The sequence below is a fragment of the Trichocoleus sp. ST-U2 genome, assembly GCF_039961875.1.
Taxonomy (GTDB): Bacteria; Cyanobacteriota; Cyanobacteriia; order Cyanobacteriales; family FACHB-T130; genus FACHB-T130.
Genome location: NZ_JAMPJY010000035.1, coordinates 1 through 57,671 on the forward strand (window position 1 = coordinate 1; position 57,671 = coordinate 57,671).

Below are 57,671 nucleotides of genomic sequence, written 5' to 3' on the forward strand. Positions count from 1 at the left end.
GTTATTCCAAATCCCAAGAAATGCTGAGACATTCAATCCGCTTGTTACTTCACTACTTGAGATTTGGAGATGTCCCGATTCCTGCTTGATTCCTCCCACTATTCAGCAACGCCTTTATTTTTTCCAAATCATCTCTAGTAAATTGCCCATAATCAGGGAAACTCAGCCTGCCAGCGAATGCTGGAGAATTAACAAACCTGCTCTTAGATGCGATCGCTTCAACATCAGCGGTTTTGCCTCCTATATCACTATCCGCAGGCTGAAATTCTGGCAAAATTAGCTAAGGAACGGTTATACCCTGCTGTGTTGCTCGAAAATTGGAATAGCGATCGCCCTTACCTAAAAAAGAGCTAACTTTTCCTCTATCTATGTGGATTGGAAGTGAGACTAGGATAAATCAAACTGTCCAAATGCCTTTTTTTCTTGTATTTTATTCTTATTAGAGAGATATCAATAATTCCTCATGTATTATTAATAACACTATTAAGTCAAGGTTCTCTAACTCTATGTTTAAGTAAATCAATGTAAAAATAGACTCTTGTAAATTCCTTAAAAAAACCGTTCTAAAGGCTTGTATAAATAGCGTTGACCAGAGGTGCCGAGATGCCAAACAATAATCAAGCTTCGGATTGGAATTACGATCCAAACGATCCCTATTCTCCAATCTACTATAAGGGAGCAGTCGTTGGATTTATAAAACCAGAATATGCACTCCGAATCGTTGACTTTCTCAATGAAGATGAAAGGCTACGCAAAGCTCTCAAAATGGCCTGTTTTGACTTGATAACTGAGGCAGGGGGCGATACGAGTAGAGTCGATCTTCTAATGAAAAGATATATTGCAAGTACCGAACGTCCTAAATATGGATCGGCGGCGGTCGCCTTGCTGTTAAGGGATAGACAAGATGAACTTGATATTAGTGATAAAGAATTTGCCCGATTCTGCGATTCTTATCGATTGTCTTGGAAAGAGCTGAAAGAGATTTTTCTAGGAAAAGAAATTAACGATAATCAGCTAGGGCCAATTGCACGAATCGTAGGGAAATCTATTGAAGAGCTGATTGAAGTGCGGGATGGACCACCTCCCAGAGGCGATCGCTAATGTGAGTAAGCGTGCCGGAAAAATTAAATACAACTGATTATTCGGGAAATTTGAGGCTGGAGAAGATTTACCAATCTTTAATCACTTTCCTGAATCAAGGAATACCAGTAGTTGTCATTTGCTCTGAGCAGGTGATAACAAAAGCGCCTGAAGTTATAGACGAGAAGAAGGACTTATGTAATCTAAAATCAGCTTTCCACTCAGTACACCTAGAGAAAGGCGATCGCGCTGTTGGATTTTCAACTTGCCTTCCAACAGTTGCCAATTCCGATTTTAGAATTAAATTTTGTTAAGATAAACTGGACTCTCGCGATCGCCTGACGGACTTACTGGCAATACCAACAGACATCCGTCAACTAATTCGCTCATTCCCCCAGCATCCTTGGAGACTCTTGATGTTACGACTTGAACATATCAGTAAAATTTATCCCACCGGCGAAGTTCTCAAGGATGTCAACTGGGAAGTCAAACCGGGCGATCGCATTGGCTTAGTCGGCGTTAACGGTGCCGGAAAATCGACTCAGCTCAAAATTATTGCAGGGGAAATGGAACCCACTGCTGGGGAAGTGATTCGTCCTGCAAATTTGCACATTGCCTATCTGACTCAAGAATTTGAGGTAGATCCGACGCGCACTGTGCGAGAAGAACTTTGGACGGTTTTTAAAGAAGCCAACGAAGTACAGCACGCTCTAGCGCAGGTGCCGAGAGAAATGGAAACTGCGAATCCAGAGGAATTAGACCGCCTGATCCACAAATTGGATCGGCTACAGCGGCAATTTGAAGCGTTGGATGGCTATGGGTTAGATGCACGGATTGAGAAGATGTTGCCAGAAATGGGGTTTGCGCCAGAAGATGGCGATCGCCTCGTTAGTGCTTTCAGCGGTGGCTGGCAAATGCGGATGAGTTTGGGCAAAATCTTACTCCAAAAACCCGATTTATTACTACTGGATGAACCAACGAACCACCTGGATCTAGAAACCATTGAGTGGTTGGAAACCTATCTCAAAGGGCTGAAGACTCCAATCGTGATAGTATCGCACGACCGAGAATTTCTCGACCGTCTTTGCACCCAAATTGTAGAAACAGAACGCGGCGTTTCTACCACCTACCTAGGCAACTACTCGGCTTATTTACAACAAAAAGCAGAAAACCAAGAAGCCCAACTCAGCGCCTACGAACGCCAGCAAAAAGAACTAGAAAAGCAGCAAGTCTTTGTTGATCGTTTCCGTGCTAGTGCTACCCGCAGCACCCAAGCGAAAAGCCGTGAGAAACAACTAGAAAAAATCGAACGGATTGAAGCGCCGACTGGGGGATTAAGAACCCTGCGCTTCCGCTTTCCTGACGCTCCCCGCAGTGGTCGCGAGGTGGTAGAAATTCAGAATTTGGTACATACTTACGACGAAAAAATTCTATTTTTAGATGCGAATCTACTAATGGAACGAGGCGATCGCATTGCCTTTCTCGGTCCGAACGGGGCTGGAAAATCAACCTTGTTGCGTCTAATTATGGGCATGGAACAACCTACTGAAGGTTCAGTTCAATTAGGCGCTCACAACGTGATTCCTGGCTACTTTGAGCAAAATCAGGCGGAAGCGTTGGATCTGTCTAGAACTGTCATGGAAACTATCCATGATGAAGTTCCTGAGTGGAAAAATGAGGAGGTTCGCACACTTCTAGGACGCTTCTTGTTCAGCGGTGACACCGTATTTAAAAAAGTTGAGGCTCTGAGCGGGGGTGAAAAAGCTCGTCTGGCGTTAGCAAAAATGCTTTTACGCCCAGTTAATTTAATGATTTTGGACGAGCCTACTAACCACTTGGATATTCCGGCTAAAGAAATGTTGGAAGAGGCAATCCAAAACTACGAAGGTACGGTAATTTTAGTCTCCCACGATCGATATTTTATTTCCAAAGTTGCCAATAAAATTGTCGAGATCCGTGACGGCGAATTCCGCCTGTATCGAGGAGATTACCATTACTATCTAGACAAAATTGCTGAAGAAAAAGAGCAGGCAAGATTAGAGGCTATCGCTGCTGATAAAGCTGCTAAGAAAGCTGCAAAAGCTGCTAAGGAATCTAGCAAACGCAAATAAAGTCTAGAAGTCGTTTTTTAAATGCAGAGAACGTAAAGAATCGTCGCAAAGGAACGTCAGCAGTAGTCTCACCACTGCTGACGTTCCTTTGGCAATAAAGATAGGTTTAAACCCTTGCTTATTGCGTTCTTGAGAGCTAAAAAGGTACGGCGCTTAGGGTGGGCTTTCTAAGTTTCCAAAAGCCTTACTTTAGGTAGATGCAAGTTATAATAAAAAGACTTAAGTTTCCATCGCTGGAGGAAATCGTGCCACTTTCCTCGACCTGGCGAACAACCAGCAACAAGCCTTAGAAATCTTGGAGCCTTGGAAGCCGCTTTATGCAGACTTTCCTTGTCCTCTCAACTACGAAACGCCTATGCATCGGCTGGCTGTAACTATGGCGGCTCAAGGCACCGACGAGCTAGCCAACCAAGTCACCGCAGAACTGTATCGCTGGTTTCTCTATGCGATCGCGATCGCTCTTGGCAGATCCCGCTGAGTTAGAAACCACTCTAAGCTCCAGCCAGAATCGGGAATTGTTTCGTTTTCTTGACATATCACGGTCGATCTGTTCTTAAAGCCAAAAAGCCTGCTTGCAAAGCCTGTACCTTATTAGACTTGTTTGCTAGTGCGGGTTAGATGGTTTAACAGACACAACAACCGGGGAAGACCAACGCATCGTGGCAGACTAGGCGATGTGTAAGCTTGACGCCTACTGATCTTGCAGGTGCGTCAAGCGGTTGTCATCAAGGGAGTAGCGCTCCCTTACATACTTTTAGCGATCGCTTCCTACCAGGACTGTCTTCAGAACCCTGTAATAAAATAGTCATCCGATCTAGAGAGAATTGCTGTGCTGTCTCTGGCAAAAAAACTAAAAAAGCTAACAGAAGCTGCTAAAAATAACACTGCGAGTACAAAGGGCGATGATATCATGACGGAGAAATTACTGAAAACAAAGGGCAATTGAGTATGGCGCAAGCACCTGTCTCTCCCGTGGTGCTAGTCATTCTAGACGGCTGGGGCTACCGCGAAGAAACCGATGGAAACGCCATAGCCGCCGCTAACACACCTGTGATGGATAGCCTCTGGGCAGTCTATCCCCACACACTCATTTACACCTCCGGCAAGGCTGTAGGGTTGCCAGAAGGTCAGATGGGTAACTCAGAAGTAGGCCATCTCAACATTGGTGCTGGTCGGGTTGTACCGCAAGAATTAGTTCGGATCTCAGACGCCGTGGAAGACGGTAGTTTACTGAGCAATCCTGCACTGGTGCAAGTCTGTCAGGAAGTCAAGAGCCGGGGTGGTAAGCTTCACCTAGTTGGGCTTTGTTCCGAAGGTGGGGTGCATTCTCATCTGGCGCATCTTCTAGGATTACTGGATTTAGCGAAAGCGCAAGAGATTCCCTCAGTTTGTATCCACGTGATCGCAGATGGGCGCGATACCTATCCCCACGAGGGGATAGAGGCAATTCAGAAGATTCAAGACCACATTGACCAGATTGGGGTCGGGCGCATTGTCACCCTCAGCGGTCGCTACTACGCAATGGATCGAGACCAGCGGTGGGATCGGGTGAAACGCGCCTACGATGTGATGACTCAGGATGGCTTAGGAGATGGTCGCTCGGCGCAAGAAGTTTTGCAGGCTTCCTATGCTGAAAATGTCACAGATGAATTTATCATCCCAACCCGAATTGCTCCTGGAGCTATAGAAGCGGGGGATGGTGTGATTTTCTTTAACTTCCGACCTGATAGATCCAGACAACTTACCCAAGCCTTCGTGTCTCCAGGCTTTAAGAGGTTTGAACGACAGCATATCGAGCCACTGAGCTTTGTTACTTTTACTCAGTACGAACCGAATTTACCAGTTTTGGTGGCTTTTGAACCCCAGAACTTGAGTAACATCCTGGGAGAAGTCATTGCCAATCGGGGACTGCGCCAGTTTCGGACTGCTGAAACCGAGAAATACGCCCACGTTACTTATTTCTTCAACGGCGGTCGGGAACAGCCTTTTGAAGGGGAGGATCGGGAACTGGTACCGAGTCCAATGGTTCCAACCTATGACCAAGCACCGGAGATGTCAGCAGCAGCGGCGACGGATGTAGCGATCGCTGCCGTTGAAAAACGCATTTACTCCTTCATGGTCATCAACTACGCCAACCCAGACATGGTGGGGCATACAGGTCAGATGGAACCAACAATTCAAGCCCTGGAAACGGTAGACCGATGTTTGGGACGCCTTCTAGAAAGCATCAATAAGGCGGGTGGCACGGCGATCATCATTGCCGACCACGGGAACGCTGAATATATGCAGGATAAAGAAGGGAACCCTTGGACGGCTCACACAACGAACCCTGTGCCCTTTATCCTGGTGGAAGGGGAAGGGTTAAAAATTCCCGGCTATGGGACTGAAGTGACTTTGCGAAATGATGGACGTTTATCGGACATTGCACCGACGATTCTGGAAATCTTAAAGCTGCCACAGCCAGTAGAGATGACAGGTCGTTCGATGCTGGTTCCTCTGGAATTTGATGTCCGCGCCAATCGCACACCCGTGCGAGTTTCTCTGTAAAGTGCTAGGAGCTAATAGCTAATGACTCATTGCATCTTTCTGATGCTTAGCGGTTAGCTCTTAACGATCCGCAATTCACAATTCTTAAAAACTGACACCGAACAACCAACTATGAATTTATATAGCATCCTGCAAATTATATGGGCGGTTTCTTCCGCAATTCTGATTGTTTTAGTGCTGCTACATAGTCCTAAAGGAGACGGAATTGGGGGGATTGGCGGACAGGCTCAATTGTTTACCAGCACTAGAAGTGCAGAAACAGCCCTAAACCGAGTAACCTGGATATTCACTGTCATCTTTCTGGGTTTGTCGGTAATTTTGAGCATGGATCGGTTATGGCAATAGCATCAAATCGTGACGCATGATAAATGATGATTTTTGAGTGGAAAAAGGAGAAAAGTGGGAAAGTAAAAAAGGCGAAACCCTCAAACTTTCAAACTCTTAAACGAAGCCTACAGAACCGCCTGTGGTATCCAAACTCTTTTCAAAACTCAAAACGATTCATTCGGGTGGGGATCGCGATCGCTACTTGCTTATTGGCGGTTTTAGCCCATTTTCGAGTGGTGGATGCGGGTGATGTTTGGGCGTCTGAAGGGTCACGCCCGCTATCAGCAACCTCCCTGCCGACACTCCAAGCGCACGTCTTACCACCGACACTGTTGCAATGGCAAGATACCAGCAACAGTGGTGATTACTTCTCTCAGGTGAAGCCTACCCCCGTTGGCTATCTGGTTTGGTCGCAGTTTCCGGTTAAGGTGTTCGTAGAGATGCCAGAAACTTCCACCGCCAGCCAACAGTGGGCAAGTGCTGTGTTAAAAGCTGTGCAGGAATGGCGCGTTTATTTGCCCCTCCAAGTGGTCGAGCAGTCAGAGATAGCTGATATCAAGATCGTGCGATCGCTTCCTCCCCTCAAGCCATCCTTTAACCGCCGCACCGGGGAATTTCACCTGCCTCGCGCTCGTTCTGCTGAAACCCGCTATGAATTCTACCTCAACCCAGCGACGGGCACGCCATCTGTACTATCCCATCGATTTACAATCCAATTGAGTCCAACTCAAACCGGCGACTATATTCAATCCGCTGCCCGTCACGAACTAGGTCACGCACTAGGTATCTGGGGGCACAGTCCTTTAGAAACAGACGCCCTGTATTTTTCCCAGGTGCGTAATCCTCCCCAGATTTCTTCGAGAGATATTAACACCCTCAAGCGGATCTACGAGCAGCCAACGCGACTGGGATGGCCTTTGTCCAATGCCACCCAAAGCCAGCTTAAGCTTAGAGTAGTGGCGAATAAAACAATACGCGATTACTCCTTGAGAAGGATGACTAGCTGATTTTCGTTCTCCCTGGATAACGCCAATCACTCAACTGGACTCGCCGTTCCTGTAGCAACTCAGTATAAAGTTTTACTAATTGCTCGATGTTGCGGCTAAGGGTATATCGCTCTAAAACCCTTGCGATCGCTTTTTGTCCCAGTCGCTGCGTAAACTCCGGGTTGCCTCGTAACACAGGCAGTAGAGTTCGCAACTGCCCCGCAACCCCTTGAGTTCTGAGAATTATCCCAGCGTCTCCCTCTAATGGATTCCCCTCCAAAACTTCACCATCAGCACCAGCATCAGTTGCTACACAGGCGACGCCACAAGCCATTGCTTCTAGTAGGGAAAGTGAAAGTCCTTCCACCAGAGAAGGCAGAATAAACACATCAGCTCCCCGCAAAATTTCGATTCGCCGTTGCTCATCCGGTTCGGTTCCCCACCAGATGATTCCGTATTCTGAGTCGTAAAAAGGCTCTAAAGAGGGCTTCATCGGCCCGTCGCCGACAATTAATAATTTACACTCCGGCCCCATTTCTGACTCTTTCCAGGCTCGGAGCATTGCTTCCACATTTTTTTCGGTAGCAATTCGACCCTGGTAGACAAAGAGGCGCTTAGCGTTTAATTCAGATTTGATGTTAGAAGGCCCTGGACAATACTTCTGGACATCAACGCCATTCGGAATTACAGCTACCTTTGATGCTGCCACTCCCAATCGTGCGAGTAAATCCCGCTGAACTTGAGAAAAGATAACCGTTCGGTCGTAATACGCCAGGAAAGGTGCATACAGCTGATAAGTCAAAAGCTGAGTCCCTGATTTGAGATTTCGTCGCTTCCCGTCAAAAGGGGTATGGAAGGTGGAAACCAGGGGTAAATTCAGTTCTTCGCAGATTTCCGGCAGTAGGAAATCTAGGGGTGATAAAGTAAGCGAGGCATGCACCAGGTCTGGCTTTAGCTCTTCAAGCGATTGAGTCAAAACCTTTCTCGATCTCAGGGTGGGAATCGTATAAACCTGGGACTTGTACAGGAAAGGTAGAGACACTTCTTCACATCCAGGCCAAGCCTGGAGGTCAGATTCTTCGTCTTGGGCAAAGTGGAGAAAGCTAACTCGATGGCCCTGGTCTAACAACGCATTCGTAACTTCTCGACTGTAGGTGACATTGCCGCAAAAGGGTGATTTTTTTCCGAGCCAGGCTATGTGCATTTTCTAAGAGTTTTGAGTTTTTAGTTTTGAGTTTTGAGTTATGAGTTAATCATTCAAAACTCGTCATTCAAAACTCATCACTTTTCTTTTCCTGTACCGGAAATATACCAGGTTAGGAGTCCTCCTGCGATCGCAATCGCTGCTAAACCGAGAAATACTGCCTGTAACCCTAAAATCGTCTCTGCAACGCCTGCTAAGGCTAAAGGCAAGCTGAGAGCAATATTAATGACGTTGTTTTGTAACCCAAAAACTTTCCCTCGCATTTGGTCGGGAGTTTCGGCTTGGATGGTTGTTTGCATCGGGATAGCCACCAGCGACCCAAAAAAGCCCAAAAGCGTTGTCAACAGGAATGCCAGCAATAGCTGCTTCGTAAACAATCCCAGACCAACCAAAGAGGCTGCCGTTCCGATAGAACCATAGAGGCTGAGCCGAGTATGGGAGAACCGCTGCCCAAAGTGTCCTAGCACCGTTGCCCCCCCAACCATGCCAACCCCACCAGCTGCGAGTAAAAAACCGAACTGAGAGGATTTCAAACCAGGAATAACTTCTGCCATCCGCACAGCTAGAACCGACAGCGCCGCAAAAACTGAAAATAAAATTACCAGTTGGATCAGGGCATTGCGAACGCGGCTTTGTTCGTTTAGGTAACGCAGTCCGTCGCGCAGGTCTTCCCAAACATGGGGCGATTCGTGTTCGGGAGCGTTCGTTTTTTCCCCTGTGCGGAGGATCATCAACAGCAATCCCGCGATCGCATAACTGCCACCCACCACCAATTCTTTGCCAATGTCCGCTCCCCCACCCAAGCGTCCCACCAGGGTGTCGGCAATTCCGAGTAACGGCTCTCCCACGGCAAATCCCACGATCACTGAAGCCATCATTGTCATCGTGTACAGCGAGTTCGCTGAAAGCAGATGATGGCGTCCCACAACTAGCGGAATCACTGACTGCTCGGCAGGAGCAAAAAACTGCGTCAGTGTAGAAATCAGAAACGTTAATCCCAGCAGGATGCAGAATCCCACCGGCAACCCTCCAAGAGTTAACCAGCCATGCGAGATCCACAGCAGCGGTGGCACTGCCAAAACCAGTGCCCCCCGCAGCAGGTTCGTTGCCACTAGCACTGCCTTCTTAGGCCACCGATCCACATACACACCCGCCACGGAACCAAACAGTATAGCGGGAATCGTAAAAGCCATCATGATCGCCGATACCCACACGCTGATTGTCTGATCGGGTGCTTGAAAGTGAGTGGCAATCAATGCAATCACCAGCACCAGATACACCTTATCCGCTATCTGCGAGAAAACTTGTCCCCCCCATAGCGCCAGGAAATTCCGGTTTTTTAGAACCGGCAAAAATCCTTGTGCGTCCTCCTCTACTTCCTCATTCTTTACTTCCTCATTGACAACCAGATTGGACGGTGAGGCGCTGTGGTTCAACCCTCCATTTGAGGGAGCGTCCGTTTCTGTATCTATCTCTGGGGTTACAGCATCGTCCACCGGGGAGTGGGGGAAAGAAATCGCAGGGCGAACCTCTTCCCATTCAGAAGTTTCAGGGGGTGTTAAGCGCTCGTCAGACAAGGGGCGTGATGTGGTAGGTGTTGACGATCCAGTAAAAGCAGGGTGGGGGCGCTCGGAAGCGGGAACGCTGAGTCCGGAAGAGCGAGGAAATTTTCCTTCCTCAGTCCACCGTTCGCCGTCCTCAATCCTCTGTCTAGACTGACTTAGGGACATTCGAGCTTGTAGATCGGAATCATACCGTTGCATCATGGTTCAGGATAAATTCAGCTGGGACGAGAAACAAGCATCCATCAAAGCAGCAGAGCGAATTGACCGACCAAAGTGATACTGGACGTACTGACGTAACAGTTGCTCTACTGAAACCCAAGCGGAGTCTTCGGAAGGATGAGGGGTTAGGGATGTCGGATGAGTTAATTTTTCATTGCTTTTTCCGTTCTGGGGTAGCTCTGGCTGAGCCAGCTGCTGTAGCAGCGCCAGCTCGATGGCGTTCAGTTTGGTGTTCAGCATCAAGGGCGTTTGTGGATGAACAACTGTTTGGTAGTTCCCACTGGATTCCTCTGGCATTGTGCTTTGACCTTGAGATGAAAAGCCGATGGCTGTAGGCGAGAATTTCTCCTTTACTGCCATGCCTTTTGCTGTACTACCAGACATGCGCGATCGCGCTTCGGCTTGCAGGCGTTCTAATGCTGGTAAGCTCACCGTTCCACCAGCAGCAGTACTAAACCCAACCCGCCAGTCTGGATCGGTAAATTCCGGCATCAGGGGATGCCGCGAGACACAACAATGTTGAACCTGAGGCGCAACGCCAGCCAAAGCCATCAGGTGAAACACCCCGTGGGCTAAGTGAGCTAAAACCAGAGCCGCGCTGTTGGCAGGCAACCGCTCTAACCGATGCAGATGTTCGTTGAGCAGCTCATACAATTCCATTTGCGGCTGATCGCTCAACGCTTGACAAAGAACCACTTCCGCCAAGTATTGGCTGGCTGTCAGTTTTTGGAGATCCTGACTTAAGCCGGGGAAAGATTCTAGCGTTTCTGCCTGAGTAATTTTATCGAGCGATCGCCCTTTGGCAATCAGTAGCTCATTCACTACAAACAAAGCACTCCTACCGCCTAGCTTCGAGTGGTGCTTGCGTGCCCCCGGTGCCACAGCCCGAATCAAACCAAATTCAGGCGTCAAAATCGTTAGCAGCCGGTCAGACTCGCCCAGCGCCATACTTTTGAGATTGATTCCGGTTGCTTTGTAAGTTCGACTCATGACGTGGGGTAATTGGTCAAGAGGTGATGGGTAATTGATCAAGAGGTAATGGGTCAAGAGTTCGCAACTCATTCCCGATTCCCCATTACCGATTCCCCTTTCCCTCCTTCTCCAGCGTATCGCGCTGACGAAGCAGATCGGGACCGTGCGACGTGCCTAACCGCGTCGCTCCTGCCATGATTAACTCCAAGGCTTGCTCCGGGGTACGGATTCCCCCCGATGCTTTAATTCCGACCCGTTCTCGTGCGACTTCTTTCAAAAGTTGGATATCCGCTACTGTGGCACCCCCAAACAAACCAGTGCTGGTTTTTAAAAATGCCACTCCTGCATCCATACATATTTCCGCTGCCAGTCGTTTCTCTGCATCTGTCAGGCGAGTGGTTTCTAAAATTGCCTTGACGGTTTGACCCGTTTCACAAATTTCTGCAATTTCCCGGTGTAGTTCCTCAGTCTTCCCAGTTTTCAACCAACCCTGGTTGATGACAACATCCAATTCCACCGCCCCATTTTCGACGGCTTCTTGGGCTTCGTAGAGCTTAACCGCTGATGTCGTCGCTCCAGAGGGAAAACCGATGACTGTACAAACTTTCGGCTGCTTGCCTTTGAGAAGCTCAGCCGCTTGCCGCACGTATGCCGGATAGACGCACACTGCCGCGAACTGAAACCTGTCAGCCTCTTCACACCACTGCTTAACCTGCTCTGGGGTTGCCGTTGGATTTAGCAGCGCATGATCGATTAATGGAGCAATATCAATATTTGGCTGAGTAACAGCCATTGCTTCTCCTCTCGCTCACCTCACCTATTGTTAAGTTTTATCAGATATTTAAGAAAAATTAAACAAAAGATCGCGGAATCTTCACAGGCTAGTCTGTAGCTTTAATCGTACAGGTCATCCAAATAGACAGTTGTTCTTTCCTTACCTGATGAGGGGTTGACACTCCCAGCCAGAAGATAGTGAGAGAAATTAGATAGTTAAGCTGTCGCAAACTTAGTTCAAAAATTTTTAGGAAAAGGAGAATAAGTTGAAAATGTCTGATAAGCAAGGGTTAATGGCAATGGGTAGCATATTTTTTGTAGTTGGAGCGGGTATGCTACTTGGTAGTTTTGTAAATTACCATCAAACGCAAGATTTTATTAAAAACTCGTCCTCTACTACAGGTACTGTCATTGATTTGAAACTTCAAGCATCTAGAAAATCACATATTTATTTCCCTTTATTCCAATTTCAGACACCAAATGGAGAGATCGTAAAGGTTGAATCCAATATGGGAAGTAATCCACCCGGATATCAGGTTGGGCAATCTGTTCCAATCATTTATAATCCTAATAGTCCGAACGAAGCAGAGATAAACTCTTTTTGGTCGCTTTGGTTTGCAGCTATTTTTTTATTAGGGATGGGTGGTCTTTTTGCCGGAATAGGTTTAAATATGCTTGTTAACTCTTTCCCTATCAAAAAATCTCAAACTACAGGGAATTTTGCTGATGAAGAATCTTTGATAAATTAGGAGTAAACTTTGGTGTACAAAGAATATATCTAGTAATTTTTAGCTCAGTTAAAAAAATTCCAAAATTTTTTTTCCGATATCAGACAGTTAAGTTTTAAGTCTAAGTTTTAGAGCGATCGCTTTGTGTAACCTACTCTAGCTTCAGTTTAATGCAGGTAAAAGCGATCGCTCTTTATCTTAATTGACGCTAGTTTATCTAAACAGCTTATTTTTTCGGTGTCTTTGCTGCCTCAAAGGGCGTGTACTTCCCCCCCAAAGCTTCCACAATCGTGCGGGTATTCGCAACCATCATATTAATGTAAGAATCTCCATCGCTACCAGCAGCACCAATCGAGTCAGAATAGAGCTGGCGTGGGGCTAACTTTACCCCAGATTCCTCGGCTACAGTCTTAATCAAAGCCGGGTTAATTGTTGTTTCTGCAAAAATCGCCGGTACAGTCGCAGCCTTTACAGATTCTACTAATCGCTTTACTGTTTGGGCGCTGGGTTGTTCTTCTGTACTGATGCCAATCAAAGTGCCAGCAACGGGAATGCTATAGGCACGAGCATAATATTGAAAAGCGTCGTGGCTTGTTACTAATTTGCGCTTATTTTCTGGAATCGTTTTAATTTCCTGGGTAATCCAACTATCCAGTTGTTTTAATTCACCCGTTAGCTGCGCCGCATTCTGAGTAAATTTCTCTCTGTCTTCGGGTGATAGCTCAATCAAGGCGTCACGAATGGCATTTACCATTTGAATGACGTTATCAACATCGCCCCAAACATGGGGATCTGGCACCACTTCTCCTCTGCCTTTATCCAGTTGCAAAGACTTCACAACTTCCCCTACAGCAACTTTGCGAATCTTGCCGCCTGTTGCGTTCATCAGTTTAATCAGCCCTGGTTCCAGGTTGTAGCCGTTATATAGAATCAGGTTCGCTTTCTCTAAAGCCTGACTATCTTGGGGCACAGGTTCATAAACGTGGGGATCTGCTCCAGGTTTGAGGATTCCTTGGAGCTGAATTTCGTCTCCCGCCACCTCCGCAGCCAAGTCTTCAATGATAGTGCTAGTAGCAACTACATTAGGTTTGCCATTTGCAATTGGATTTGCACGATTTGAGGAAGGCTGGGTACAGCTGGATAAGGCAAAAGGCAAGAGAATTCCTAGGCAAAGGCTAGAAACCAGAGCCAGAGGATTCCCCGATTTTGCCTGGGAAAGGCAAAAATTACTTTCTTTTACCTTTTGGGAGAGCCTAGAGCGCTGTACCATCAATTTCACCTATCTTTTAGATTATTTCTCTTTATAGATGTTTTCATATTCTTTTCATTATTAGAGTAATCTAAAAAGAAAGCAAGATAAAACCACCCTATGAATACTGCCACCTTCTCTCCTGATACCGATTGGGCAAAAATGGTTTGCCATCTGCCAGCCGTCTCGCTAGAGGCATCTACAGCAATTAAAATCAGCCAGGTGGGAGTGCAGTACCGCATGGTAGAGGCGCTACGGAATGTCAGTTGTGTAGTGGCACCGGGACGTTTAACGGGGATTATTGGCCCCAATGGTGCGGGAAAAAGTACCTTGATGAAGGCGATGTTGGGATTGATTCCCGTGACGGGTGGCACGGTGCTGTATGGCGATAGACCTTTGATGGAGCAACGGGAACGGGTAGCCTATGTGCCACAGCGATCGCAAATTGACTGGACTTATCCGGCGACGGTTTGGGATGCTGTAATGATGGGGCGTGTCAAGAAAACTGGCTGGTTTCGTCGCTTCTCTACGGTAAGCCGACGGGTGGCAGCAGAGGCTTTGGATCGGGTGGGAATGAGCAATTATCGCGCTCGCCCGATTGGACAACTCTCCGGAGGACAGCAGCAGCGGGTATTTTTAGCGCGGGCTTTAGCCCAAGAAGCAGAGGTTTTCTGCTTTGATGAACCGTTTGCCGGGATCGATCAGAAAACCCAAGCAATTATTTTTGACATTTTCCGCGACCTTGCCGACGCTGGAAAAACGGTTCTCGTTGTCAATCACGACTTAGGGGCATCTATCACCCACTTTGATGACTTAATTTTATTGAATACTGAGTTAATTGCCTCCGGTTCGCGCCACGAGGTGCTGAGTCAGGAAAACCTGTATCGTGCCTATGGCGGGCAGGTGATGTTCTTTACAGAAGCAGCTGCGTAGAGGCGGTCTTTATCTCATTATCTATCCGCCCAGAAATATATTTCATCAATCCGCCCGGAGTGAGTTTTAAATTAAAGAAATCACTTCTCACTCCCTCTTAAACTTTGTGTCCTTTGCGCCTGGAGCGGTTAGAATCCTCTAAATTTTTATGTTAGAAGCGTTGATTGAGCCGTTGCAGTACGGCTTCATGCAGCGATCGCTGATTATTGCCATTCTCGTCGGCTTGCTGTGCGCTGTTGTCGGTAGCTATCTGATGGTGCAACGGCTGGCATTGCTGGGAGATGCCATTAGCCACTCGGTTTTGCCGGGGTTAGCGATCGCGTTTATGGTAGGTGCCAATATCTTTGTCGGGGCATTTATTGCCGGGGTTTTGAGTACGATGGCGATCGCTTGGATCAGAACGCGATCGCCAATTAAAGAAGATGCCGCAATGGGTATTGTTTTCTCTGCCTTTTTTGCCCTCGGCGTCACCTTAATTACCACGATCCAAAAAGATAACAAAATTGACCTCAATCACTTCTTATTTGGCAATATCTTGGGTGTTACCGTTGAAGAAGTCCGCGACACTGCGATCATTGCCGCAATTGTCCTATTGGTGGTCGTCCTACTGTACAAAGAATTATTATTTTATACCTTCGATCCATTGGGAGCGCAGGCAGCGGGATTGCCTACTAACTTGCTCAATTTTGGCTTAATGCTGCTGATTGCCTTAACCATTGTTGCCAGCATGAAAGCTGTGGGTGTCATCCTAGTGCTATCGCTGTTAATTACACCAGGAGCAACCGCCTATCTATTAGTGAAGCGGCTGCACAATGTGATGATAGTTGGGGCGGGGATTGGCATTATTTCCAGCATCAGCGGGATGTACCTCAGTTATTACCAAAATTTGCCTTCCGGCCCAGCGATTGTATTAGTTGCATCAGGATTATTTGTTTTAGCTTTATTATTCAGCCCTAGCTACGGAATCTTCACGAATAAACAATCGGATTTTGGACAACTCTCGCCAGTTTGGCGAGAGTTGAAACAGCTGATGCGATCGCGCTCGTAAGGCATATAGATATCCAAATCAAGTTATCGTTTGTCCAACAATTTCTTGGATGTCTCTACCTGCTCCTGTGCTACCTGGACGAACTCCTGTGCTACCTGGAGGAACTCCTTGACTGCTTTGGTATGTTTTTCTGTTGCCTTGGAGTGTTCCTGTGCAGCTTTCACGAATTCCTCTGTTGAGTTTCCATCATGCTGCTGCGATGCCTTCGCGTGCTGCTGCGATGCCTTCGCATGCTGCTGTGTGGCCTTTCCGTACTCTTCTATCAACTTTCCATGCTCTTGGGCGCTCTTTCCACGCTCCTTTAGAGTCTTTCCTACCTCCTCGATTAACTTCCCATGTTCCTCTGAGACCTTCGCGTGTTCCTCTGCGGCCTTCGCGTGTTCCTCTGATACCTCATGCATAATGACTTTACCTTCCTTTTTCTCTACCAACCTGTTTTTTGTACAACCCGCTTGTCTCAGGTTAATACTTGTTTATCCTTCTCATCCTCTGGCTTAATATAGGTTTGGTCATGTTGACCCACTCATCGCAACGACGATCCTACTTATTGCCAACTAGCTCCTTTAAAAGTTGAGAAAGAAGTTGTTTTGAAGTTTCAACTGCATCTGGTTGATTTTGAAGGGAACGATAGCAGCACTTAGTTGAAAGATACCTGCAAGTGGCTGCCGAAGAAAACCCAGGGATAAAACTACTGCGGCGCTAAGTTTATCTAATTTCTTGTTTGTGTTGATCGTTAGAAATTAGGGTTTCAACAAAGTGTTATGTAGACAAATTGTTTAAGAATTTCAGAAGATGAACTACGAGCAATGCAAGGTGCGATCGCTCAGTTTCGTAATGAGGCTGGGAAAGCGATCGCAACCTAAATTGGAATCAATACCAGCACAGTAGTGGCGAGTGCGATTTGCAAGAAAAAGTTTCTCTACAACCTGTGGGGCGATCCTGTGAAATCAGGAAGGTAGGGGCATCCACAAAGAATGCTCCTACCCGATCAAGTTAGAGTCCACTAAGAGTCTGGGAACGAGAATCTAGATGCTCTTCAGTTCTGTTTATGCCTTTGCAGAGCTTGACTTTTCTGGCGTTCCACTGCTGTGGTTGTCAGTTTTGCCATTTTTGTGATGGGTATGTCCATTCCCATTACGCGGCAAAATCACTCCATAACCACCGTGGTTGCGCTCATAAATAACGTTAATCTCACCGCTTTCGGCATTGCGGAACATATAGAAGTCATGATCCACCAGTTGCAACTGTTCCAAGGCTTCGTCCATCGTCATTGGCGGCATTGCGAAGTACTTGGTACGCACCACTTCTGAGGGGAGTTCGGGGGTGCGAGAACCAATGAGATCCTCTGGCACTGGCTCTTGTTCTACCACAATGCCAGTCTTCATTTGAGTCTGAGTCTTCTTATCCAGACGCTTTTCTTTATATTTCCGGAGTTTGCGGGCAATTTTATCGGCAACTAGGTCGATGCTCGCGTAGAGACTCTCGCTACTCTCTTCAGCACGGATTACTGTACCGTTGGCAAAGATAGTCACCTCAGCGGCTTGTTTTGGATTTATCCGGGGATTGCGAGCCACACTAAGATGCACGTTTACTTCGCTCGTCAAACTCTGAAAGTGGCTGACTGCCTTGTCAATTTTTTGATTTACGTACTCACGAATCGCGTCGGTAATTTCAATGTTTTTGCCGTGGATAACAAGCTTCATACCGGATACTCCATGCTGTACCGTTGTGATAATTCAGAAAGCTCAGCAGAATTGCGGCTTTCTCAGTAGCGATCGCGTTCCCGTTTTTTGGTGTTAGCAAACGTTGAACGGAGCCAAAACTTTGAGCAGTAGCAAATTTTTACCGATTTCACACTGTTGCTAGGATGTTCTTGCTGGCAGTCCCTCAGCTAGAGGGGTTGTCAGCAGCCCTATCGCAAATAAGCAACTGCCGATGTTCTTGTTTAGGTTTCCTAGGGTGCTATTTAACTAATGTACATTCCCCAGCTTGGTTGCGATCTCCAAGTCTATCTTTGGGGTTATTTTGAAGAGACATCCTCCCTCAACACTTGAGGTTATAACTTCAACACTAGCACTTTGTATTCTAGAGAACTTATGCCTTTGACTTCTCTTCAGAATCCTTTGCATCTTTTGACATTTCTTGATTCCAGCAGATTAATTATGCAAAAAATATAAGTCAAATTACTGTTGATTTTTGCCATGATTTTAAGTAAGTCTGAAGGGTCTGCTGGGAAAGCCTCGGAGCAACTGCGCCAACTCCGGTTATACAATCGGGGGCAGATGCCCTATTCGGCAGCTTGGGACTGGCAGCGATCGCTGGTTTCCGAACGCATCAACGATCCTAGTCTGGCGGATGCCCTGATTTTGCTAGAGCATCCGCCGGTTTACACGCTTGGGCAGGGAGCCAGTCTAGAATTTCTTAAGTTTGACCCCGCAGCAACCGACTGGGAGGTTTTCCGAGTGGAACGGGGGGGTGAGGTAACATACCACTGTCCGGGTCAGCTGGTGGGTTACCCAATCCTGAATCTGCGCTATTACCAGCAAGATTTGCACTGGTACTTGCGGCAGTTAGAAGAGGTATTGATTCGGGTGCTGGATGTTTACGGGTTAAAGGGCGATCGCGTTGCCGGAATGACTGGCGTTTGGCTGGAAGGCTGTAAGGTAGCAGCGATTGGCATTAAGGTCAGCAAGTGGATTACTATGCACGGCTTTGCCTTAAATGTTTGTCCCGACCTCACCGGATTTGAGCGCATTGTCCCTTGCGGCATTGCTGATAAGTCGGTTGGCAGTCTTGCCCAGTTCGTACCCGGAATTGACTTGCACCAGGTGCGCCAAGAAGTGGCGAAAGCCTTTGCGGAAGTTTTCCACGTTCAGCTAATTGTGCAAAATTGCTAATTGTTTATTGCTGTTTAGTCTTTATTGAGCGTATTGACCTGCAAAAAACTATCTAAGTCAGCGTAGGAGCCTGCGTAGGTCACGGTGGGCACTTCATAGCCCTTTAGATTGACGATATATTGCTTAAAACCAGTCTCTTGCTTTGCCAAAGAGATGAGATATTCGTGAGTGGTTTCTCCCACAGCAATATCCAGACCCAGTTGCTTGGTGGCAGATTCCAGACGAAATGCCGCATTCACCGTATCCCCAATCGCGGTGTAATCGGGGCGATCGCCACTGCCCGTGTTCCCAACCATTGCAAAACCCGTATTAATTCCTGCCCCAATTCGCAGCGGAAAGGGCACGGGATATTTATTGCTCAAATCCATTGTGATTTTATGGAGGGCGCTCACTGCTTGACAAATGTTGAGCATATCCTCATCGGTCACTCCTTGGGGTCCATGAAACCAAATCGCCATGACCGCATCGCCAATATATTTATCAACCCAGCTGCCATACTCTCGGATGATATTTCCTGCATGACGGAACCAAGTACCAATCACCGCCGATAATATTTTTTCATCTAGTTGCCGGGTGAGAACTGTGAAGTCGCGGATGTCTACCACCATGACTGACATCAGACGGCGTACGTGCAAAGTCGAAGTCAGCGTATCCTTGTCCCCGCTTGGCAATGGCTCATTGTTGCGGTTGGCGGTAGGGCAGTGAAACTCTAGATCCGTCTGACCAAAGGTAAGGCGATCGCCATTGCGTAAAGTAACCGGAATACTGACTCGTCTGCCATTGACAAAGGAGCCGTTGCGACTTCCTAGGTCAATTAGGTAGAACTCGCCGGTTTCGGTACACTGCAACATTGCATGGTTGCGAGAAATCCAACGATCCGGCAACACAAAATTGTTGTCGTCACTGCGACCAACTGTCCAGCAGTTACTACTTACCAAGGGGAGATAGCGATTGCCGGACTCGGTACGAAGGAGTAAGTAAGGAGTGGGTCGCAAAGTCACCACAGGCTAGAGAAGCAACGACGCATCGTATGGAGTGGTTAAATTTTAGCTTTCTTCTGGAGCTTGATGGGTAATTTGGGAACCTTTGTAACTAGATGTCCCGACATGAATAAATTTTTCAGGGGACACTTTCAAGATATTTTTAAGCCATAGTAGCAGCCAGCCAAAACAGACCGTCTACCAAGATTGTACTCAAAACGGCTCCACCAAAGGCCCACCAATGCAGCTGGCGCGATCGCAATGGTACCAGACCAACACCTAATAGGATTCCGAGAAGCACGAGTGCCCAACTGGTTCCCCAGGGGGTGCTGACTTGAGCGATCGCACTTTGAAAAACCAGTGATGCCTCGCTTGGTGCAACTTGCATGACGGTTCGCCAGTGTGGAATCAAACCAGCTAAGTAGAAGTATATATCTGTTACTGCCGTGCCAAACAGGGAGCCAAGATAAAATAGGTTGCCGACAAGACCCCAACGGCGGGTCAAACACCATAAGGCAAACGGTAAACCGATGGCTTCCACCGGCAAGTGGATCGTGGGTTCCCAGCGCAGCCAGCCCCAATAAATCGACCCTGCTAACCAACTCCAGCTAAATCCCAGCAGCAAATCTCCCCACACATGAGTCGCAGGACGCCGTCTGAGAACCACGCTCAGCCAAACCCACCCGGCTGTCATTACTAAACTCAGTTCTGGTAGCAGCCGCACTAAAGGGGCTTGCACAAACACTGGCACGGATACCAGAAAAGACGCAGCTGCGAAAACTAACCAAGCTTGGCGGGTGCCGATTCCCCAATCAAAAAACCCCAACAGAGTTTTACTTGGCTGGGGGAGATTACCAGGGACAGAAGAAGATGAATTAGAAAACCAGGTATCGTTAAACAAGATTTTGTTAATATTCTTTACTTTAGTTTACATCTTTTACGATATCACAGGAAAAATGCCCTAGGGGGGGATATAGAAATCTTAGCTGAGTTTTATTGAGCAATACAAGTGGCTTTTCGGAGTAGGGTGGCAGAAAATGAATGGGAAGTTGGGAGAAACTCAGCGTTGAGAGTCGGAGATTTTCTAAAAATTGCTCGTCTTATGTAATGCCTGTGTTATGTGTAGTGGCGCAAGATGCCTCTGCCAGTGACTCGCAAAGAAGAAAGAAGAAAGGCTGACTTGTCTGGAATGCTGCTTATTAGAGGATTTCATGGCTGTATCAAAACGTAAAAAATTGGCGATTCTTGGTGTCGGTGCTGCCAGCACTGTGTTGACCTTCCCCTTAGAAGCGATGGTAAGGGCGCAAGACGTGGCACCCGTTGCCGCAACCACACCTCAGATGAATATCTTTCAAGCGGTGGTTCTAGGCATGGTGCAAGGGTTGACTGAGTTTCTGCCCATTAGCAGTACGGCGCATTTGAAGGTGGTGCCGGTGGCGCTAGGATGGGGCGATCCAGGAGTCGCCTTTACCGCCGTGATTCAGCTGGGCAGTATTGCCGCAGTGCTGTGGTATTTCTGGGGGGATTTGACGCAAATTACAACGGGTGCATTCAAGGCGATCGCTCACAAGAATTACGAATCCAACGACTTCCGTATGGCACTGGGAATCGTTTTGGGAACCTTACCCATCCTCTTTTTTGGACTGCTGATCAAAAAGTTTATTCCCGACTTTGACAACTCCCCGTTACGGAGTATGGCAGCGATCGCGATTGCCTCTATTTTCATGGCTTTATTGTTGGGAATTGCCGAGCGCATTGGCAAGAAAAAGCGTAACTTTGAGCAATTAACACTTCAAGATGGCATTTTGATGGGATTGGCTCAGGCTTTGGCGTTAATTCCCGGCGTTTCTCGCTCCGGCTCCACCCTGACTGCTGGACTATTTATGAATTTAGAACGGGCAACCGCTGCCCGGTTTTCTTTTTTATTAGGAATCCCAGCAATTACCCTGGCAGGGTTAGTGGAATTAAAAGGTGTTTTAGAAACAGGACTAGGAGATGGTGGACTGCTGCCTTTGCTGGCAGGAGTCATCTCAGCTGGAGTATTTTCCTATCTCGCGATCGCGTGGCTGCTGCGCTTCCTGCAAACCCAGAGTACGTGGGTATTTATTTGGTATCGGTTAGCATTTGGAATAGCTATCTTAGGCGCGATTTTCGTCAAACTAATCCCGAATATCTAATTACTTTTTCTTCTCCTCCCTCCGTGCCTGAAGCGGTTCGTTTCCTCCTAGTTTTATGAGCGAGATTTCTATTCGTCCAGCCTTAATTACCCAAGTCCTCCCCGACTCCATTGCTGCCGAAGTCGGGTTTGAACCGGGAGATGCAATTGTTTCTATCAACGGGATGCGCCCCCGCGACCTTATTGACTACCAGTTTTTGTGTGCGGATGAAGTGCTGGAACTGGAAGTTTTAGATACTGCTGGCAAAAGCCACTCGGTGGAAATTGAGAAAGACTACGACGATGACTTGGGGTTGGAATTTGAAACTGCCCTATTTGATGGCTTAATTCAGTGTAATAACCGCTGTCCTTTCTGCTTCATCGACCAACAGCCTCCCGGTAAAAGGCGATCGCTTTATCTCAAAGATGACGACTACCGCCTCAGCTTTCTCTATGGCTCATACTTAACCCTGACCAATCTCACCCAGAGGGAATGGGACAGGATTGAGCAGATGCGCCTCTCTCCCCTCTACGTTTCCATCCATGCTACCGAACCAGAAGTCCGCAGCCGCCTGTTAAAAAATCCCCGCGCCGCTGAGATTTTGCAGCAACTGCGGTGGTTTCAAGAACGGCGTCTGCAAATCCATGCCCAGGTTGTTCTCTGTCCTGGCATTAACGATGGCGATCGCCTAGAGACTACCCTGGGGGATTTAGCCTCTTTTCACCAGGGAGATATCCCGGCTGTCGCCTCTGTGGCAGTGGTTCCGGTCGGTTTGACACGTTTCCGTCCAACCGAAGACGAACTAACCCCAGTGACGCCCCAGAAAGCCGCTGAAGTGATTTTGCAAGTCCAGGCACTCCAGGAGAAATTCCGCAACCAGATGGGATCGACTTTTGCCTGGTTAGCCGACGAGTGGTTTTTAATTGCTGGGCAAGAATTACCGCCAGAATCAGACTACGAAGACTATCCTCAAATTGGCAATGGGGTTGGTTCGATTCGCCAATTTCTCAAGGAATTTCAGCAGGTTGCCGCGAAAAAATTGCCGCGACGTTTAAAAACATCCCAAAAATTAACTTGGGTGGTGGGGAATGCAGTGGAAATAGCCTTTGAGCCTATCTTGCAACGTCTGAATCAAGTGCAAGGACTGCAAGTAAATCTGGCGGCGTTGCGTAGCGAATACTGGGGACAAGAGATTAGCGTTACGGGCTTGTTAACGGGTCAAGATTTGCTGAAACTAAAGGGAAGAGATTTGGGCGATCGCATTCTCCTCCCCTCAGTCATGCTAAAACACGGCGATTCTTGCTTCCTAGATGACATGACTGTGGAACAACTCGCCACTGAGTTGGGTACACCAATCTTGCCTATCAATGGCATCGAAGAACTCATCGACGCCTGCATTCACCCTTGATCCGTCAAGCCTTTAGCAAGTGAAGGGACGATAGCGGACTGAGATAGCCTTTTTTCATACAAATCGAGCAAAAGCCTTTCCTTGAGATCCCAATCAAAGACTTCCTTCACCCGCTTTTGTCCCGCTTGTCCCATTCGCACCCGTAACGCTGGATCTTCCGCTAAACGAGTCATCGCAGCAGCTACGTCGCGTGCGACTTGTTCGGGATTTATCGCAGCCACTTTAATCCCAGTTTCCTCCGTTACCTGTACCGCTGGCCCTCCCAAATCCAAGCAAATGACTGGACGCCCCGCCGCCATCATTTCCGCGCAGACAAATCCCCCAGATTCGTGCAGGCTGGGGTGGACGAGGACGTGGCAATGCCCGATTTTAGATAGGGTTTCCTGGCGCGGTAAAGCGCCCCAGAAGCGAACTTTATCTGCTACTCCCAGTGAGTGAGCGATCGCTTCCAATTGTTGCCGTTCCCGTCCATCTCCCACAATCCAGTATTCTGCTTGGGGAATTTGAGCCAAAGCAAAAGCTCGAATCCCCAGATGGACTCCTTTCCAGTGGATGAGCCGACCCACGGTAGTAAACCGTATGGGACTATCATCAGGCACAATATGGTGCGCCAATTGACTAATTTCTTCCTTAGATAAACCCACTTGCGAAGCGATTTGGACATTTTTTACTCCAAGCGATCGCAACCGTTCTGCCGTTTCTTCAGTGGTTGCTAATCCTACATAACTTCGCTTTGCAGTCAGCCGCACAAATGGATCTTGTTCACCCACCGATTGAGCGAAGTTTCGCAGCAATTCGTAAACCTTGCCGCGCCGACTAAAATCTTTCCAGAAAGCTTTTGGAGCCGATTCAGCGCCTCCGACAGGCCCCCAAATGAAGGGGACTGGCAATAGTGCTAAAAAGCTAGGAGACCAGTGTTTCACATAAGTGACATGACGCACCAAGTCAAAGCCAATCTCCCGATGCAGCCGCCTTGCCAGAAAATAAGCTTGTATTTGCCAAAGGTAGTAATGAAGTTGCACTAACCCTTGTTTATTCCGCCAATCTTCCGTCCAATTAAATGGATCGAAATAAATAAAGTGTAAATTGGGAACCGGGTGACAAACTAGCTCGGCTTCAATTGCTGCACGATAACCAATTCGAGTTAACACCCAAACTTCGTGATGATTTGCTACTTGCCGAACTGTATTCCAGCCTACCCCTTCCTCAGAGCCACACCCAGGCTCACAAGCGTATGCAGATAGAAGGATTTTCATAGGCTTTTACCTTTTATAAAATTAGCCGTTTTCTCTATCTATAGTTCCCACCCACTTTCAAAATTACCCATTTACCCAAAATTATTTTTCTGGTTTCCAGCCTAAGCTGAGAAACGCAATTTTAGAAGTGCTGTCTCAATTCAATATCATTCGGCATTTATTTGAATTTTTTGTAAAACATTCATTGCTACTTCTGCCATCGATTTGGCTGCTGCCTCTGGAGTGTACTGCCCGATCAACTGCTTTGATTTTTCTCCCATTGAGGCAGCAAGCTCTGGATTATCTATAAAACGGCGCATTCCTTCAGCAATTTCTTCTGGGTTTTGCGGCTCAAACAAATACCCATTTTCTCCTTCTATCACCATTTCGTAAGCGCCTGCACCTTTAGAACACAATATGGGTTTGCCAAATACCATCGCCTCCAGCACCACCATTCCCCATACATCTTCAAAGGTAGGAAAAACAAAGACATCGGCATCCTGAAAATATGCCCCTAGTTGCCCGTAATCTAACCATCCTGTCCAGGTCACACGCTCTGTTAGATTATTGTTTTTAACAAAAACTTCCAATTCCTCACGTTGCGCTCCATCCCCAATAATTACCAGCGAATAATCAGAATATCCCTGACTTGTAAGAAGAGAACATGCCTCCAACAACGACTTTATTCCTTTTCTAGAAATCACTTGCCCGACAAATAGAAAAACCGGACGCTTTAGCTTTAGTTCACTAGGTTTTGCAGCTTCAAGACGTTCCCGCAAAGCTTGGGGTTCAGGCACCAGATAAGTTTTTGTAAAAATTCTCCTTTCCTCAGCTCCAATTATCTTATAAAGATACTTTTTGCCATCGTTACTATTAGCAATAAAAGCATCTGTAAATTTAACCATTAAACGACGCGAAAAGGTACGAAGTTTAGAATCTTCAAAATTTGTATTCGGCGAACTGCCATCATAAATGATTACAACTTTCCAACCTCCCAAGGGTTTGAAAAGCAGTGCTAAAACAGTCCATATAGAGAAAGCGCTGACAAAAACAACATGAGGTTTAAACTCAAGTAACTCATTCACAATCTTTGGGGAAGCTACCATAAAACCGCGACCATAGCCACCCGATACTTGAGTTGCCTCTACAAATTTAAATTTTCCTACAAGTTTAACCGCGGAAGCTCCTGGAGCATCAGCATCGAATTTCGGCCAAAGACAGCCAGTATAAAAAATTGTATTCTTACAGATTTTCGTAAGTTCGTACAAAACAGGTCGCCAGTAAGAGCCAAATTCGACTGAGGGGATCGCAATAGCAATGCGGAGATCGTCTACTTTTAATTCTGTATCGTCAGAATTTCTAATTTTCATGTTCCCACCTGTCCCCGTTTGCTAAAGCTTGAGAAAAGCAATTTTCTGTAGGGCAGCAACCAATAAATAGGCCATAAAATTCCAGCATGGCGCTGAGCAAATAACTTCCGTTCTTGAAATGTGAAATTTTTAGGTTGTTCTGCCTTTTGCCATCGTTCGCGAATCGGCAAATTAGAATCCATCCAGTTTGCGTACAGAGGGTTTCCGGAACAGGTTCCGATGTAGCCTGGAGCTAACCAAACCGTATATCCTTTTCCTCTCGCGCGTAACCCATAATCAAAGTCTCCCGCATAATGCTTAAAGTCAGGATCTAAGTTTCCGATTGCTTGGAATATTTCTTTAGGAATCAATACACAATTTCCATGCATGGTGTCACATCGTATAGCTTTTTGGCTCGGTTCTAGCCAGCGAAATTTGAAGGGATGCCACCACGTACTTTTCACGACGCCGCCATAAGAAACCGTATTTGTCTCCGGATCGCAAGTCGCCCCGGTTACAATGGCTGCTGCATTTCCTTGCGAGGCTAAAAAATGAGAGGTTGTCAGCAAATTACTTAAAGCTTCTGGGTAAATTAGCGTGTCATCATTCAGCCAGAGATGATAATCATGAGGGTGCTTAATGGCTTCAGAAAATGCCACTCGCATTCCTCCATTCCAGAATAAATTTCCATCTCCCTGGATAATCTTTACTTGAGGATAATGTTGGTTGACGGCTGCTGCTGTACCGTCAGTACTGCCGTCATCTACAAGATAGACCCAAAGATTAACGTTAGTTGGGAGTACCTGGTTGAAAAGTGCCTCTAGACTTGCTAAAGTCTTTTGCTTGCGGTTATAGCAAGTGATAAGAACAGCTATGCTAGTATTTTCCATCAGCGCCTCACCTTATTAAAATAAATGTTAGTTGTCATAATAGCTATATTATTCCTGAACTTGGGAATACTAAAATTAGAAGCATGAACAATGTATCAACGTAATTGCTTTTTTTGGTCAACCTATATTCTACAATTTAGCAAGCCCTAAGCTTACCTTTTCTAAAATTAAAGAATATTTTCAATATTCTTGATATTGATTTTTATTAAGCTAGTTTATAGCGGCTTAATTCCCTTTCTGAGGTCAACAATATGTCTGAGGCAATGAAATTAAATTTAGGCTCTTTCGACCGCATTTTCTCTGGCTGGATCAATACAGATATTACTCCTCATATCTGGGTTTCAAAAATCCCCTTTTTACCTGATCTCATGTATAAAGTAGGGAAGCTCGAGCGAGAACGATATGACGAGCATCAAAAAGGAATTTTTCGTCAGCTTACATATCTGGATCTGACTAAAAAATTTCCCTGGTCTGATAATAGTGTGGATGCAGCATATACATCTCATGTACTTGAGCATTTATACCTGGAAGGCGCTTTAAATTGTATCTCTGAAGTTTATCGAGTTCTGAAGCCAGGTGGAATATTTCGGGTTGCAGTTCCAGACCTCGATCAATTAATAAAGAGCTACAATCCTAGCTGTCCTGAAGTATTTTTGACAGAATTTTTAGAAGCAACGCAGACGTTAGAAAAAAATCGCCACCACTGGCACTATAACGAAAATTCGTTGCGAAAAATTCTCTTGGATACTGGATTTCGGGAAGTGGTTAGATGCAACTACCGAGACAGTCAAATACCAGGAATTGCAGAACGAGAAGAACGCCCAGAATCCCTATTTATGGAATGTATTAAATAATAGTTGAATGAGTAGGGTGGGCAATGCTCACCCTAAAATTTTATATTTATGGAACATAAGTGGAGGGAAAAAGAGGGATAAGATGATACAGACCCATATAAGTCTGAAAACCCGTGTTTAAACCTACATAGTAGGAAGGAATAATAATATTTACAATGACCAGATAAAACAATATAAGATGCCCCGGAAAGACTTTTTCTTCCCGAATCAGGATAGTAAAAGCGATTAACATTCCAAAGAAACCATAACCTACATTTCTGCTAGTATCCACAATCAAAAACATTGTAGAAATAGGGAATGCAATGATACAAGCGATCGCACTTACCAAAAGTGTCTCGCCCTGACGCCAAAGTATCCACAAAATATACAGGGTAATAATCCACAATAGCTTGTAGGAGAAAAAGAACCCTGCTAATCCCAACATTGGATTTTCAGCTAAGTACTGCAATGCCGTCTTATTCTCCAGTATCAAATGTGCCTTTACTGGACTATCCAGAGAAAATCCACTGCCAGCAAACCAAATAAAACAGTAAATGGGGACTAAGGATAAAGCGGTTAATACTTCTCTTCTGGGAAAACAGAAAATAACAATTGGGATAAAGACAAAAGCACTGGCTTCATGTGTGGCTAAGGCAAAAGCAAGAGTTGCGAGTCTTCCCTGCCGAGTCATAGGGATACAAGCTGGAAGTAATAGCAGGCTAAAAAATAGCTGATCGACATAGCCCGGAAATTGACAATTAAAAATTAAATAACTACTAGTTGCAATTGAAAGGTAATATAAACCAAGTTTTTGATAATTTATTGATTCGGATTCAATTTCTTGTTGCCCCTCATCAGTCTCCTTTGAACCGAATATTTTGGACTCGATAAAGGTTAAAGTCAAGAAGATTAAAAGATAGGTACAAGCCAGAGAAAAAATGTAATATAGGAATGGTCCACTCATGTGGATAAAGTTAGCGATCGCTAGCATAAGCAAGCGTCGATAATACCAGTCGGCATTTTGACTAAAAGGCTCTAAACTCCTAATGGCATACTCTAAACCCATCACCCCTGGACCTAAAGGATAGCGAAAAGGGACGATGAGTACAGATATAATTGCGAAGATGGCTAAGGAGGCGATCGCTCTTCTTTTAAACCCAGACTGAAATAGTGAATGACGCGACTTAATAACCGATATTAAAATTGGGTATGCAATAACTAAAGTTGCGATAAAAAAGAGAAATCCTTTGATAGGGATTATGCCGTAATTAGTAGTAATCTCAGCTAGTTGCTGCGGAGCAGTTTTGGCTAGGATTTCTGGAGAAATTACCCCTTGGCTGAAACGACTTTCGATTGCTTGAACAGTTGTGGAAACCCAATCTTGAGGCAGGCGATTGAAAATTGCTTGAAACGCCATGATTATCCTATTCTTCGGCGCATTCGCTACTGCATACAAAGTAGCTACAGCTATCCAGAAAAAGGCTGGAGGAATAACATTCTTTTCTTTGAGCGTATCAAAGAGTACGTAATGTAAGTATTTCTCTGAGCGTTTCAACATCTAAAAAATCCCTAGATAAAATTTTGTTGGTTATACAACACTGCGTACTATCTCTAAAAAACGCCTACCGTATACTTTGATTTTTTCAATATTATCCTGTTTAGCTAAACTTTCTTTTTCTACATCTGGTCCTGGTGTTAATGTAGTGAAAGTTTTATCAATCAGTGCTGCTAGTTGTTCCGCATTACTACGCTCAAAAAAGTAAGAATCAGGAGGATTCTGCTCCAAATGGACAGGAAAGTCAGAAAGTAACATGGGTTTACCAAGAGAACGTGCGTCCTCTACAACCGTACTCCAACCTTCAAATAAAGAAGGCTGAATTACAGCTAAAGACCTCCTCATGAGCTGAATTTGGTCTACACGAGGAATTAATCCTAAAAGACGTACTTGTTCGCTAATTCCTAATTCCTCAATTCTTGTTAAGAGGTAATTGTAATAATCAGGATTACGATAATCAGTAGCACTTCCAGTACAAACAACGGTAGGTGTAAGTCCCTGTTGTTTCAGTAGCCCCAAAGCTTCAATTACCACAGCATGATCTTTATGTTTCCAAAATTGATTGCTGACCAGAAAAAATTTATCTGGAAGTTTATACTTTTCTTGCGTTAGTTTGGGATCTAACTCAAACCATTCAGGTGCGGGACAGCTTACAAAGTTCATTACAACGCTTCGAGAAGCTGCTTCCGGATAAAGATATTTAAAGTCTTCTTGTGCCATATTGCTACTGAGGACAATAATAGGAGCAGCGTGAGCAATTTGTTGCTGATCTCGATTACGTTGAGCGATTTCTTCCGGAGAGAAAAGGTGGGATAAGTGATAGTGTTGAAAGTCAGGAATCCAACCTCCCCACTGATAAGGTGAGCGGGTTCCTGCTATCGCCGGGTAAAGAAAATTTATTTTTTGAGGATTTAGTAGTTCCAGAGGAATGAAAGAGATACGCTCAGCTAAAAAATTACACATTTTTAGATAGGCACGCTGCCACTTGGAAGTAGCATAAATTTGGTTAACGTAACCCCGGGCTGGTTCTATTAGATTTATATCTTTATCGTGAACAGCTATTGTTAGCTTGATATTCGCTTTTTCGGTTTCTGGTAAAGTAGCGATCGCGCGGGCTAAATTCTGAATATATAGCACGCCCCCTAGCCAGCTAGAGCCACCCACCATGTTGAGGCAAATATGTAGATTTTTTACCATCCTAAAATCTCAGCTCGACACCATTGAACATAGACGTTTACACCCCTTTCTATCGTTACTTCAGGGGTAAATCCAATTTGGGCAAGTTTGCTCATATCGGCTTGCCAGTTTATTGGAGTTCCGACAGGAGTACTATTATCAAATTCAACCGGAATATCTTCCCCTAGTTTGGCTAACACTAATGCTGCTAATTCTTTGATTGTTGTTTCGACACCATTTGCAAGGTTATAAACCTCGGCTTCAAAATTAGCTTTTTCAGCAAGAACATAAAGTGCCCTTGCTACGTCTCTACCATGAATAAAATCGCGGCTTTCGTTCCCAGTACCTCGTAACTTTAGTGTGGGGTTTGTCAAAGCTTTTTGACACATATCCCAAAGAACTTGTCGCCTCAGTCCTGGCCCATAACCCGAAAAAATGCGTACTATAGCAGTGGGTAAGTTATAAACTTGGAAAAACTCAGCGCAAAGTTGCTCAGACATCAGCTTATGAAAGCCATAGGGAGAAATTGGCTTCAAGCTTTGGTTTTCCTGAATGGGTAAGGTTTCTGGATTTCCATAGACAGCAGCACTAGAAAGATAGATTAAACGACATTTTGGAACATAAAGACGTAATGTATCTAAAAGGTTGAAAGTGACAGCAACACTGTTGCTAAAATCTGCTGATGGATCGCCAATTGAAAGCTCTACTGAAGCTCTTCCAGCGCAGTGAATACAAACTTCCGGTTGCAACTCTTGAACAATTTTTGCTAGATCCGCAGAAGGCAAATTTAATTGTTCATAGCGAAACAAATCTTGTCTAGGTGCATTCTCTGGAGGGCGATTTCCCAGCCCAATAACACTCCATCCAGTTTCTGTAAACTGACGAGCAACATATCGCCCGATAAACCCTGTTACACCTGTAATTAAAACAGTTTTCATGGAAATATTTTTTATTTATTCGTAAAATTATCTATTTTCTTCCTACTTTGTTAGTCTAAATCCCCGAAGAACTTGCTAATAGCGATTGTTGGCATTCTAGTAGCGGGAAATTTTTTTTTTAATATTGCTAAATATTCATCTTCACCAGGAAGATATCGATCGCCATCTTCAGAATAATCTTTAGCCCTTACCCACTCTTGCGATCGCATATCAAATCTTTTAACGATTCGACATGGATTTCCCACCACCACGCTGAATGGGGGAATATTGCAATTTACTACGGTGGAAGCTCCAATGATTGAGCCGTATCCTACTTGGACGCCTTTCAAAATAGTCACGTCTACACCCAGCCAGCAATTTGTGCCGATGTCTATTACTCCATCAGTAGTTGTTAAAGCAGTGTGATACGGAATAAACGGAGAAGTGTATTCGTGCCCACTTCCTAACAGTTTACAGTCATTACCAATTAAACTGTAGTCACCGACTTTTATTAAAGCTCCAGCACTATAAAAGTTTCTGCGACCGATAAAACAGTTATCACCAACAATGACAGAAATTTTTTCTTTTTCTCGTTTGTTAATGACAATTACTGTTTCCGAACCGATAACTGAATTTTGACCAATTTTTACATTACCCCACCCTAGTACATGAACCGATGGATCGATATAAGAGTTTTTACCTACATTTTGCCTTTTACTAAAATGGGCTTTTAAGTTACCTCCTAGCCATTTAATCCTGTCTATTTGAGCGTCTGTTAGTTTAGATACTATAAAGCGCTTCATTGATTTTTACCCGCGATCGCTTACTACTTCTTTGCTATTTAAAATCTTCCGTTCACCTTCAGGAACTTTGCCAATAATCTGGGCTGGATTCCCCGCAACAATCGTCCAAGCAGGGACATCTTTTGTAACGACTGAGCCAGCACCGATAATTGAGCATTTTCCAATCGTCACCCCTCTTAGAATAATTGAGTTACAAGCAATCCAAACATCCTCTTCAATAATGACTGGTTTTCCATTTAGGTTTAAGTCTTTAGGAAAGCCTTTTTGGATAATGTGAACGAATTGTTGATGACGCGCTACCGGATCGAGTGGATGAGTTTGATTGTCGAATATATTTACATTATGAGCAATGATTGTTCTATCTTTTATTTCAATTAAAGTGTCTGACCAAATTTTAGAGCCTTGGGCTAAATAACAGAAATTGCCTATTTTTATTTTTCCTCCCGGAAAAGTCATTAATTGACCTTCGATGTAAGTGTTTTCACCCAGAATAATACTATTTTTATCGCGATCGTGGCTTATCAGTGAATTGTGGTCTAAAACGCTTGAATTATTGCCAATTACACACTTTTTTTTGGTTAAATTAGCATTAATTTTAGACTTAATTTTGGAGAAGGGGTTCATCTCGTAATTACTCCTTAAGCAAAACTTTTTTGAAGTTTATTTTTAACTTTAGTAAATAGGCTTCTATTGTCAAAAAAGTTTTCTTGAAATAAGGTATCTGCTTCTACATCTCGAATCATAAAAGGAGGATGCTTCAAAGGAAAGCTAATTTCTTGCGTCCCCATTTTACCTAAGGGATTTTCAGTAGAAAAAGTGTGAGTTGCATTGGCTCCGAAACCAATATTCGTAATCAAATTAACTTCAGGCACTATTTTTAATCCATGTTGAAGCCAACAAGCTAGCAACCATTGATAATCCCAACAGGATCTGTTTTTATTTTGGTAGGCATCTTGAAATATTTTTTGCCAAAACAAATAATGTTTTGGTACCCTTAAGTAATTTTCTAGGAACCGACTCTCGAAAATTTCAGGCCATTGCTTAATGTCATAATCAAAATATTTCCAAGCTCTACGCCAGGATGCCCAACCCCAATTTCCACCAAAGTAGGAAAAATAATAACTTTGTCCAGGTAACTTCCGTTCGCCTAAAAGATTGGTTCCCGCAATACTCATTACTCTTTCATCATCGCGATATTTTTCTAATAACTCCTCGCAAAACTGAAAGAAAGTTGGATGAGGTAAACAATCATCCTCGAAAAGGATGGCTTCTTCTACTTGTTCAAATACCCAATTAATACCTGTAGCTGGACGTAAACCGCAGCCTAAATTTACATCTGAATAATTTTTTAGAACTTCGCAATCCCAATCTACAGTGTCAATAATTTCACGAGTAGCAGCGCACTTTTCTGCTTCACCTGGTTGATCGCTACGAGGGCCATCAGCAACTACTAAAAGCTTCGGCGGTTTTGCCTGACGAATTACCTCAAAAACCTTGGCTGTAGTCTCAGGTCGTTTAAAGATTAACAAAGCAACGGGAGTTTTCATGGTCATTTATCAGCAGTCATATTCTGTTTATATTCGGAGTAATGTAGGAGCATACTGGAAGCGATCGCTCCTATTTCATCTAAAGGAGTCTGAAGCGAAACATAGCGATATCGAAAAGCAGCCAATCGAGGCTCTGTCTCTTGATAGAGGATATCTTGCGCCACGTTTCCCCACCGCTCCTCTGGCATCAGATCGAGAGTCATGCCAGCATGACCAGAAGGTAACAGCATATTAGAACCATGTACACCAATGACCAAGCGGCTTTGGGAATAAACTTGGCACATTTGCCTCTCAGTGTCTGAATTAAACTTGTTTACCCGCAAATCTTCAATCCAGTCGGGAAACTGAGTTTTCCTCCCCAAACCAGCGATCGTAAACTTTGCTGAAGGAACTTTAGAGTGAATCTTTAAAAATAGTTTTTGCACTCTTTCATTCTGAAGCTTGAGGGCAATATCAACCATCTTTAATTTCCTCAAGGTTTTGAAGAGAAGCGGATTACACCAAATCCGATCGTCGCGCCAAATAAAGGTTATTTGGTTTGAATCTTTATCAAAGCTATGAGTGGGAACCCGCGTAAATTTACTAATATCAAACTGACTCGGATGAGAATATGCCTTACTTACGTAAATTTTATCAAAACGCTTGGATTCCTCAGAGATAAATTGGTCAAACTTCGGATAGTAGCATTGCCCTCGCTGTAAAGGGATATTTACCGTCCAAATTTCTGTAACGCCCTCTGGAACCATCCATCTCAAAAACTTTGGGACGATGACAATTAAGCCGCAATCTGGGTAATGATTTAGATATCTTTGGACATTAAGCAGCTTTAACAAACTATGCCCATAAAGATAATCAATACAGTTTAAGATAATGACACGTTGATGCTGCTTAAAAACCTCCTTAGATATCGCAATCTCTTCAGATTGGGGATTTTGCAGAGAGTAAAGAAGTTTTTGACCTAACCAATATTTACAAGATTCATTTCCAAAAACGTCGCCTTTTGCTAAATCAATTTGATAAGGAAAAGTGACAGCATGACCAACTTCTAAATCCTCAATAATTTCTGTATTACAGGAGTCGCACTTAGATTTTACGCAAATATGCATTCCCTGCCAAAGAATACCTTGAGGATTAAGCAGTGTACCGCTGTGGGGACAGGTGGATTTGTGCTGAATGCTTGGTTTTATTTCAATCATTGCACGATTCCTTTAATTCTTGTAGCAGCCTTATATAAATTGCAAGAACGCAAAATAAACTTACTGATTGGCTTTAAATCGGGAATTATAAAGTTGAGAACTATAGTTACAATAAAATAAGTAATCAAAGTTGCTATAGTAGCTCCAACCGCTCCATTCTTAGGAATTAGATATAAATTTAAAACTATATTTACGACTGCCCCTATAAATGTTAAAAGTAATTCATTTTTGGCTTTTCCTTCAATCATAATAAACGCATTTCTTGCAAGACCAAAACCGCTACCAAACTGTGACCAAACATAGATTGATAGTATTATTGCTGAAGCTGCATACTTATCTCCGTACAAGAAATGAACGACGTAAGTGGAAAGCAGGGAAACTGGAATTGCGATTATCAACCACAAAATTAAGGTTAAATCAAAGTAAGCCTGAAATTTTTTGAAATATTCAATCTCTCCTTGAGCCTTCGCTTCAGTGAGTTTTGGGAAAAAAGATATTTGCATGATAGAGGGAATGAAATCAAATATCTGCGATATCTTCACAGCAGCAGCATAAATGCCTAATTCATATTTAGGATCGAACTTCAGTTCTTGGGCAGAGAAGGAACCCAGCATGACCTGATCGATAGTGGAATAAATATAAATGGCGATTCCCGACACAATCAAGGGCCAACTTTCTTTGATTAAGTTCTTTGCCTGAGGGAGACTGCTACGCCATGCTTTTATATCCTCCCCGCTATTTTGATAAATTATTACCAATCCCACAGCAGCTAAGGCAAGCTCTCCACATCTTGCCCAGGCGAATGCAATGAGAGGAGCTTTAATTTGAATTAAGACAATTCTGACAGCACAGACAAGCAAATAGGCGCAATTTTTAACAACAACTGTATATTTGGATTTAACTTGAGAGCGGAACCAAAGATCGATCGTCTCGAAAGCTTGAAAAATGGTTCCAGCAGCGATAATTCCTACCAGCCAATGAGTTAAAGAGTCCTGAGGCTGTAGTAAGGAAATTGCGCCAACCGCTAACAAAGTTGTTACAGCAGCGCCAATAAGTTTTAGTGCGAGGGAAGTTCCAAGGGTTTCATTCTTGGTAGATGGATCGCGCACAATGTCGCGTACTACGATGCTATCAAGCCCCAAGTTGGCAATTGGCCCTAACAGGGCTACAAATGCGATCGCATAATTAAATAAGCCAAACTGTTCCGGCCCTAGATAGCGAGCCACCCATATCCCTACAATTAGGCTTAAGCCCATTTGGAGGATTTTGTCAGCGAACAGCCACGCGATGTTGCTGAACACCTTGCGTAGACCAGGGCTAAGCTTTTGATTGACCAGACTCAGCTTGTCTAACATTAGAATTGGGCAATTTATGAAGGAATAAAGATAGGGTTTGAGAACTGGGTCGTCCTACAAAACCCTATTTGTTGTTGCGGTGAACAGAACGGAATCGATTATTTACCTTTAGCACCTTGCAAGACTTTTCTCACAAATTTTGCGGTTCGCATTAGTTTCGGTTGCTCCCACAAATACTGCAATAAATCTGTTTTCAGTTTCGCTGCCGCTGAATAATTTTTGTACATTGCAGGAATCAAACGATACTTCATTCCTTTGTACGTGGCATAATCTACAGCAGTCGGAGATTCTGCATTGCGGCTACCGAATTCATATATTGCTGGTAAATAATGAGCCGTGAGAGATTTGCGAGAATATTGGGGATTGAGTGTTTCCAAGGAACCGTGAATCGTTCTAGAGTTCCAGAATAAGACGTCCCCTTTTTTCAAGGCAGGAGCTTGAATATTACTCTTGTGAACATTGATATACTCCTTCAACTTTTCCAAGTAAAACCGATTAGATAGTTTTTCATCATCTGTTAACTCAAAGTCAACCAGATGAGATGTTGGTAAAACATAGAATCGACCCGCTTCTTCGTGGATGTCCTCCAGAGCAAACCATCCAGCCAGCAAATGACCATTGGGCATGGAATCTAAATAGTACCAATCTTGATGGGCAGGGGTAGCTGTGTTCATATCAAAGAACATAGTTTGCATGAGGTTATGCTCCTTACTACCCGTCAGTTCAGTCAGTGCTTCCCTAACCTGCTGCAAACAGAAAACTTCTTTAGCTGCCTCAGTAAATCCTGGATAATCTGGGTAATCGTGAACATCTCTAAAAGATTCTTCAGAATATCCATTGGGAGTAATTGTATTGGTTTCCCATTTATTCGTTGATTGTCTAAAGAAAGGAGAGTTAGATGAAAGGATATTGGAGTTATACTCTTTTAAAATATTATTAATTAAATTTTCAGGAATGAGATTTCTAAAGACATAGTATCCGTTAGTTTCGTAATAATCTTTAGGGGTGTCCATAAATTAAATCCTTTAGGAACTGATTGTTTTAGTTCACTTTTAAACGTATATTATTAGATATCGAGAAAATTTTCCTACGTAAATATCCGGAAATTAGATAGCGAGAAAGTTTTCCTAGGTAAATATCCCGAAAAAGTGTTGAATGTTATTGCAACACGGCTTAACATATTTGGCTGAAACTCATCCTTAATTAAAGCGATCGCTTACCGAGCCTCTAACCCTTCTAGCGATCGCCTGCTTTGTTAGGCACCCCTCAAGACCGGCAAACCAGTTCTTAAGCGCTGGAATTCTCTTGAGAACTGTTTCCTGTAGCATCCAGGCATAATCGAACTGTTGCTATAACATAAAACAGCCAAGCATAGGTAATTGATATCAATCCAGTTTCAGTAATATTTGTCAGAACTGCCCAGGTAATCAGTAGCAGGGGCATGACTAATTCAGGTTCTTGGGTACGCTTCATATACTGAACTGCTAAAGCAATATTTGTTAAGAAAGAAAGACAAAAGAACCCTAATCCTACGAATCCCAAGTCTACAGCTAGGTCTAAAAAACCATTATGAGAATGTTCTGGCTTAAATTGGGTTTTTACCACGATGATGTCAGCCGCTGGATCGGCTGCTCCTCGCCAAGACTGCCAAAATCCTTGGTATCCATATCCCAGCAATGGATGTTGTTTAATGTGGTTGATGACTAAAGGCCAGAAGTCTGTGCGTCCAGTTAATGTCAAATCTTTATTCAGTGTATCTACAATAATAAATTCGGCATTTTGGGTAATTACAATACACAAACACATGGCGATAGCCATAAAAAAGATTATGCAGGCAAAAGCTAATCGTGGAGGCAAGTTTTTGATAAAGCGGATAACGATTAACACGCTTATCAGTAGAACCAACAGAACTTTCCCCATTCCGCTGTTTGAGCGTTGTAAAGCAAAAATAGATAAAGCAGCAAAACCTAGAGATTGCCATTTAGTTTTTGGTTTGCGAACTGACTGTATATAACACATAACAGCTGTTAGACCCATCAAGAATCCAAAAGCATTTCCGTGGGGTAAAATTCCTTGCCAGCCCTTAGACGTTACTCCAATTGACGGTCTGAACAAAGCATAAAATACACTCAGTAAAAGTATGATTTTGTTGATAGTAAGCAATAAATCAAATAGTTCTTTCCATTTATACTGCTTACCAACGTAAACACAAAAAGCAGTTGTGCCTAAAAAAACTATACTAGCTTTGAGTGTATAAGTTGGAGTTTCTGACCAAGCCGCAGATAGAATTAATAAAAAGAGTAATCCGCAAAAATAAACATTATTAATGAGAAGCCTAGAAATAACAAAAACTGAATCTTTAATATTTTGCAAGAATCGCGAATAAATAATGAATATAAAGGTGGCGTAAATGCCGATTTGAAAAATCGTCGAATAAAGCTTTTTTCCCTGTAGATATAAAGCTCTAGGATGGATTTTATCAAATCCGGTTAAAGTAACTCCTGCGATCGCAAAGATTATTAAACCAATAAAAATCTTTTCTAATGTTTTAGAGGTCGCTTGACTTCTACCAGCAAAGTTAAACAATAATAAGATATAAATAATCGCACTGGTGGCAGCGATTATTAACAATAGAGGGTTTGAAGCGAGAGTAGTCATGTTTAATATTCTTAGACAAGAAATAACGCGAAGCTGACCCTATATGAGTATAGCGACTGATTAAACCAGAGAAGAATAATGAATTTCCGTATATTTACGAGTATTTAATTCTTTTAAAGATACAAACTAAAAACTAGTAACTTCTAAAAGCTTACTATAAATAGGTTTAAGAGATTTACCTATAAAATGAGGATAAATAAATACTATTTAGAGTGGCAGGTTTCTACTCGCACAGCTTAAATTTAAAAATATAAAACAAGTAGGTTATGTATGGTCGATCTAGGTTTTTATAGACAACTCACTCGAACTTCTGCCGGGATAACCTTAGTGGCAACATTTGCCTTTGCTTGCCCCAATCCTACGCAGGGGACTGTACCGCGTTTTCAAAAACCTACAATTCTTGCACAAGCGAATACTAATCCTGCTCGACCAGATATAGCCTATACATTGGGTGGAGGCGATCGCATCCGCCTTGATATCTTCGAGGTTCCCCAATATAGCGGCGAGTACCAAGTTCTCGCAGATGGCTCCTTATCCCTACCCTTGATTGGAACCCTATCGGTTCAGGGGCTAACCGTGCCACAAGCGACGAATGCCATTTCATCTGCATACTTTCGCTTCCTCAAACGACCCATCATCACCATTAGCGTTCTGTCTCCTCGCCCTATCAATGTTCGGGTGGGAGGAGAGGTGACTCGCCCTGGGGGCTTCACAATTCCCCTGATAGCTGGAGTCGGGAGCGTGCCTGGGTTCCAATATCCCACCGTAACCCAGGCAATTGAGCTGGCACAGGGAATTACGCTGACGGCTGATATTCGTAAGGTTCAGGTGCGTCGCAAGCTAGCATCCGGTTCCGAGCAAGTAATCAATCTGAATCTTTGGGATCTGATACAAACCGGCGACAGCAGGCAAGATTTAAATTTGCGGGATGGAGACACTGTCTTTATTCCCACAACCAGCACCATTAACTTAGACGAAGTACGCCAAATTGCCACGACTCGTTTTTCACCTCCTTTAGAGGAACCCCGCAGTGTTGCAGTCGTAGGAGAAGTCAACCGTCCTGGTACTTATGTTGTGATTGGAGGAAAGACAACACTAGAGCAAAGAACCCTGGGGCTGCCAACTGTAACGCGGGCAATCGATTTGGCTGGGGGGATTAAGCCCTTGGCAGATATTCGCCGTATCCAGCTGCGGCGACTCACCAAAGCAGGGACAGAACAAATCATCGATCTGAATCTTTGGCAACTCTTGCAGGCTGGGGATTTCAGTCAAGATACGCTTTTGCAAGATGGAGATACCATTTTCATTCCCACTGCATCAGCAGTTAACCCGGCAGAAATTTCTGAATTAGCGACCACTAGCTTTTCTCCCGGTACTATTAAGGTAAGTGTGGTCGGAGAAGTGAAAAGTCCAGGAGTGGTGCAGGTTGCGCCAAACACAACCTTGAATCAAGCATTGCTGACTGCGGGAGGATTCAATGATGCTAGAGCGAATCGAAAGGCGGTTGATTTAATTCGCCTCAACCCTGACGGTACAGTGTCAAAAAGTAAAGTCAATATTGATTTAACCCAAGGAATCAATGAGACAAATAATCCACTCGTCCGCAATAACGACATTATTGTCGTCAGCCGTTCTGGAAGCGCCAAAACTTCTGACAGTGTGCGAACATTCTTAGAACCGATCGAAAAGGTTTTCACATTCTTCAACATTTTTAATTTATTTGGAATTTTGGGAGACGATGACTAGGTAAGCATATATTCAGGGTGTATCTATAAACGTTTTCTTAAACCGTAGTTAGCTTTTTTTGTTCTATCTACTTCTATCTAATAGGTAAATGGATACCGAACACAATTCACAGCCGTTCTTTAATAAGCGCACTAGCAATAGCAAGTTGACTCAGTCCTTGCCAGGGCACCTGACTCGACCCTCTGACGACAGTGATGAACAGAAGCTGGACTTGGCATGGCTATTAGGGGTTGTGCGCCGCCGACTCCCAATTATGGCAGGGGTAACAATTATATTAACTGTCATGTCAGGAAGCATGATTGTCTTTACCTCAAAGCAGATTGCTCCAGAATACGAAGGAGCTTTTCGGCTTTTGGTGGAACCCGTGACTGCTGAAGATAGATTGGCGAAGCAATTTTTATCGTCTCAAACGAACAATGCAGATATCCAAAAAATCGAAGTAGAAAAATCTAGTTTATTGGATTACGAGACGCAAATTCGAGTTTTGCAAAGTACGAAATTGATGTTGCCAGTCATCAAGGAATTGCAAAAAAAATATCCGGAGATAACATATAACTCCTTGATGACGAAACTCTTAATTTTTCGAGTCAATTATGAAAAAGATGGAGTTCAATACGGCACCAAAATTTTAGAAGTTAGTTACCGGGATGAAGACCAGCAAAAAATTCAGTTTGTATTGAATAGTCTTTATAAAAATTATCTGAACTACAGCCGCCAAGAGCGCCTGTCAAGCCTCAAGCAGGGAATTGACTTTATCAATCAGCAGCTACCTCAGTTACAGGGGCAAGTTGATACGCTGCAAGCACAACTCCAAAAACTACGGCAGCAGTACAATGTCAGCGATCCGGAACAAGCAGACTCCTTGCTGTATGAGCAGGCTTTGACGATTGAAAGACAAAGATCGGATACCCAAGCGGAACTAGCTGACGCGCAAGCGCAATATGCCAGTATGCAAAAACAGTTGCAAGAAGGGAACTCTACCGCAATTTTGTCTACTGATGCAAAAACCTACGAAACCTTGCTAGCGCAGATTCAAACTCTAGATAGTACTATTGCGGCACAATCCCCCCAATTTCGGGACGATAGCCCACCGATTCTGGTTCTTAAGGAAAAGCGGGAAAATTTGCAACGGTTGCTGAGCGAACAAGCCCAAGGGCTTCTCAAAAAATTGGAGGGAAGAATCCAAGGAATACAGGAGCGCTACCAAACAATTCTGAAAACTGAAAGGAAAATCAAAGCACAACTGCAAGAATTACCTGCGGTAGCCCGTCAGCACGCCGATATACAGCGAAAATTATTAGTTGCAACTGATAACCTCAAGCAATTTTTAGGCAAACGAGAAGCCTTGAAGTTAGATGCTGCCCAACAGGAAGTGCCTTGGGAACTGATTGAGGAGCCTCAGCTACGGCGGGATGAAGATGGCAACTTGATATCAGTAGCGACGAAACAAACGAAAAAACAGTTAGCGATCGCAATTGTTTTAAGTGCGCTATTGGGTATCGGGTTGGGTTTTCTCATCGAGGCTCTCAATACAGTCTTCCATACCCCCGAAGATGTCAAAGGGGAAACGAAACTGCCGATTTTGGGAGTGATTCCTTTTGCCAAGGAACTCAAGAAACCGCCCAAGAAACCCAGCAAACTCTCTACCGCAGCGGATGTTGCCGGTTTAAATCAACTTTTGGGTGACAATAAAGCAAATGGCAATGGTCGCAAGAAGCTAAATGTATACACCGATTCGCCATTTTTGGAAGCCTTCCGTTCTCTCTATACCAATATTCGCTTGCTCAGTTCCGGGACGCCGATTACTTCTTTGGCAATCAGTTCCGCAACACCGGGAGATGGAAAATCAACGGTTGCCATTCACTTGGCGAAAGCCGCAGCGGCAATTGGTCAGCGGGTATTATTGATAGACGCCGATTTGCGGCGTCCGAGTCTGCATACTCGCTTAAGCTTACCGAACGTGCGCGGACTCAGCGATATCATCGCCACGGATTTGAGTCTGAATGATGCCATTCAGCGATCGCCAGAAGACAACAACCTGTTTGTCTTAACATCGGGTCACAACTCTTCAGACCCGATCAAACTGCTTTCGTCAGATAAAATGCAGTATCTGATCGAGCAATTTCAAGCCCGTTTCGACTTAGTGATCTACGACTCACCACCCCTAGTTGGTTTAGCAGACAGCAACATCTTGGCAGCGAATACAGATGGCACTATTTTAGTTGTGGGGATCGATCAAACAGACCGTTCCATGCTGATGAAAGCATTAGATGGACTAAAAATCTCCGGTGGCACAGTCTTGGGTATCGTCGCCAATGGCATTAAAGGGTATACTTCTCCCGCGTATCCTTCCTATAGCCGCACCTATAGTCGCAATTAAGCGAGCTTCGGGGCAGGGGCGTATTCTTATGTTCGCTGAGTCCATGCTTGGCTTTGCTGTGCTAACAGCACTGACTATCCAGTTTCTATAAAAGCGATCGCACAAGTGCAGAGCTTTTTAAGAATGGGAACAACCACAATCGAATTGCTTCTACATTACGGCGCTGCTGCACTCAAACGGGGTGAATGGAAATGATGAAGTTAAAGCTGAACTGGTTTCGGGACAAGGGTTTCCGAAAGTCGCTTCCAAGAACGCAAAGGCCGCCATTTTTAGCAACCAGGCGGACGCGCTTACTTGCTCAAAGCTTCTTATGGGGCGTTACGCTAACTTCTTTAAGCAACGCGATCGCAATTTTGTCAATTGGGGCACCCGTCTTAGCAGCAGAACGGGTAACGCTGCGCTTGGGACCGTTTCAGCAATCGGTCGCGATCGAAGATTTAGAGGATTTTGCCAAAACGGGGGAAGTTCCTGCAAGTCTCAAGCCTTACAAGGCATTGCTCAGCTCAGAATTTCGAGACATCCTCAACCGTCGCTTGCACCTAGATCCGAATTTGGGAGACAAAGTGGTGAAAGACGTGTTGCGATCGCCCGTTGGAGAAGAATTAATCAAGAAGCTGGGATTGGCGCTCCCGAATAGTACGGTAGAACAACTGCAAGCAGGTCTAACTCTAGCCTTGCGGCAAGCCAACGGCTTAAGCGTTATCAGCTTTTTGCAGTCCTATCCAGCCGACACAATTACCATAGACGCCTCTTCAGCGATCGCGATCGCCCTAGAATTCAACGCCCCCTACTGGCAAAGCGGAGCTTTAGGCCCTCTACTGGAGCGGGAACTGACCGTCACCAAAGGAAAATTTCGTCCTGCCTTTAACCCCGCCCAAGCGGGTTCCGAAACAGTACAGCAGCAGACTCTGACTTTTCACGACTGGCGACGCCAAGAGCCGATTCTGGGGACATACACCAGCGATCGCAAGATCGTCGTCGATCTTTACTGGGCAAACACAAACGAGAAGCCCCCTTACCAAAATTCTCAAAATCCCCTCGTGGTTCTCTCCCACGGCTTTGGAGCCGATCGCTCCTTCCTGGCTTATGTAGCCCGTCACCTAGCGTCTCATGGCATCACCGTCGCCGCCATCGAGCATCCAGGCAGCAATGCCAACCGAATCTTTGGGGGGCATTTTGGTAGTAACTCGGTAGGAGTGCCCGGTTTGGTGCCCTTGTTACCGGCGTCCGAATTTGTCGCCATGCCCAAAGATATTAGCTTTTTGCTTGATGAGCTAGCTCGGCTAAACCAGCTACCAGGTTCCCTTCAGGGGAAGCTGAATACCGAGAAAGTGAGCGTGATTGGTCATTCCTTGGGCGGCTACACGGCTTTAGCGTTGGCGGGAGGCGAACTGAATCTAGATGAGTTACGACAATTCTGCAAAAATCGCAATCCTCTAGGAAAATCGGGGGGCGATTGGTTGCAGTGTGCAGCAGCGGATCTGCCCGACCAACGTTTGAGCTTGCGGGATCGGCGCGTGGCGCAAGCGATCGCGCTGAACCCCGTCGTGGGAGACTTATTTGGCAAAAAAGGTCTTGGCAAAGTTAGCACTCCTACCTTAATCTTGACTGGCACCAGCGATCCCCTCACTCCATCGCTGAACCATCAACTACGACCTTTTACCCAACTACCCAGCCCGAAATATCTCCTCACAGCAATTGGCGGAACTCACTTAAGCATTAGCGATTTTGCTCCTGGTAGCCAAGGCGAACAGCTCACTCAAACAACCCTCGTCAACGAACGCACTGGTGAAGTAGCGGCTCCCCTGCGTCAGTTGCTTAAAGGCGTCACCTTGGCATTTGTCAAACAGCTGACTCCAGCCGCCTCAACTTACGAACCCTTTTTAACACCCGCCTACGCCCAATCTCTCTCTACCCCAGAACTGGCGCTGCGCCTGAATACGCAACTACCCCCAAGCGTTACTTCGTGGCTGGCTTTGCCACCACTGCCCTAGAAAGGCGGGCATCCCAATGAAATGTTTCTCAAAACTAAGGCAAGGCTCCGAGTTTTGGATAAAAATCCTGATTTAATCAAAGTCAAGCTGTGACTAATTAAAAGTTAGCATTAAGCTAATCGCTACTTTTGACAGTAGCCTCTTCAGGAGAGAGCGCATTATGGACCCCATCACGATTCTTGCCCCCCTCGCCTTAGTGATTATCGGCTATACAGTGGGTTCTGTGAAAATTATCAACGAAGGAAATCAAGCTTTAGTAGAGCGCTTGGGTCAGTACAATCGAAGACTCGCGCCCGGTCTCAACTTTATCGTTCCCTTTGTTGACTCAATTGTGGTGGAGGAAACCAGCCGCGAGAAGTTTTTGAATATTGACCCTCAACAGGCAATTACCAAAGACAACGTTTCGCTGAAAGTTGATGCAGTGGTGTACTGGCAGATTCTGGATTTGGAAAAAGCCTACTACGCCGTTGAAGATATTGAGCAAGCAATCGAAAACTTAGTTTTGACGACGCTTCGCTCTGCGATTGGTCAAATGGAACTGGAGCAAACTTATTCTTCCAGAACCGAAATTAATCAGACTTTGTTACAGCAGTTGGATGAAGCGACGGCTGCGTGGGGAGTTAAGGTGACTCGCGTCGAGGTACGAGACATTACGCCCGCAAAAACTGTCTTGGAGTCTCTGGAGTTGGAACGAGCAGCCGAAAGTAAGAAACGCGCTTCCATCTTGGAAGCGGAGGGAACTGTGAAGTCGATAGAAATTCTGAGCCAAGCTTTGCAGTCACAACCTTTAAGTAGAGAAGTATTGCAGTTTCTCGTTGCTCAAAGATATGTCGATGCCAATCAGAAATTGAGTGCGAGTCCTAACTCCAAAGTGGTATTTATGGACCCGAAAGCTTTATCAGAAGCCATGACTGATTTAATGTCTACTCCTGAACCTCCTAATGGCTCTAATGGCAATGGATCGGGAACTTAGAAGGTAAAAGGTAAAAAACAAAAATGAAAAGAGTTTTAAGAGTCGAGCTGATTTGAAATTAAAAACATCACTTTTTAAGGCATTTCAAGACAGCGATCGCTCTTAGCTTTTCTATTTCTGTTTTCTGAAAATGGCATCCGCAACGCGACAGACATCATGCATGGGTTGGACATCATGAATTCGGAGGATATCAGCACCTCCCGCGATCGCTCCGCAACAAGCCGCCGCCGTTCCCCACACTCTGGCTTTGGGATCGGGTTGATTTAAAATCCGCCCGATAAAACTTTTCCGGGATGGTCCCACTAACAAAGGAACACCTAAAGAATGCAACATCGGCAGGCGTTGCAGAATTTCCAAACTTTGCTCGTAAGTTTTGGCAAAGCCAATGCCGGGATCGATGATAATTTTTGAGCGAGCGATGCCAGATGCGATCGCTTGCTCAATTTGACTTGACAAAAACTCGGAGATTTCCCCCATCAAGTCCTGATAATTCGTCATCTGCTGCATGGTAGCTGGCGTCCCTCGGATGTGCATCAACACAATGGGGACTCCCAACTCTGCCACCACAGCAAACATCTCCGGGTCGAAAGTACCGCCGGAAATATCATTGACGATATCAGCCCCCGCCGCAACTGCTGCCTGTGCCACAGATGCCCGCGTTGTATCCACGGAAATCGGAACCTCAGAAGGAGGAGGGATGTATCCCGGAGGGTTGGATAAGGGATTGCTGTGCTGAGCAGATTCTATGACGCCCACCGAAGAATCGGAGTCATCCTCGATCCTTCCTTCTGCACCCTTTCGGAGCGCCTGCACCACTGGTAGCACCCGATCCAATTCCTCTTCCAGAGAGATTTGGGCGGCTCCGGGGCGGGTTGATTGTCCCCCCACATCGAGGATATTGGCTCCGGCTGCCACAAGATGCTTAGCCTGAGCCAAGGCGTCTCCTAGCGTGTTAAAGTCTCCGCCGTCACTAAAACTATCAGGCGTCACATTCAACACACCCATTAAATAAGTGCGCTGTCCCCAGTCAAAAGTTTGACCCCGCAGGGTCAAGCTATTTTGGATTTTGGATTGATTCATCCGTCATCCGGCGAAGAAAGCGCCGCTTCGCTAACATCCTTATCCTTTTTGAAAGTTGACAATTCGGGCAAAACTGGCAGCCTCCAGACTGGCTCCCCCGACCAAAGCCCCATCGATTTCTGGCTGCGCCATGATTTCATCAATATTATTGGGCTTGACCGAGCCACCGTACTGAATCGAGACATTTGGATTTGTCAATTGAGTGCGAATCAAGCCAATCACCCGATTTGCTTCTTTTGACTCGCAGGTGTCGCCAGTACCAATTGCCCAAATAGGTTCGTAGGCAATAACCAGGTTTTCCTGGTCAACGTCAACCAAGCCTTTTTTCAGTTGGGTAGAAATCAGGGATTCTGTTTCACCTGCATCGCGTTGTTGCTTGGTTTCGCCGACGCAGAGAATGGGCGTTAAACCGTAGCGTTGCGCTGCTTTCAGCCGTAGGTTCACAGTTTCATCGGTTTCGCCAAAGTATTGACGCCGTTCGCTATGACCCACAATTACGAAACGCACCCCAATTTCTGTCAGCATGGGTCCGGCAATTTCACCTGTGTAGGCTCCCATTTCTTCCCAGTGGATGTTTTGGGCACCCAGCTGCACGCGGCTACCGTGCAGATTTTTAGACATGATGCTTAAAGCAGTGAAAGGAGCCGCTAGGACTACTTCCCGCTCGTCTGGGGTTTCTTCTAGGTGAGACATGAATCCTTGCAAAAACTCCAGACTCTCGGTCTGAGTTTTGTACATTTTCCAATTACCGGCAATAACTATTTTCCGCACAGCTAACTCAGTCAAGTTCAGAATGCTAAAAACTGTAACCTCCAGTTTAGTACGGCGGGGGAACCCCTGCTTTAAAGGCGATCGCATTTACACTTTCTGGTCGCTAAAAGCGCAAATGTCAAGCGACGCGATAATTTCACCCCGCAATCCTTGCACGCCAACACTCGCTCCTGCGGATGCTGCTCTTAGCCGCGACTCACTTCAAAAATCTTTTTATTACTTTAGGTGGGTATTTACCCAAAAGATTCCCCCCTATCGTAGGATGTTCCTCAAAAAAACATAGGGTTAAAATTATACCAGAACGTAAATAAAAAACTTAAATTATTGGAGTAAATATGAAACTAAAATTTTTAGCAGCCGCAGCGATTCTGCTTCCCTTAGGCTTAGTTGCTCCCGTCCGAGCCGAAAATCCCGCTCATGTCAGACGATTAATCGAAACTAAGCAATGTCAGAACTGCGACTTGAAAGGAGCCAATCTTGTAAGTGCCCATCTCACTGGGGCTGATTTGAGAGGGGCAAACTTGCAGGGAGCTAACCTAGCGAATGCCAACTTAGAAGGTGCCGATCTAACGCAGGCTAATCTGGAAAAAGCTAATTTAACAGGTGTATTTGCTAATAGCGCCGATCTCCAGCAAGCAGACTTAAGTAGTGCCAATTTGAGAGAGGCTAACTTGATAAATGCTAACTTGAAGGATGCGGCTCTCGACAACGCGATTTTGCCGAATAACGTTAAATGGGATTAGTGGGTTTTTCAAAACTAAATATTTGACAAAAATACAAAACTCGGTCAGTAACTGACCGAGTTTTGTTTTGAGCGATCGCCTACGCATAAAGCACAGATACAATCAGGCTAGGCTCTAGCGTGCAGCCTTTGCCGAAAGCCGAGAAGCTTCTTGCTCCGAAATCCATGATGAAGACAAATCTTCTACAAAACTTTTCTGGTTTAAACTTGCAGCTTCAACTACTCTGACGATCAGTGTTGGCAAGTAAGTGCTATTAACCATCTGATAGCCATAGCCAAAAACCTTGCCTGAGCGTCCGGTTTTCTTATGTAGTACGCTATCTCCGATATTCAGCATGATTTCAACTCTCCTAATTTGGTAATTTGCCGTTTTCTTACTACTTGAATTGCTCTCAAATGATTAGATGGATATCCCGCTTTTACGGACAATCCATCGATTTGGAATGAATTTGTCTAGGGTTGGGGAATAGAGTTCTTGCAAAAATATTGAGAACCTGTCCTAACTTTCGGAAACGAAGAGGGAGTCTCATTTCCTCCTGGCAAGGAACAAAGAAGATTGATTGTTTTTATTGCAAGAAACGCTTATACACTGAAAGCTCACAACGTTGGATGGAAACTCTTTTCTAGTGCCTTTTCTTGCTCGCTATCGGGATGAAAATCCCATCCCAAAGGACTCAGCACTTTTCAGGGGAAAAAATCTCAAGCGACTAGCTGCGGTTTGCTCGCAGATTCAACAGCAGCTTGGCACAGTAATTTGGTGTACAGATGGCTGAGTCGTAATGCCACGCTATTCCAGCTAAAGGCAATTTCTACCCGTTGGCGACCCATTTGGCCTAATTGGTCTCGCCAATCGGGATCGGCTAGGATGCGGTCAATCGCCTGTCCAAAGGCGACTTCATCTTTGGGAGGTACCAGTAAACCCGTTACCTCTGGCACTACGGTAAACTGCAAGCCGCCTACATTACTTGCAATTACCGGCGTCCGGTTAGCCATTGCTTCAATGGCAACTAAACCGAAGGGTTCGTAATGACTGGGGACAACACACACATCGGCAGCTGAGTAGTAGAGAGGCAAATCGTTATCTTCCACACGACCGGGGAAGCAAGTGAGATCGCCAATGCCTTCTTCAGCTACGATTTTCTCAATGCGATCGCGTTCAATGCCGTCACTCTGTCCCGGACGACTTCCGCCTGCGATGAGGAGCTTTAGGTCGCAAGACTTGCGTAAGCTTGATTTTGCTACAGCTCGGACTAAAGTTTCAATTCCCTTGCGCCGATCGAAACGACCCACATACAGCACTACTTTGGCGTCGCTGGCAATTCCTAGCTGTTGGCGTGCTTCTTGGCGCTGAATGGAACCAAATTTAACGATATCTGTACCGCAGGGAATCATTTCAATCTGTCCCTGAGTGGAAACAAGCGATCGCATTTGATCTTCTTCTTGCGGACTGGTAGCAATCACTCGATCCACTGTTTCCAAACACGCTTTTTCAACTGCTAGCCGTGTGGAAGCGATCGCTGGAATTTCGGAAACTGTACGATACTTTACCGCCCCCAGCGAGTGATAAGTATGTACCTGTATCAAAGGTTGGTGCTTTTTCAGTTCCATTCCCACCCAAGATGACAACCAATAATTGGTATGCACCAGGGTATATTGCCAACCTTCACGCTGCTGAAATGCCTGGAATTGTTCAACAAACTCTGGTAAATAGCAGAAGAGTCGATCCCGACTCATGAATTGGGCTGGCCCAGCGGCTAATCGGATTGTCTGGCAGTTAGGCGTATGCTGAACGACATCCAGTTGCTCCGGAGTGCTGCGGCGAGTGAACATATCCACCTGCCAGCCTTGCTCAGCGAGTGCTAATCCTACTTGACGCACATAGACATTTTGACCTCCAGCTTCTTCTTGCCCAATTTCTACCGCTGGATCGCCATCTACTGAAATTAAGGCGATACGATTTTTTTCAGTCAGTAACATCGGTTGATTTTCTCCTCATAGCTAGCGCACCTGCTCTCCTACGCCAGCAGTTGAAGCACGAAATGTGCCTCTATTCATAGTCGAGGGCAGGTACAACGAAGCGAACAGATACCAGCCAAGGACACTGATGAGATCGCGCAAATTCTACAAAATTGCTGACTCTTCAGTCTCCTCTCAATGCCGACGGAGTTAGCTGACGGGCGAGGACTGAGAGATGTCCCTCTCTGAGAAATTAAGAATGCAAAATTAAAAATTAGGATTACTATTTTTAATTTTTAATCTCTCATCGATAAGCCCCAAAATTTGGTTCCTCCGCTCCAGCTTCACCTTAATTAGATAAGGTACGTTTTTTAAAGTGAGATACTGGATTAGGCTGACTTATGTAGACTGACTGCAACCTTAACACTACAATTTAAAAATCGTCAACCTACCTTAAGATAGATGTTTTTTAATATACGATAATGATATCTATACTTACCCTCCAATCGTCAGACTTACGAGTCAAGCATTTGATGTGGGCGGATGGGGTCGATAGAGTACATTGGGCTAAGTAAAAAAACCATCAGCTAACTTTTGTTAGCGAACGTTCGCGCACGGCATTAACCTACACGGCAAGAAATGCAACTCGTTATTAATAAAAGCTTTCTACATCTTTAACCTTCAGTCATTCGTTCAATATCAACCAACTCATAACTAAGAGTTAAAGACTACTAGAAACAACTCTTTACTGTTGCTATGATTCATCTAATTATAGTTTTTATAGCTCGGTGCTAAATCATTTTCAAACGCGAGATATTCGACTTATCGAAGAAGTCAGGAATCTGAACTCCTAGCTTGCAACTCAAATAGGATTGCTATAGCTACGGGATAATTAGATTAGATTTAATAACCGAATGGAATAGTAGTTGTTGAGGAAAAAAGCTCGGTTTAGCGATTAGCGGTTAGCAATTTCAATTCCTAATTGCTAACCGCTAATCGCTAATCGCTAAGTGCTTTTTTTTAACGACTTGCTGCCGCTTCACGAGCAGCTGCCGCTTCATCTGGGTGAATCCCCAAGCGCGTCAGATTAATCCGACCTTTGCTATCAATTTCCCGTACCTTGACAATGACTTCATCCCCGACAGCCACTTCATCTTCGACGCGACCGACTCGGTAATCAGCAAGTTGAGAAATGTGGATCATCCCTTCTTTTCCGGGAAGCACTTCCACAAACGCCCCAATTGGAATAATCCGGGTTACGCGACCAGCGTATACATCACCCTCATTCAGCCTCCGCGTCATCCCTTGGATGATGTTGCGGGCTTTCTTCGCCTTCTCGCCATCTACTGCTGAAATCGTGATCGTGCCATCATCCTCAATGTCGATTTTGGCACCCGTTTCTTCAGTGATGCTCTTAATCATCTTGCCTCCAGGCCCGATGACCATGCCAATGAGTTCTGGCTCAATCTTGAGCGTTAGCAAGCGAGGTGCATAAGGTGACATCTCGGTGCGGGGCTGGTCAATGGTTGCCAGCATTTTCTCTAAAATGTGCAGCCTAGCGCCCTTTGCTTGCTCGACGGCTTTGGCAATGATATCCAGAGGCAGTCCGCTGATCTTCATGTCCATTTGCAAGGCAGTGATACCAGTATCGGTACCTGCCACCTTAAAGTCCATGTCACCTAAGAAATCTTCAATGCCCTGAATATCAGTCAGAATGCGAACTTCCTCGCCTTCTTTAATCAGTCCCATTGCTGCGCCACTCACCGGCTTCGCAATGGGCACGCCAGCATCCATCAAAGCCAGGGTGGAACCACACACCGAACCCATCGATGTGGAACCATTAGAAGAAAGAACTTCAGACACCACCCGAATCACGTAGGGGAAGTCTTCCTTCGGCGGTAACACTGGCACTATTGCCCGTGCGGCTAGTGCCCCGTGACCAATTTCCCGACGACCGGGTGCCCGCATCGGCTTGGTTTCCCCAACAGAAAAGGGCGGAAAATTATAGTGATGTAAATAGCGCTTTTCATCTTCTGGATGCAGGTCATCTGCGAGATCCTGGGCATCGCCTGGGGTGCCGAGAGTACAAACAGATAACACCTGGGTCAGTCCTCGGTTAAACAAACCGCTACCATGAACCCGATTGGGCAACAGACCCACGCGACAAGAGACAGGGCGCACTTCATCAAGCTTGCGACCATCTACCCGGACGCTGTCTTCGACAATCTGACGGCGCATCAGCTTCTTGGTGATGTCTTTAAAGACGTTACTCACTGCTTTAGAGTTAGCCGCAGAAGCAACTCGAATGGGGTCGTCTTCAGCTAATTCTGCGATCGCTGCCAGGATTTGTGTCTCTTTGATCTGATCTAAAAGAGCATCGCGGCTATTTTTGTCGAGTTCAAATTTGGAGAGGACTTCTTTGATTTGGGCAGTCGCGCGATCGCGAATAAAATTCTCTAGGGTCGAATCGACTTCCGGCTGGATTTCTTGAACCAATTCAATCCCCAGTGCTGCCATGAGTTCTCGCTGCGCCTCAATCAAGTCGCGCACCGCCTCATAGCCGAAATCAATCGCCTCAATGACATCCTGTTCTGGCAGCTGATTCGCTCCAGCTTCGACCATAATCACGCCATCTGGAGAGCCTGCCACCACCAGATCCAAATCCCCCGCCTCAATCTCGGCGTAGGTAGGATTGATAATAAAATCATCCCCCACCAAACCAACCCGCACCGCTGCCATCGGTCCTTGGAAGGGAATCTGTGCTAAAAGCACCGCAATTGAAGCACCTGTTACCGCCAGAACATCCGGCGGTACCTGCTCATCCATCGACAGCGTGGTTGCTACTACCTGAATGTCATCTCTCAGCCAGGAAGGAAATAATGGACGCAGGGGACGGTCAATCAAACGACCCGTGAGCGTTACTTTTTCGGGGGGACGCCCTTCTCGTCGCAAGAAACCACCGGGAATCCGACCGGCTGCATAAAGCCTTTCTTCGTAATCTACCATTAACGGCAGGAAATCAATGCCTTCTCGGCCTCCGGAGCGAGTCGCCGTGACTAAAACTGCGGTGTCTCCTGACTGAATTAAAACTGAACCCCCAGCTTGAGGGGCAAGCAAACCCACCTTCAGTCGAATATCCCGTCCATCAAAGGATATTGACTTGTCTAGCTCTACCATGCGGTACTTTGTCCTTCTATCATTTTTCTTTATCTTTCGCAATCGTAGCACTTAGGTACTGGTGGTGCCTTTAGTGTAGATGACGGCATTCCGGAGACGAGGACGGACAGAGGAGTAAGGGCGCAGAGGATCGAAGATAACAACTGACGGCTGATAAATTAGCGCAAAGAGCGGTACATCTTTAGGACGTCTCCTACTCGTCCCTGAGATAGTCCATCAAATAAATGTGCAGCGCTCAGAATCCGCCCGATTCTCTCAAATATTAAAGATTGTCACAATCGGATAGAAGGCGTGTTAATTGCCAAGACAAAATTGAACATCATCGCCGTGTAACCCTTAACGGCAGCTATTTCTAGCATTGATCTCCATCAACCTACTCATGCCTTGACCCCGGTCAAGCAGGTTGTACAATAAATCCAGCATTGCAGATGTAGCTGCACCGTCCGGGAAAGTTGGGCTTGAGATAGTAAAGCTCCCAAGATTTTCATCGGCGTTGATGGATTTAGTGTGGTTGTCGGTGGCAACAAAAGCATCGTGGGTCATCCAGTAGGCAGCAAATTCTACTTTGGATAGAGGTTTACTTTTGCGATAAGTTTGACCCTCAATAATAATCAGATTCAGTAATTCTCTGACTGCATCTTGCTCAGAAGGAAACATCTGGTCGAGTTCGGCTTTAATCCCATTTGGCAAGAAGGTCGTTAAAAAAGTAAATAAATTTTAATTTTTAAGTAAAACTTGTAAAAAGTGATGCCTTTAATTTAGCTAAGGAAAAAGCATCGAATTATCTAATTGCTAATTTCTGCTCTAATAAACGTTAATAAATTGAGTTAATTCTCACAAAAAAAGCTTTTAAACATGGCAATTTTACACGGTAGTTGGCTCATTCAACCTCAGGGTGGTTATCTATTTGTTTGGGGAGAAATTTGGCGACCCATGACGCCTGCGATGTCTTCTCAACCCGATACAGTGGCATCCCATCCGATGGCGATGACGCAGGTAGAATTAATCGCTTTTTTGCGATCGCGTAGTCTCTTTGGTGAATCGCGCAGCCATGCGAAAAGTCGGGCTAATGAGAAATGGCACAAGAAAGCGATCGCTTTGCCCACCCAAATAGAGGCAGGAGATCCAGTTTGCCCACTGCTATCCACCAAAATGCTTTCAGACGGTGCGGATGCTTCAACCTTATCCTTACACCTCTGGCAAGTTGAAGGGCTGTGTCTCGATCCTCTCGAAGCAATACAATTTTTGCAAGCGCTGCCCCTTGGTTCTTTTAAAACATCTGATGCTTATGTAGGGGGAGATTTACGCTTTTGGGCACAGGTTAGCCGATGGATCTTGGATCTTCTGGTGCGATCTAAGTTTTTACCAACCCTACATCGGCAGTTGGATGGTACTGTCGTCGCCGCTTGGCAACCTCTACTTGATAGTGGGTTAGATCAAGCGCGTTTGGAAAAGTTTACCCAGCTCATGCCCTCTGCCTGCCGCACTTATCAACACTCGGAGGTTAGTGGTAAAGAAAAACCTAAAGAACAACTAGAACCAGAAGAACCCAAGGAATTACTCTTAAGATTCTTAGGCAGTGCGATCGACGCACAAGTGCGTTCGAGTGCTGGGAATTCTGCCTTACCCGCAGTAGAACCGATAGTGCAGGAGTGGTTGCAAGCCCTTTCTACCGCATCCAATACCCTCAAAACAGAACCGGCGGCAATTGGACGCTTGGAAGCAGCCTTTCAGACTTGGACATCGCCAGTACGAGATCATTTACTCGCCCCGGTGTTCGCTAGCGGGGAATTGAGAACCCGCCAATACCAACAAAACCGATTTCGCACCTGTTTCCTTCTCCAACCACCTGATACAGGTGATGAGAATTGGAGTTTAGAATACTTTCTCCAGGCAACGGGCGACCCAGAATTTTTGGTGAATGCAGAAACTATCTGGAACCATCCCTTAGAGCGTTTGGTCTTCAAAGGTCGCACGATTGAGCATCATCAGGAGACTTTTCTAAGCGGCTTAGGTCTGGCTGCCCGACTTTATCCGCCCATTGAAGCCAGCTTGCATGACCGTCGCCCGCAGTTTTGTCGCTTGACACCCGTACAGGTGTACGAATTTATCAAGGCGGGTGCATGGCGACTGAAAGACAGTGGATTGGGAGTCGTGATGCCGTCCAGTCTGATGCCTGCGGAGGGAGAAAATAGGCATTTGGGGCTGAAAATTCGCTCTAGCACCACACCGGGCAAAGGTCAGTCGGGATTGCAAAGCTGGCTGTCTTTTGAGTGGGAATTAGCAATTGGCGATCGCACGATTTCTAAACAAGAATTTGACCGTCTAATCGCTCTGCAAAGTCCGCTGGTGCAAGTGAATGGGGAGTGGATTGCCCTGCAACCCTCCGATGTGAAAGCCGCTCAGTTGCTGCTAGCAACGCCCAAAGACCAGATGGCGCTTTCCTTAGAAGATGCTCTGCGGCTGAGTACCGGCGATACCAAAGTAATCGAAAAACTTCCGGTGGTTAGCTTTGAGGCAGCAGGGCCGCTTCAGCAGTTGCTAACAACTTTAACCAATAATCAGGCGGTGGAAGCGATCGCGCCGCCTGCCAATTTCCAGGGGCAGTTGCGACCTTATCAAGCGCGGGGCGTTGGCTGGCTCTCCTTCCTCGAACGCTGGGGTTTGGGAGCTTGCCTCGCAGACGATATGGGATTGGGAAAAACAATTCAATGCATCGCCTTTCTGCTGAATTTACAAGAAGGAGAGAAATTAGAAGCACCGACGCTATTAGTTTGCCCGACTTCAGTTTTGGGGAACTGGGAACGAGAAGTTAAGAAATTTGGCCCCACGCTGAAAGTTGTCGTCCATCACGGGGATAAACGACCGAAAGGGAAAGCGCTGGCAAAAGCCGTTAAGGGCAAAGACTTGGTCATTACCAGTTATTCACTGGCGTTTCGGGATGCCAAAGACCTTCAAAGTGTTTCTTGGCGGGGTGTGGTGCTAGATGAAGCTCAAAATATTAAGAATCCCCAGGCGAAGCAATCGCAAGCAGTGCGTCAGTTAAAAGCAGGTTTTCGGATTGCCCTAACAGGAACTCCGGTGGAAAATCGCTTGGCAGAACTCTGGTCAATTTTAGATTTTCTCAATCCGGGGTATTTGGGAACGCGGGATTTCTTTCAACGCCGGTTTGCCTTGCCGATTGAAAAATATGGAGATATGGCTTCGTTGCAGACATTGCGATCGCTTGTTAGTCCTTTTATCCTGCGACGCCTGAAAAGCGATCGCAATATCATTCAAGATTTGCCCGACAAGCAGGAAATGACTGTATTCTGCGGACTTTCTGCCGAACAAGCTGCACTCTATCAAAAATTGGTGGAAGAATCGCTAGTTGAAATTGAAGCCAGTGAGGGCGTGCAACGAAAGGGAATCATTTTAGCTTTGTTGATAAAGTTAAAGCAAATCTGCAACCACCCCGCCCAATTTTTAAAGGAAAAAGAACTGGTAGCACAGCGTCGCTCTGGCAAACTTCAGCGTTTAGAAGAAATGTTGGAGGAAGCTTTATTAGAAGGCGATCGCGCTTTAATTTTTACTCAATTTGCCGAGTGGGGAAAACTTCTCCAACCTTATTTGGAGAAACATCTAGGTGGGGAAACCCTATTTTTGTATGGAGGTACCCGCAAACAACAACGGGAGGAAATGATTGACCGATTCCAGAACGATCCAGAAGGCCCCAGAATCTTTATTCTTTCTTTAAAAGCTGGTGGAACGGGTCTCAATTTAACACGGGCAAATCATGTGTTTCATTTCGACCGTTGGTGGAACCCAGCCGTCGAAAATCAGGCGACGGATCGGGTTTTTCGGATTGGTCAAACTCGGAATGTACAGGTACATAAATTCACCTGTACCGGCACCCTGGAAGAAAGAATTAATGAAATGATTGAAAGTAAAAAAGCACTGGCAGAGCAAGTGGTGGGTGCCGGTGAACAGTGGATTACGGAACTGAATACTGACCAACTCCGCAATTTATTACTGCTGGATCGGACTGCTGTAATTGATGATGAATGAGCAAGTCCTTAGTCATCAGTCGTTAGTTAGATTTCTAGAGAAATGACGAATAACAAATAAGCCATAATATGAACAATTACGAAATTCAAAGCCGCGAATGGTGGGTA

General features: G+C 45.3%; 47 protein-coding genes, 2 pseudogenes and 1 riboswitch (1 of these 50 running past the window's edge). Of the genes and pseudogenes, 21 read left to right on the plus strand and 28 right to left on the minus strand.

Going from position 1 to position 57,671, the window contains the following annotated elements; translation table 11 throughout:
• The 7 genes and pseudogenes from NC996_RS20245 to NC996_RS20275 all read left to right on the plus strand — a co-directional run.
• Window positions 1-89: pseudogene (locus tag NC996_RS20245) on the plus strand (IS1 family transposase); the annotation flags it as partial.
• Window positions 90-603: 514 nt separating this feature from the next.
• Complete coding sequence (locus tag NC996_RS20250; RefSeq protein WP_190429488.1) at window positions 604-1,101, plus strand: hypothetical protein; 498 nt, start codon at window positions 604-606, stop codon at window positions 1,099-1,101.
• Window positions 1,102-1,496: 395 nt separating this feature from the next.
• Window positions 1,497-3,191, plus strand: coding sequence for an ABC-F family ATP-binding cassette domain-containing protein (locus NC996_RS20255; RefSeq protein ID WP_190411868.1), 1,695 nt, complete (start codon window positions 1,497-1,499; stop codon window positions 3,189-3,191).
• A gap of 295 nt (window positions 3,192-3,486) precedes the next feature.
• Window positions 3,487-3,669 carry a hypothetical protein gene (locus tag NC996_RS20260; protein WP_190686836.1) on the plus strand — a complete coding sequence of 61 codons (183 nt, stop codon included), beginning with the start codon at window positions 3,487-3,489 and terminating at the stop codon, window positions 3,667-3,669.
• A 470-nt stretch (window positions 3,670-4,139) separates the two neighbouring features.
• Window positions 4,140-5,738, plus strand: a complete 1,599-nt coding sequence (gene gpmI, locus NC996_RS20265) for a 2,3-bisphosphoglycerate-independent phosphoglycerate mutase (protein ID WP_190686839.1) — start codon at window positions 4,140-4,142, stop codon at window positions 5,736-5,738.
• Window positions 5,739-5,849: 111 nt separating this feature from the next.
• Window positions 5,850-6,083, plus strand: coding sequence for a preprotein translocase subunit SecG (gene secG / locus NC996_RS20270; RefSeq protein WP_190411866.1), 234 nt, complete (start codon window positions 5,850-5,852; stop codon window positions 6,081-6,083).
• Between the two features lie 23 nt (window positions 6,084-6,106).
• Window positions 6,107-7,072, plus strand: a complete 966-nt coding sequence (locus NC996_RS20275) for a peptidase (RefSeq protein ID WP_190686842.1) — start codon at window positions 6,107-6,109, stop codon at window positions 7,070-7,072.
• Here NC996_RS20275 and NC996_RS20280 read toward each other — a convergent pair.
• The 4 genes and pseudogenes from NC996_RS20280 to deoC form a co-directional block, all read right to left on the minus strand.
• The gene (locus NC996_RS20280) at window positions 7,065-8,255 is read right to left on the minus strand and encodes a glycosyltransferase family 4 protein (protein ID WP_190529477.1); all 1,191 of its coding nucleotides are present in this window, start codon (window positions 8,253-8,255) and stop codon (window positions 7,065-7,067) included. The two genes, NC996_RS20275 and NC996_RS20280, sit on opposite strands and share 8 nt — an antisense overlap.
• A gap of 77 nt (window positions 8,256-8,332) precedes the next feature.
• Window positions 8,333-10,021, minus strand: a complete 1,689-nt coding sequence (locus NC996_RS20285; protein ID WP_242033123.1) for an MFS transporter — start codon at window positions 10,019-10,021, stop codon at window positions 8,333-8,335.
• Window positions 10,005-11,029 (minus strand): annotated as a pseudogene (gene recO / locus NC996_RS20290) (DNA repair protein RecO). The gene NC996_RS20285 and the pseudogene recO overlap by 17 nt, the downstream one beginning before the upstream one ends.
• Before the next feature lie 85 nt (window positions 11,030-11,114).
• Window positions 11,115-11,804: a deoxyribose-phosphate aldolase gene (gene deoC, locus NC996_RS20295; RefSeq protein WP_190686848.1), complete on the minus strand. Its 690-nt coding sequence runs from the start codon at window positions 11,802-11,804 to the stop codon at window positions 11,115-11,117.
• A gap of 253 nt (window positions 11,805-12,057) precedes the next feature.
• On the opposite strand from deoC, the gene NC996_RS20300 reads away from it, so the two are divergent.
• Window positions 12,058-12,534 (plus strand): DUF3592 domain-containing protein, encoded by a 477-nt coding sequence (locus NC996_RS20300; protein WP_190529481.1) that lies wholly within the window; start codon window positions 12,058-12,060, stop codon window positions 12,532-12,534.
• Between the two features lie 205 nt (window positions 12,535-12,739).
• Here the strand turns inward: NC996_RS20300 and NC996_RS20305 are convergent, their stop codons facing one another.
• Window positions 12,740-13,783, minus strand: a complete 1,044-nt coding sequence (locus tag NC996_RS20305; RefSeq protein ID WP_190686851.1) for a metal ABC transporter substrate-binding protein — start codon at window positions 13,781-13,783, stop codon at window positions 12,740-12,742.
• Window positions 13,784-13,924: 141 nt separating this feature from the next.
• Between NC996_RS20305 and NC996_RS20310 the strand changes: the two genes are divergently transcribed.
• Together NC996_RS20310 and NC996_RS20315 are read left to right on the plus strand one after the other, a co-directional pair.
• Window positions 13,925-14,695, plus strand: coding sequence for a metal ABC transporter ATP-binding protein (locus NC996_RS20310; protein WP_242037609.1), 771 nt, complete (start codon window positions 13,925-13,927; stop codon window positions 14,693-14,695).
• A gap of 148 nt (window positions 14,696-14,843) precedes the next feature.
• Window positions 14,844-15,743 (plus strand): metal ABC transporter permease, encoded by a 900-nt coding sequence (locus tag NC996_RS20315; RefSeq protein WP_190411858.1) that lies wholly within the window; start codon window positions 14,844-14,846, stop codon window positions 15,741-15,743.
• A gap of 23 nt (window positions 15,744-15,766) precedes the next feature.
• Here the strand turns inward: NC996_RS20315 and NC996_RS20320 are convergent, their stop codons facing one another.
• Window positions 15,767-16,174: a hypothetical protein gene (locus NC996_RS20320; protein ID WP_190431811.1), complete on the minus strand. Its 408-nt coding sequence runs from the start codon at window positions 16,172-16,174 to the stop codon at window positions 15,767-15,769.
• Window positions 16,175-16,789: 615 nt separating this feature from the next.
• On the minus strand, window positions 16,790-17,446 hold the full coding sequence (raiA, locus tag NC996_RS20325) for a ribosome-associated translation inhibitor RaiA (protein WP_190411856.1): 657 nt from the start codon (window positions 17,444-17,446) through the stop codon (window positions 16,790-16,792).
• Window positions 17,447-17,944: 498 nt separating this feature from the next.
• On the opposite strand from raiA, the gene lipB reads away from it, so the two are divergent.
• A complete protein-coding gene (lipB, locus tag NC996_RS20330) occupies window positions 17,945-18,640 on the plus strand; it encodes a lipoyl(octanoyl) transferase LipB (RefSeq protein ID WP_190529487.1) in 696 nt (231 codons plus the stop codon).
• Window positions 18,641-18,654: 14 nt separating this feature from the next.
• On the opposite strand, the gene NC996_RS20335 is transcribed toward lipB, so the two are convergent.
• On the minus strand, window positions 18,655-19,644 hold the full coding sequence (locus NC996_RS20335) for an FHA domain-containing protein (RefSeq protein ID WP_190411854.1): 990 nt from the start codon (window positions 19,642-19,644) through the stop codon (window positions 18,655-18,657).
• 139 nt (window positions 19,645-19,783) lie between these two features.
• Window positions 19,784-20,449, minus strand: a complete 666-nt coding sequence (locus tag NC996_RS20340; RefSeq protein ID WP_199292376.1) for a DUF3120 domain-containing protein — start codon at window positions 20,447-20,449, stop codon at window positions 19,784-19,786.
• Window positions 20,450-20,831: 382 nt separating this feature from the next.
• On the opposite strand from NC996_RS20340, the gene NC996_RS20345 reads away from it, so the two are divergent.
• Window positions 20,832-21,797: an undecaprenyl-diphosphate phosphatase gene (locus NC996_RS20345; protein ID WP_190536839.1), complete on the plus strand. Its 966-nt coding sequence runs from the start codon at window positions 20,832-20,834 to the stop codon at window positions 21,795-21,797.
• 55 nt (window positions 21,798-21,852) lie between these two features.
• On the plus strand, window positions 21,853-23,184 hold the full coding sequence (locus tag NC996_RS20350; RefSeq protein ID WP_190675619.1) for a TIGR03279 family radical SAM protein: 1,332 nt from the start codon (window positions 21,853-21,855) through the stop codon (window positions 23,182-23,184).
• On the opposite strand, the gene NC996_RS20355 is transcribed toward NC996_RS20350, so the two are convergent.
• From NC996_RS20355 to NC996_RS20365, 3 genes are all read right to left on the minus strand, one after another.
• The gene (locus NC996_RS20355; RefSeq protein WP_190686858.1) at window positions 23,175-24,440 is read right to left on the minus strand and encodes a glycosyltransferase family 4 protein; all 1,266 of its coding nucleotides are present in this window, start codon (window positions 24,438-24,440) and stop codon (window positions 23,175-23,177) included. The two genes, NC996_RS20350 and NC996_RS20355, sit on opposite strands and share 10 nt — an antisense overlap.
• A gap of 146 nt (window positions 24,441-24,586) precedes the next feature.
• Window positions 24,587-25,789 (minus strand): glycosyltransferase family 4 protein, encoded by a 1,203-nt coding sequence (locus tag NC996_RS20360; RefSeq protein ID WP_190686861.1) that lies wholly within the window; start codon window positions 25,787-25,789, stop codon window positions 24,587-24,589.
• Window positions 25,786-26,658 (minus strand): glycosyltransferase family 2 protein, encoded by an 873-nt coding sequence (locus NC996_RS20365; protein ID WP_190686864.1) that lies wholly within the window; start codon window positions 26,656-26,658, stop codon window positions 25,786-25,788. Before NC996_RS20365 ends, NC996_RS20360 begins: the two co-directional genes overlap by 4 nt.
• 263 nt (window positions 26,659-26,921) lie before the next feature.
• Between NC996_RS20365 and NC996_RS20370 the strand changes: the two genes are divergently transcribed.
• A complete protein-coding gene (locus NC996_RS20370) occupies window positions 26,922-27,512 on the plus strand; it encodes a methyltransferase domain-containing protein (RefSeq protein WP_190686867.1) in 591 nt (196 codons plus the stop codon).
• 46 nt (window positions 27,513-27,558) lie between these two features.
• On the opposite strand, the gene NC996_RS20375 is transcribed toward NC996_RS20370, so the two are convergent.
• From NC996_RS20375 to NC996_RS20420, 10 genes are all read right to left on the minus strand, one after another.
• Window positions 27,559-29,049: a hypothetical protein gene (locus NC996_RS20375; RefSeq protein ID WP_190686871.1), complete on the minus strand. Its 1,491-nt coding sequence runs from the start codon at window positions 29,047-29,049 to the stop codon at window positions 27,559-27,561.
• Window positions 29,050-29,079: 30 nt separating this feature from the next.
• A complete protein-coding gene (locus NC996_RS20380) occupies window positions 29,080-30,243 on the minus strand; it encodes a glycosyltransferase (protein ID WP_348260012.1) in 1,164 nt (387 codons plus the stop codon).
• A complete protein-coding gene (locus tag NC996_RS20385) occupies window positions 30,237-31,160 on the minus strand; it encodes an NAD-dependent epimerase/dehydratase family protein (RefSeq protein ID WP_190686877.1) in 924 nt (307 codons plus the stop codon). Before NC996_RS20385 ends, NC996_RS20380 begins: the two co-directional genes overlap by 7 nt.
• A gap of 50 nt (window positions 31,161-31,210) precedes the next feature.
• A complete protein-coding gene (locus NC996_RS20390) occupies window positions 31,211-31,942 on the minus strand; it encodes an acyltransferase (protein ID WP_190686883.1) in 732 nt (243 codons plus the stop codon).
• Between the two features lie 6 nt (window positions 31,943-31,948).
• Window positions 31,949-32,566: a DapH/DapD/GlmU-related protein gene (locus NC996_RS20395; RefSeq protein ID WP_190431774.1), complete on the minus strand. Its 618-nt coding sequence runs from the start codon at window positions 32,564-32,566 to the stop codon at window positions 31,949-31,951.
• A 14-nt stretch (window positions 32,567-32,580) separates the two neighbouring features.
• On the minus strand, window positions 32,581-33,489 hold the full coding sequence (locus NC996_RS20400) for a glycosyltransferase family 2 protein (protein WP_190985380.1): 909 nt from the start codon (window positions 33,487-33,489) through the stop codon (window positions 32,581-32,583).
• A gap of 2 nt (window positions 33,490-33,491) precedes the next feature.
• Entirely contained in the window at window positions 33,492-34,685 is a 1,194-nt protein-coding gene (locus NC996_RS20405; RefSeq protein WP_190686888.1) for a hypothetical protein, read from the minus strand.
• Entirely contained in the window at window positions 34,682-36,040 is a 1,359-nt protein-coding gene (locus tag NC996_RS20410; RefSeq protein WP_190686891.1) for a flippase, read from the minus strand. The genes NC996_RS20405 and NC996_RS20410 overlap by 4 nt, the downstream gene beginning before the upstream one ends.
• A gap of 98 nt (window positions 36,041-36,138) precedes the next feature.
• Window positions 36,139-37,053 (minus strand): phytanoyl-CoA dioxygenase family protein, encoded by a 915-nt coding sequence (locus NC996_RS20415; RefSeq protein ID WP_190411838.1) that lies wholly within the window; start codon window positions 37,051-37,053, stop codon window positions 36,139-36,141.
• Window positions 37,054-37,327: 274 nt separating this feature from the next.
• Window positions 37,328-38,698 (minus strand): O-antigen ligase family protein, encoded by a 1,371-nt coding sequence (locus NC996_RS20420; RefSeq protein WP_190686897.1) that lies wholly within the window; start codon window positions 38,696-38,698, stop codon window positions 37,328-37,330.
• 270 nt (window positions 38,699-38,968) lie between these two features.
• Here NC996_RS20420 and NC996_RS20425 point away from each other — a divergent pair, with 270 nt between their 5' ends.
• The 4 genes from NC996_RS20425 (at window position 38,969) to NC996_RS20440 (ending at window position 45,791) form a co-directional block, all read left to right on the plus strand.
• Entirely contained in the window at window positions 38,969-40,444 is a 1,476-nt protein-coding gene (locus NC996_RS20425) for an SLBB domain-containing protein (RefSeq protein WP_190411836.1), read from the plus strand.
• An 88-nt stretch (window positions 40,445-40,532) separates the two neighbouring features.
• A complete protein-coding gene (locus tag NC996_RS20430) occupies window positions 40,533-42,824 on the plus strand; it encodes a polysaccharide biosynthesis tyrosine autokinase (protein WP_190686900.1) in 2,292 nt (763 codons plus the stop codon).
• 191 nt (window positions 42,825-43,015) lie between these two features.
• Window positions 43,016-44,818, plus strand: a complete 1,803-nt coding sequence (locus tag NC996_RS20435; RefSeq protein ID WP_242037608.1) for an alpha/beta hydrolase — start codon at window positions 43,016-43,018, stop codon at window positions 44,816-44,818.
• 160 nt (window positions 44,819-44,978) lie between these two features.
• Window positions 44,979-45,791, plus strand: a complete 813-nt coding sequence (locus tag NC996_RS20440) for a stomatin-like protein (RefSeq protein ID WP_190429171.1) — start codon at window positions 44,979-44,981, stop codon at window positions 45,789-45,791.
• Between the two features lie 111 nt (window positions 45,792-45,902).
• On the opposite strand, the gene folP is transcribed toward NC996_RS20440, so the two are convergent.
• Together folP and tpiA are read right to left on the minus strand one after the other, a co-directional pair.
• A complete protein-coding gene (gene folP, locus NC996_RS20445; protein ID WP_347277792.1) occupies window positions 45,903-46,856 on the minus strand; it encodes a dihydropteroate synthase in 954 nt (317 codons plus the stop codon).
• A gap of 54 nt (window positions 46,857-46,910) precedes the next feature.
• Window positions 46,911-47,642: a triose-phosphate isomerase gene (gene tpiA, locus NC996_RS20450; RefSeq protein WP_190411832.1), complete on the minus strand. Its 732-nt coding sequence runs from the start codon at window positions 47,640-47,642 to the stop codon at window positions 46,911-46,913.
• 335 nt (window positions 47,643-47,977) lie between these two features.
• On the opposite strand from tpiA, the gene NC996_RS20455 reads away from it, so the two are divergent.
• Window positions 47,978-48,385, plus strand: a complete 408-nt coding sequence (locus tag NC996_RS20455; protein WP_190686903.1) for a pentapeptide repeat-containing protein — start codon at window positions 47,978-47,980, stop codon at window positions 48,383-48,385.
• Window positions 48,386-48,499: 114 nt separating this feature from the next.
• Here NC996_RS20455 and NC996_RS20460 read toward each other — a convergent pair whose 3' ends face one another.
• The 4 genes from NC996_RS20460 to NC996_RS20475 all read right to left on the minus strand — a co-directional run bounded on the left by NC996_RS20460 (window position 48,500) and on the right by NC996_RS20475 (window position 54,207).
• Complete coding sequence (locus tag NC996_RS20460; protein WP_190686906.1) at window positions 48,500-48,721, minus strand: hypothetical protein; 222 nt, start codon at window positions 48,719-48,721, stop codon at window positions 48,500-48,502.
• A gap of 362 nt (window positions 48,722-49,083) precedes the next feature.
• Window positions 49,084-50,361, minus strand: a complete 1,278-nt coding sequence (locus NC996_RS20465; RefSeq protein WP_190686909.1) for a glycosyltransferase family 1 protein — start codon at window positions 50,359-50,361, stop codon at window positions 49,084-49,086.
• Between the two features lie 163 nt (window positions 50,362-50,524).
• Window positions 50,525-50,715, minus strand: a riboswitch (cyclic di-AMP (ydaO/yuaA leader).
• Window positions 50,716-51,360: 645 nt separating this feature from the next.
• Complete coding sequence (locus NC996_RS20470) at window positions 51,361-53,517, minus strand: polyribonucleotide nucleotidyltransferase (protein ID WP_190431719.1); 2,157 nt, start codon at window positions 53,515-53,517, stop codon at window positions 51,361-51,363.
• 336 nt (window positions 53,518-53,853) lie between these two features.
• Complete coding sequence (locus NC996_RS20475; RefSeq protein WP_199303158.1) at window positions 53,854-54,207, minus strand: hypothetical protein; 354 nt, start codon at window positions 54,205-54,207, stop codon at window positions 53,854-53,856.
• A 165-nt stretch (window positions 54,208-54,372) separates the two neighbouring features.
• Between NC996_RS20475 and NC996_RS20480 the strand changes: the two genes are divergently transcribed.
• Entirely contained in the window at window positions 54,373-57,564 is a 3,192-nt protein-coding gene (locus NC996_RS20480) for a DEAD/DEAH box helicase (RefSeq protein ID WP_190686911.1), read from the plus strand.
• A gap of 68 nt (window positions 57,565-57,632) precedes the next feature.
• Window positions 57,633-57,671, plus strand: the start of a protein-coding gene (locus NC996_RS20485; RefSeq protein ID WP_190686913.1) for an SWIM zinc finger family protein. The gene runs 789 nt beyond the window's last position; 39 of the gene's 828 nt are visible here — the first part of the coding sequence; its start codon is at window positions 57,633-57,635; its stop codon lies off the right edge, out of view.

Excerpts from the sequence above, each read along its gene's own strand:
- NC996_RS20415 (WP_190411838.1), bottom strand. The coding sequence starts at position 37,053 with ATGGACACCCCTAAAGATTATTACGAAACTAACGGATACTATGTCTTT.
- NC996_RS20470 (WP_190431719.1), bottom strand. The coding sequence starts at position 53,517 with ATGGTAGAGCTAGACAAGTCAATATCCTTTGATGGACGGGATATTCGA.
- raiA (WP_190411856.1), bottom strand. The coding sequence starts at position 17,446 with ATGAAGCTTGTTATCCACGGCAAAAACATTGAAATTACCGACGCGATT.
- NC996_RS20350 (WP_190675619.1), top strand. The coding sequence starts at position 21,853 with ATGAGCGAGATTTCTATTCGTCCAGCCTTAATTACCCAAGTCCTCCCC.
- NC996_RS20430 (WP_190686900.1), top strand. The coding sequence starts at position 40,533 with ATGGATACCGAACACAATTCACAGCCGTTCTTTAATAAGCGCACTAGC.
- NC996_RS20315 (WP_190411858.1), top strand. The coding sequence starts at position 14,844 with ATGTTAGAAGCGTTGATTGAGCCGTTGCAGTACGGCTTCATGCAGCGA.
- NC996_RS20410 (WP_190686891.1), bottom strand. The coding sequence starts at position 36,040 with ATGTTAGACAAGCTGAGTCTGGTCAATCAAAAGCTTAGCCCTGGTCTA.
- NC996_RS20255 (WP_190411868.1), top strand. The coding sequence starts at position 1,497 with ATGTTACGACTTGAACATATCAGTAAAATTTATCCCACCGGCGAAGTT.
- NC996_RS20385 (WP_190686877.1), bottom strand. The coding sequence starts at position 31,160 with ATGAAAACTGTTTTAATTACAGGTGTAACAGGGTTTATCGGGCGATAT.
- NC996_RS20310 (WP_242037609.1), top strand. The coding sequence starts at position 13,925 with ATGGTTTGCCATCTGCCAGCCGTCTCGCTAGAGGCATCTACAGCAATT.
- NC996_RS20440 (WP_190429171.1), top strand. The coding sequence starts at position 44,979 with ATGGACCCCATCACGATTCTTGCCCCCCTCGCCTTAGTGATTATCGGC.
- NC996_RS20465 (WP_190686909.1), bottom strand. The coding sequence starts at position 50,361 with ATGTTACTGACTGAAAAAAATCGTATCGCCTTAATTTCAGTAGATGGC.
- NC996_RS20370 (WP_190686867.1), top strand. The coding sequence starts at position 26,922 with ATGAAATTAAATTTAGGCTCTTTCGACCGCATTTTCTCTGGCTGGATC.
- deoC (WP_190686848.1), bottom strand. The coding sequence starts at position 11,804 with ATGGCTGTTACTCAGCCAAATATTGATATTGCTCCATTAATCGATCAT.
- NC996_RS20420 (WP_190686897.1), bottom strand. The coding sequence starts at position 38,698 with ATGACTACTCTCGCTTCAAACCCTCTATTGTTAATAATCGCTGCCACC.
- NC996_RS20425 (WP_190411836.1), top strand. The coding sequence starts at position 38,969 with ATGGTCGATCTAGGTTTTTATAGACAACTCACTCGAACTTCTGCCGGG.
- NC996_RS20405 (WP_190686888.1), bottom strand. The coding sequence starts at position 34,685 with ATGATTGAAATAAAACCAAGCATTCAGCACAAATCCACCTGTCCCCAC.
- NC996_RS20345 (WP_190536839.1), top strand. The coding sequence starts at position 20,832 with ATGGCTGTATCAAAACGTAAAAAATTGGCGATTCTTGGTGTCGGTGCT.
- NC996_RS20305 (WP_190686851.1), bottom strand. The coding sequence starts at position 13,783 with ATGGTACAGCGCTCTAGGCTCTCCCAAAAGGTAAAAGAAAGTAATTTT.
- NC996_RS20460 (WP_190686906.1), bottom strand. The coding sequence starts at position 48,721 with ATGCTGAATATCGGAGATAGCGTACTACATAAGAAAACCGGACGCTCA.
- NC996_RS20300 (WP_190529481.1), top strand. The coding sequence starts at position 12,058 with ATGTCTGATAAGCAAGGGTTAATGGCAATGGGTAGCATATTTTTTGTA.
- NC996_RS20400 (WP_190985380.1), bottom strand. The coding sequence starts at position 33,489 with ATGAAAACTCCCGTTGCTTTGTTAATCTTTAAACGACCTGAGACTACA.
- NC996_RS20285 (WP_242033123.1), bottom strand. The coding sequence starts at position 10,021 with ATGATGCAACGGTATGATTCCGATCTACAAGCTCGAATGTCCCTAAGT.
- NC996_RS20375 (WP_190686871.1), bottom strand. The coding sequence starts at position 29,049 with ATGTTGAAACGCTCAGAGAAATACTTACATTACGTACTCTTTGATACG.
- gpmI (WP_190686839.1), top strand. The coding sequence starts at position 4,140 with ATGGCGCAAGCACCTGTCTCTCCCGTGGTGCTAGTCATTCTAGACGGC.
- NC996_RS20280 (WP_190529477.1), bottom strand. The coding sequence starts at position 8,255 with ATGCACATAGCCTGGCTCGGAAAAAAATCACCCTTTTGCGGCAATGTC.
- lipB (WP_190529487.1), top strand. The coding sequence starts at position 17,945 with ATGATTTTAAGTAAGTCTGAAGGGTCTGCTGGGAAAGCCTCGGAGCAA.
- NC996_RS20455 (WP_190686903.1), top strand. The coding sequence starts at position 47,978 with ATGAAACTAAAATTTTTAGCAGCCGCAGCGATTCTGCTTCCCTTAGGC.
- NC996_RS20435 (WP_242037608.1), top strand. The coding sequence starts at position 43,016 with ATGATGAAGTTAAAGCTGAACTGGTTTCGGGACAAGGGTTTCCGAAAG.
- NC996_RS20360 (WP_190686861.1), bottom strand. The coding sequence starts at position 25,789 with ATGAAAATTAGAAATTCTGACGATACAGAATTAAAAGTAGACGATCTC.
- NC996_RS20365 (WP_190686864.1), bottom strand. The coding sequence starts at position 26,658 with ATGGAAAATACTAGCATAGCTGTTCTTATCACTTGCTATAACCGCAAG.
- NC996_RS20380 (WP_348260012.1), bottom strand. The coding sequence starts at position 30,243 with ATGGTAAAAAATCTACATATTTGCCTCAACATGGTGGGTGGCTCTAGC.
- NC996_RS20355 (WP_190686858.1), bottom strand. The coding sequence starts at position 24,440 with ATGAAAATCCTTCTATCTGCATACGCTTGTGAGCCTGGGTGTGGCTCT.
- NC996_RS20390 (WP_190686883.1), bottom strand. The coding sequence starts at position 31,942 with ATGAAGCGCTTTATAGTATCTAAACTAACAGACGCTCAAATAGACAGG.
- NC996_RS20395 (WP_190431774.1), bottom strand. The coding sequence starts at position 32,566 with ATGAACCCCTTCTCCAAAATTAAGTCTAAAATTAATGCTAATTTAACC.
- NC996_RS20275 (WP_190686842.1), top strand. The coding sequence starts at position 6,107 with ATGATGATTTTTGAGTGGAAAAAGGAGAAAAGTGGGAAAGTAAAAAAG.
- NC996_RS20480 (WP_190686911.1), top strand. The coding sequence starts at position 54,373 with ATGGCAATTTTACACGGTAGTTGGCTCATTCAACCTCAGGGTGGTTAT.
- NC996_RS20250 (WP_190429488.1), top strand. The coding sequence starts at position 604 with ATGCCAAACAATAATCAAGCTTCGGATTGGAATTACGATCCAAACGAT.
- secG (WP_190411866.1), top strand. The coding sequence starts at position 5,850 with ATGAATTTATATAGCATCCTGCAAATTATATGGGCGGTTTCTTCCGCA.